Genomic DNA, 57,671 nt, shown 5'->3' with positions numbered 1-57,671 from the left:
CCTCGGAACCCGCGGCGCCCTGCAGTCCGTCGCGCTGGAGGACATCGTCGTGCTGCTCACCCGGCTGCGCGACACCGCGCTGGCCCATGCGGCGGGGGAGGGCGTCGATACCGCCGTCACCCATCAGGCGCTGCGCAGCCTGCGCGAACGGTTCACCGAGCTCGCCGAGAACGCCGTGGCCTTCATGGGGTCGATGCAGCGAACGATCGATCTGCACGATGCCGACGTCGAGGCGTTCCTCGCGTACAAGGAGGAGCTCATCGCCTACCTCGAGCGGTTCATCCACGATCTGCTCACCCGCGGCGCCGCGATCAGCGGCCTGCTCGCCGAGATCCCGGAGGCCGGCGTCGCCTTCCTCGCGGCCACCGCGGCCGAACGGGAGTCCGCCGACGCCGCCCCGGGCGAGGCGGCCGACGCCCGCGAGGCGGTCCGGCGGACGTGGCTGCGGCAGTGGTCGGGGCTGACCGAGTGGTTCGTCAGCACCCCAGCCCGCGAGAGCGAGGCCAAGCTGCTGCGCGCCCGGGCCCGCGCCGCGATCCCCGCCCTGCTCGCCGTCGTGCGCGCCCTGCACGAGCGGGCCGGCGGCCGCACCGACCGCAGCGAGGACTTCCTCACCCTTGCGACCTGGTTCGCCGCCCTGCCCACGGACGGCGACCGGCACCGGCTCTGGCGCTCCGCGTTCGCACTCACCCCGGTCCGCCACCTGAGCGTCACGCCCGCGACCGAGGAGGCGTGGGCGGCCGCCGAACTCGGCAATGCCACGCCGTGGGAGCAGGCCCCGGCCCTCGAGATCAGCCCGCAGCTGCGCCGCAGCGGATCCTACGAGCGCCGTGGCAAGGCCGTGCGGGTCGCCGACCGCACCGAGGGCAAGCGGCTGCTCGCCGACCGGGCCCGCCACGAGAGCGAACAGACCGCCGCGGCCCGCAGCCGCATCCTCACCGGCGGACCCCGGCCGCTGTCGAGCTTCGGGGAACTCGACCCGGAGGCTTTCCGCCTCTTCCTCGGCCTCCTCGGCGATGCGCTCGCCGCGATGGGGCCGACCGCCGACACCTCCCAGGTGCACACCTCCGACGGCGAACTGACGGTCACCCTCACCCGCATCCCGGGCGCGGCCACGATGGTGCTCACCACCCCGGACGGGCGGCTGAGCGGCCCGGACCACCTTGTCGACATCGCCTCCGCGACCCTCCCGGGCCCTGAGGTCGAGGCTCCGCCCGAGCCGGTCGCCGGCCCTGCCGACCCTGTCGCCGGCCCCGCGCCCGGCCGGGAGGACTCGCCCGCGCCCGCGGAGGTCTACGCATGAGCGAGGTCCTGCGGATGAACGAGGTCTGCGCATGAGCCCGGCGAGCCCGATCGACCTCGCCCCGACCATCTCCGGGGCGCTCGAGGCCCGCGAGAGCGAGGAACGGGTCCGCGCCGTGCGGGCGCTGCTGGCCCGGCCGGTGCTTCAGGCGCAGGCCGACGGCGAACTGTTCCGGCTCGTGCGCCGCCACGCCGACGCCCTGCGCGCCTGGTTCGATCGCGAGACCGGTTGGCGCCTCCTGGTCGAATCGCAGACCGTGCGCCTCCTCACCGCCCACGTGCCGCACGGGCCCACGGCGATCGCCATCGCCGAACGCCATCCGGCCCGCGCCCGCAAGGGCGACCCGCCCTTCACGCGGCGGCGCTACGTGCTGCTGTGCCTCGCGCTCGCCGTGCTCGAGCGGTCCGACCCGCAGATCTCGCTCGGACGCCTCGCCGAGAACATCGTGCTCGCCGCCCACCGGCCCGGCCTCGACGACGTGGTGTTCACCCTGACCGGCCGCGAGGAACGCTCCGACCTCGTGGCCGCGATCCGCCTCCTGCTCGCCTACGGGGTGCTCCAGCGCGTGGCCGGCGACGAGGAGTCCTACGTCTCGGCCGCCGGCGACGCACTCTACGACGTGGACCGGCGCGTGCTCGCCACGATGCTCTCCACCACCCACGGGCCCGGGCTCGTGGCCGCCACGGCCGGCCCCGGCCGGGGCATCGACGAACTCGAGGCCGCCCTGCACGAGGCCCCGCCCGCCTACACCGAGGAGGAGACCCACCGCCGGCTCCGCCACGCCGTGAGCCGGCGGCTCCTGTGTGACCCGGTCGTCTACTACGACGAACTCCCGGCCGACGAGCGCGCCTACCTCGTGAGCCAGCGGGTCCAGCTCACCCGCCGGCTCGCCGAGGCCACCGGCCTCGTTCCCGAACTGCGCGGCGAGGGGATCGCGCTCGTCGACCCCGACGACCAGCTGACCGACGTGCGCATGCCCGAGCAGGGCACCGACGGTCACGCCACCCTCCTGCTGGCCGAACGGCTCGCCGCCGGCGGCGCCACCGACGTCGCCGGCCTGCGCCGCCAGGTGCGGCGCCTCGCCGGCGAACACGCCGCCTACTGGCGCAAGACCGCCCAGGAACCGGGCGCGGAGAACGCGCTCGTGGCCGCCGCCCTCGACCGGCTCGTGGGGCTCGGCCTCGTGCGCCTCGAGGGAGAGGGGAGCGGGGCCGTCGTCCATCCGCTGCCCGCGCTGCGGCGCTTCACCATGACCGCCCCGACCATCACCGCCCGGAGGGCCCGATGACCGCCCCGACCCACACGGACACCGCCGCGCTGCCCCGGCCCACGAGCGAACGCTGGCAGCCGCTGCGGCTCGGCCTGGTCGACCTGTTCTACTACGACGACGAACAGTTCTGGTTCCACGACGGGCGGCTGCTGCTGCGCGGCAACAACGGCACCGGCAAGTCGAAGGTGCTCGCCCTCACGCTGCCCTTCCTGCTCGACGGCTCGATCGCGCCCCGGCGGGTCGAACCGGACGCCGACCCGAAGAAGCGCATGGACTGGAACCTGCTCCTCGGCGGCGCCCACCCCCACACCGAACGCACCGGCTACAGCTGGGTCGAATTCGGGCGCGTCGACGCCGCCGGCACCGAGCACTTCACCACGCTCGGCATCGGCCTCAAGGCCGCCGCGGGCCGCGGCATCGTCAAGACCTGGTACTTCACCTCCACCCGGCGCATCGGCGACCTGCGTCTCCTCGACGAGCACCGCACCGCCCTGAGCGCCGAACGCCTGCGCGACGACCTCGCGGGCTCCGGCGCCGGCCACGTGCACACGACCCAGGAGGCCTACCGCCGCGCCGTCGACGAGGCCATGTTCCGCCTCGGCCCGGAGCGCTACTCGGCCCTGATCGACCTGCTCATCCAGCTGCGCCAACCGCAGCTGTCGAAGCGGCCCGACGAGAAGGCCCTCTCGGCCGCGCTCACCGAGGCGCTCACCCCGCTCGACCAGGCCGTGGTCGCCGACGTCGCCGAATCGTTCCGCTCGCTCGAGGACGAACGCTCCGGCGTCGCCGAGGCGAAGGAGACCCTGCGCGCGGCCGAGGCCTTCCTGCGCCACTACCGCGCCTACGCCCGGGTCGCCTCGCGCCGGCGCACGACCGCCGTGCGGGCCGCGAACTCCACCTACGAGCAGGCCGGACGCGACCTGCGCGAGGCCGAGGACTCCCTCGCCGCGGCCACCGGCGAGGTCGAACGCCTCGCCCGCCACAAGCAGGTGCAGGAGGAGGAGCAGGGCTCCCTCCAGGGGCAGGAGCGGGCGCTGCGGGAGAGCCCGGAGATGCGGGACGCGGCCCGGCTCGAGGACGCCGAGCGATCGGCCCGGGAGGCCGAGGACCTCGAGGCCGCGGCGGCGCAGGAGCAGCGGCGGGCCGCCGCGAGCGCCGAGGAGCAGGCCCGCGAGGCCGACGAGGCCGCGGCCCAGCGGGACGAGGCGGCGACCGGGGCGCACCGACAGGCGGCCGAGGCCGCCTCCCTCGCCGCGGCGGCCGGGCTGGCGCCGGAGCATCCACGGCTTCTGGACGACGCTGCCGCGGCCGGGCGGGCGCTCGATCGGCGCCGCGACCAGGTGCGTCACGTCGAGGCCCTCGTCGCGGCGGCGGCCCGCGCCCGCGGCCAGGCCGAACAGGAGCGGCGCGCCCTCGACGCCGCCCAGAGCGCCTTCGCCGGCCGGACCGAGGAACTGCACACCGCCCGGGAGGCGGTCCAGGCGGCCGTCGCCGGCTACCGCGAGGCGGTCCGCGGCCACCTGCGGGGGCTCAGGTCGCTCGACCTGGCCGGGAGCATCGACGAGATCGTCGAGGCGGCCGAGGCCTGGGCCCGCACCCTCACCGGCGACGCGCCGGCCCGGAGTGCGATCGCCGCGGCGGCCACGGACGCGCTCGGGCGCATCGGCCGGGAGCGGGCCACCGCCGACCACGAGGCCGGGGTGCTCGCCGGGGAGCTGGCGCAGCGGCGGGCCGAGATCGCCGAACTCGAATCCGGCCGCGACCCGGAGCCGCCCCCGGCCCCCGGCCGCGACGAGGCCGCCCGCGTGGGCCGGGCCGGGGCCCCGCTGTGGCGGCTGACCGACGTCGCCGGCGGCGTGAGCGAGGGCGAGCGGGCGGGGATCGAGGCCGCGCTGCAGTCGGCCGGGCTGCTCGACGCGTGGGTGCTGCCCGACGGCACCCTCGAGGCCGCCGGGGACGTCGTGCTCGGCCCGGCGGGCCCAGCGGTCGCGGACTCTCTCGCCTCCGTGCTCGTTCCCACCCCCGGGCCCGACGAGACCGTCGGCGCCGAGGCGATCGGGGCGGTGCTGGCCCGGATCGGCCGGGGCGCGGACTCCGGCGCCGCCTGGTGGGTCGACACCGGCGGCCACTGGGGCGCTGGCCCGGCCCGCGGCTCGTGGACCAAGCCCCGGGCCGAATACCTCGGAGCCGGGGCCCGCGCGGCCCACCGGCGCGCCCTGCTCGAGGACCTGCGCGCCCGCGTCGAGCTCCTCGAGGAGAACCTGCGGGCGGCCCGCGCGGCCGTCGCGGCCGCGGACGCCGCCGCCGCGGAGGTCCAGCGCGAGCGGGCCGGCTATCCCGAGATCCTCGAGCGGGAACTGAGCGCGGAGCACGCGAGGTCCGCCCGCGCCCAACAGGAGGCCGACCGCGCCGAGGCGGCGACCCATGCCGCCGAGACGACCTGGCAGCGCGCCGACGACGAGGCCACGTGGGCGCAGACGGAGCTGACCGACCAGGCCGGCGAGCTCGGCCTCGGCACCACGAGCACCGAGATCGACGCCGCCCGCGAGGCGGTCCACGCCTACCGGGCCGCGCTCGAGCGGGCGCGCTCCGCCGTCCACGCGCTCACGGCGGCGACGACCGCCCTGGGACGGGCGACGGCGCGCTCGGAGGAGGCGCGGGAGCTGCTCGCCTCGCGCGAGGCGGACCACCGGCAGCGGCGCGCCCGGGCCACCGGGCTGCGGTCCACCTTCGAGGAGCTGCACGCGACCGTCGGCGCCTCGGTCGCCGAACTGCAGGCCCGCCTCGGCGAGGCCACCGCCGCCCTCGACCGCGTGGCCGAATCGCTCGCGCGCACGGCCCGCGACCAGCTCGGCGCCGCCTCGACGCAGGGGCGGCTGACCGAGACCGTGCAGGAGCTGCAGCGCCGGCGCGACGAGTCCGACCAGGCCCGCGCCGACTCGATCGAGGAGCTGCGACTCTTCGCCGGAACAGGACTGCTGCGGGTCGCCCTGCCGGAGGAGCCCGTGCCGGACGGGCCCGAGGCCTGGAACCTCACCGCGACCCTCGCCCTCGCCCGCTCCGTGGAACAGCAGCTCGGCGACGACGAGTCCCCCGACGCGTGGGCGCGGGCCCAGCAGCGCGTCTCCGGGGCGGCCACCGACCTGAGCGCGCAGATGAGCCGGCACGGGCACACCGCCTTCGTCGAGCAGCACGGCGACGTGCTCGTGGTGCGGGTGCGCTACCTCAACGAGGAGGTCGACATCGACCGCCTCGCGCTCCGGCTGGCCCAGGACGTGGCCGATCGCGAGCGTCTCCTGAGCGCCCGCGAACGGGAGATCCTCGAGAACCACCTCGTGAGCGAGGTCGCCGGGCACCTGCACGAGCTGCTGCTCACCGCCGAGGGCCAGATCGACCGGATGAACCGGGAGCTCGCCGCCCGCAAGACCTCGACCGGCATGCAGCTGCGGGTGCGCTGGCGCGAGCGCGGCGACGGCCCCGCGGGTCTGGCCGCCGCGCGCGGGCTCATGGTGCGCTCCGATGCCTCCTGGACGGCGCAGGACCGGGCCGCCATCGGCGACTTCCTGCAGGCGCAGATCGCCGAGGTGCGTCAGGCCGACCCCACGGGGAGCTGGCAGGAGCACCTCGAGCGGGCCCTCGACTACCGGCAGTGGCACACGTTCGTGGTCGAGCGTTGGCAGAGTGGGCAGTGGCGCTCGGCCTCCGGCCCGGCCTCGGGCGGCGAGCGGGCGCTGGCCGTGTCGGTGCCGCTGTTCGCGGCCGCCTCCGCGCACTACAACTCGGCCGGGCCGCACGCGCCCCGGCTCATCCTCCTCGACGAGGCGTTCGCGGGTGTCGACGACGACTCCCGCGCCAAGTCCCTCGGGCTGCTCGCCACGTTCGACCTGGACGTCGTGATGACCAGCGAGCGCGAATGGGGCTGCTACCCGCAGGTCCCCGGGCTCTCGATCGCGCAGCTCTCCCGGGTCGAGGGCATCGACGCCGTCGGCGTCACCCGGTGGCGCTGGGACGGGCGCCGGCGCGAACGCGACGCCGAGGTGGCCGCGGCGGCCCGCGCCGGGGGCGAGACGATCGCCGCCGACGACGCCACCCTGTTCGGATGAGCGGCGCGGCGGCCGCGCTCGAGACGCTCCTCGGCGGGCCGGAGACGGCCTGGCTGCTGTCCCGGGTGCGCCGCCGGATCCTCCGCCGGGAGGGCGCTGCGGGCGAGCCGCTCACGGGCGTCGTCCGCCTGAACGATCCGACCCCCGAGCAGCGCGCCGCGGCCTGGCGGCTCGTGGGGCGGCCGCGACGCGCCGGCGACTCGGTGCGCGTGGACCTCGCGGTGGTGGAGGAGATCCTGCGCCGCGGCCCCTGGCCCGCCGGACTGGCCGATGCGGTCGAGACCCTCACGGGCCCGATCATCGACCACGCGGCTGAACGCGACCGCGAGCGGGCCGCCTGGGACGCCGCGCGCGACGCGTTGCTGCCGGCCGCCCGCCGCTTCCCCGGGCTCGGCCCGTGGTGGGAGCAGTGGTGCGGTGCCGGCGGGCTCAAGCGCGCCGCCGCCGCCGAGGCCGCCCGGGCCCCCGGCCCCGGCGGAGCCGGTACCGTCACGGGCCCCGCGGTGGGGGAGCGACTCGCCTCCGACGCGGCCGCCGTGCTCGACCTGCTGCCCGCGGGCGGTGAGCCGCTCGCCGTGCTCGCGCGCCGCGCCCTCGGCGACGCCCACGGCCTCGACTCCGCCCGCCCGCTCGGCCGGCTCGTCGCGGGCATCGTGCGGGCCGCGTTCTCCCCGGAGACGGCCGAGGATCTCTCCGCCCGGGACGTGTGGGCCAGGGCCGGGGTCGTGCTCTCGACCGTGGCCTCCACGGCCCTGTGCCTCGGGGTCGCGGGGTTCGACCCGGCCGATGTGGGCGGTGCGGGTGAGCTGGGCGGTGTGAGCGCCGTGCCCGCACCGAGGGCCGCGACCGCCGCGGCGCTCGAGGCGATGCGGGCGGCGCGGATGCCGCTCGTGCTCACGCTGGAGCAGGTGCGCTCCGGGGGCGTGCGGCCCGTGCCCCGCGCCGGCGTGATCCACGTGTGCGAGAACCCGACGGTCGTCGAGGTCGTGGCGGACCGGTGGGCGCGGGCCCCGCACGACGGCCCGGCCGGCGGGGTGGCGTCCGGCCCGGTGCTCGTATGCACCTCCGGGCAGCCGTCCACGGCGGTGGTCGACCTGCTCGCCGCGCTCACCGCCGAGGGCGCCGCCGTTCGCTATCACGGCGACTTCGACTGGGCCGGCCTGCGGATCGCGCGCTCGCTCGCCCGGCACGTGCCCTGGCTGCCGTGGCGCTTCGAGGCCGGCGACTACCGGGCGGCGCTGAGCGGACCGGTGCCCTCCCTGCCGCTGACCGGCAGCCCGGCCGAGTCCCCGTGGGATCCGGGCCTGGCCCGCGCGATGGCCGAGCTCGGGCTCGCGGTCGAGGAGGAGGCCGTGGCCCAGGAACTCGCCGCCGATGTGCTCGCCGGCGTCCTCGGCGGCCGCCCGGCCCCTGTGTCTGGCCGCCGGGCCTCGGGGCAGGAGTCAGGTACGGGCATCGAGGAGGAAGCCGAGGTCGACTTCTAGGAGCCGGGCGTTAGAAGTCAGTAGCCGCAGCCCCTCGTGCTGCGCCTGGGACAGGAGCATTCGGTCGAACGGGTCGCGCCGTGCGAGCGACGGAAACGAGCTGAGGCCGACCCCGTGCTGTGCATTGAAAGGCAACTCGATCAGGCCCGCGTCCGCGCCGGCACCGACGATTCACCGGGAACGCGCAATCGTCCAAGCATCTCCTTGAGAGTGATCTCCAGAACCGAGACCGCTAAGAAGTGCACCCGCGGTGCCTCGGCCACCTGCGCGCGGGCCCGGCCACCGAGTCGTGGATCGCCGGCGAGGACCCAGATCAGGGCATTCGTGTCGAGCAGGACTCCGATCATGACGCCGGTGCGCCGTAGAAGAGGTCGTCGATCTCGGCGTCCGGACCGTCGAAGAGCGACGGATCACTCCGGTAGTCCTGCCACCCGTCCACGCCGATGACCACCGTCGGAACCTGATGGGCCACCAGATCGACAACGGGTCGGCCGGCGCGAGCGATCGTCACGCTCTTCCCCTCGAGCGCCGCCTCGATCAGCCGGGACAGATGAGTCTTCGCCTCGTGTACGTTGACCTGAATCATGATCGTCACGATACGTGGCTTAGCTAAGTCTGACTAGGTCGACGTGGTCGACCGAATGGTCCCTCGTCCCGCATGCCGGCGGCGCGCAGTGGCGATCGGGGGCACCACGGCCACGGGGCGGGCGAGGCCGGGAGTCTCACCAGAGCCCGCCGGCCCACAGGCCCAGCCCGGCGGCCGCCGTCGCGGTGATGAGCACCCCGAGCCCGTTGAGCGCGCCGGCGACCCAGCGTCGCTCCTGCACGAGGCGCACGGTCTCGAAGCTCGCGGTGGAGAAGGTGGTGTAGCCGCCGAGGAAGCCGGTGCCGACCACCAGGTGCCACGTCTCGGGCACGATCCGGCCCGCCGCCAGCCCCGTGAGCAGCCCGAGCACGAAGGACCCGCTCAGGTTGATGAGGATCGTGGCCCACGGCACCGTGGCGGCCATCCGGGCGCGGATGAGGCCGTCGAGCACGAGCCGGGCCGCGGCGCCGAGCCCGCCCGCGAGGGCCACGAGCGTGAAGGTCCAGGCCGCCACCTCAGCCCGCCCGTCCCGATGGGCCGCCGCGGAGCGCCGCCGCCGCGATCCCGCCCCACGTGGCGAGCGCCCCGAGGACCAGCGTGGTCAGCGCGTAGCCGAGTCCCGCGCCGGCCCGGCCGTCGCCGAGGAGGGAGGCGGTGCCGACCGCGAGGGTGCTGTACGTCGTGAACCCGCCCATGAAGCCGGTTCCGAGCAGCAGCCGCCAGGCTCGCCGGCGCCCGTGATCGGGGCCGCTGCGGGTGAGGCCCGCGAGCAGGAGCCCGAGCAGGAACGCCCCGGCGACGTTCACGGCGAGGATCGCGACCGGGATCCCGGCCACCGGCTCCCAGGCGAGGTCGACGGCCTCCCGCGCCGCGGTGCCGGCGGTCCCGCCGAGGGCCACGAGGCCGAGGGAGGAGGCGCGCAGGTGCGGCGGCCGCGCTACACCGGGCCCGGCCCGCAAGGGCGAGTCGAGGCCAGGATCGGGGTCGAGGGGCAGGGCGCGGTCACCGGTGAGACGGGTGGCCGGGGTGGCGGGGATGTCGTCGTTCACTGGACTCCATAGGGCAGACCGGGGTGGTCGAGCTCGATCTCGGTGAGACGGTTGTACTTCGCCACCCGTTCGCCGCGTGCGGGGGCGCCCGACTTGAGCTGGCCGGCGCCGGTGCCCACCGCGAGATCGGCGATGAAAGGATCCCACGTCTCACCGGAGCGGTGGGAGATCATGCACGCCATGCCCAGCTCGTGGGCGGTGCGGATCGCCTCGAGGGTCTGGGAGACCGTGCCGATCTGATTCGGCTTGATGAGCGCCGCATCGGAGTAGCCCGCCTCGAAGCCGGCGCGGATGCGCGCCGGATCGGTCACGTACAGGTCGTCTCCCACGAGCTGCACGCGCCCGCCCGCGGCGCCGGCCAGGGCGATCCAGCCGCCGGGATCGTCCTCGGCGAAGCCGTCCTCGAGGCTGCGGATCGGGTAGTCCTCGAGGAGGCCGAGGTAGTAGTCCACCAGGCCCGTCCGATCGAGCTCGATCCCGTTGATCCGGTAGCGGCCGTCGCCGAGGTGGAAGCTATTCGCCGCCGGATCGAGCGCGATGGCGACCTGGCCCACCCCGGGCGGGTACCCGGCGTCCGTGATCGCCTCGACGAGCAGGTCGAGAGCCGCACGGGGATCCGACACCGGGGGAGCGAAGCCGCCCTCGTCGCCCAGCCCCGCGCTGCCGAACCGGCGGCGCACGAGCGCGGCGAGCGCGTGATAGACCTCCGCGCCGATCCGGACCGCGTTCTCCTCGCTGCCCGCGGCGACCGGCGCGATCATGAATTCCTGGAACTCCAGGTCGTTCGCGGCGTGCGCGCCGCCGTTGAGCACGTTGAAATGTGGCACGGGCAGCCGCTCGCGTGCACCGGAGGCGCGCGCGATCCATTCGTGCAGGCTGAGCCCGGCCGCGTGCGCGAAGCCTCGGGCGGCGAGCATGGAGACCGCCACGACCGCATTCGCGCCGAGCCGTGAGTAATCGCCGGTGCCGTCGGCCTGGGCGAGCGCCCGGTCGAGGCTCGCCAGATCCGGCCAGTCGTGGCCCGTGAGCAGGGGTGCGATCCGCTCATGGACGCCGGCCACGGCCGCCCGTACGCCGCGCCCGGAATAGGCCTCGTCGTGGTCGCGCAGCTCGACCGCCTCGTGCGCACCGGTCGAGGCGCCCGCGGGGACGGCCGCGCGCAGCATCGTGCCGTCGGCGAGGCGGGCGCGGGCCTCGAGCGTCGGATAGCCGCGGGAGTCGAGGATCGTGCGGGCGGTCAGGTCGGCCAATCGCAGGGGGGCATTCATCGTTCGTCCTTTCGCCAGGGCAGTTCGTCCTCGCCGCTCACGGGGTTGAGCGGGATCACGACAAGCGGCCGATGCTGATGATGTGCGAGCTGCACCGCCACGGATCCGCTGAAGAACGAGTGGAGCGAGCCGCGCAGGCCCGCCTCGCGGGTGCCGACGACGATCATCGCCGCGTCGAGTTCGTCCGCCAGCCGGGCGAGTTCGCGGGCGGCGCCCCCGGCCAGCGCGCGCAGGCTCCATCGCACCCGGCTCCCGCGGAGCGCCGAGGCGATCGCTTCCCGCAGGCCGGGGTCGATCTCCGCCACGTCGGACTCGGCCGAGTCCGGGTCGATCGGCATCGCCACGACCGTGCCGTCGGGCAACTCACGCACCGGATAGCGCGAGGCGTCGACGAAGGCGCACACGAGATCGGCACCGACCTGCCCGGCGAGGATCGCGGCCTCGGCCACGACGGCGGCCGGCTGCCCGGGGATCACCCCGACGATGATCGGGCGAGGCCTGTCGGTCACGTTGCCTCCTACCTTCGGGCGCGCTCGCGCCGATCGGGTAGGGACCGTTGTCGGAGGAATCCGAGGTTGGCTGCGGCGAGCCCCACCGCCGCGACGTCCATGCGTCTGCACCCATTCTGGCACGCCCGGGTTCACGGGGCGAGTGGTGAGACCCGCCCGGCCCGCCGGCGGACTCGAGGAAATCGCTTGACGGCGGCCCCCGGGCGCGCCGTATCGTCGCGCTACTCACGCCCGCACCGCGGTCCGCGGCCGATCACCCATCTCAGCCCCCCCGGACCTGCCGGCGACGGGGACGGCACGAAGAGAAGGGGACGATCGATGTCCTTTCAGGCCTACCTCGACACCATCGAAGACCGGACCGGACTCACTCCGCGGCAGCTGGTCGACATCGCGACGAGTCGGGGCTACGACTCCGCCGACGTCAAGGCCGGCGTCATCCTCGACTGGCTCGCCACCGACTACGGCCTGGGGCGCGGCCACGGCATGGCGCTCGTCCACGTGATCAAGAGGGGCCCGCGCATCGACGCCGCGCACGTCGGATCCACCGGCCCGCACCGCGACGAGGCGGATGTGCTCTGGCTCGACGGCAAGGCGACCCGGCCCCGATGATCACGATCACGACTCGGGACGACGTCCGGTTGCCGGGGTCGTCGACCGCACGCTTCGTCGGCGCCGACCCGACAATCTCCAGATGCTGTGCATCCACGCCTCGCCGACGATCATCCAGGAGTTCGTGCCCGCCGCGGACGTGGTGAGCCGGCGGGCCCCGTGCGCAACCGTCCGCCCGCCCGCGGGCCCCGGCTCGGCCGTCACGGCCGCTTGCGCACGGCGTACCGGTGGAGAACGACACCCTGGGAGCAGGCGCGCTCCTCGAGCAGGTCGAGCCCGAGCGGTTCGGGCATGCGGTCGAAGAGCGGGCGGCCTGCGCCGAGGATCGCGGGGTGCGTGAACAGCACCAGTTCGTCGAGCAGGTTCGCCTCGAGTACCTGGGTCGCGATCGTCGCCCCGCCGATCCCGATCGGACCCTCGCTCGTCTCCCGGAGTTCGGCGAGCCGCTCGATCGCGTCCGATCCGATCACCCGGGTGTTGTGGCCGGCCTCGGTGCGGGTGCGCGAGACGAGCACCTTCGGCGCCGACGTCCAGATGCGCCCGTACTCGCGCAGGTACTCCGGCGCCGAGGCGTCGTCGGCGGCGCGCGGCCAGAAGCCCTCCATGATCTCGTAGACCACCCGGCCCTGAACCATCGCGACGAGCTCACGGGCCCGCTCGTTGAACACCCGGTGGAGCGACTCGTCGATGCGGAGCCAGTCCCCACCGCCGGACTCGCCCGCGGCATGCTCGATGCGCAGGTCGAGTGAGACGTTCATCCAGTACACGAAGGTCCCGGCCATCGGCTTCCTCTTCCCAGGATCGGGCGCCCCACGCTATGCCGACGCGGGCGCGGACACAATGGCGCGGCCGGAAAAAGACGTGACAGCGCTGCGTAGGGTGACGTCCCGAAGGGAGAACAGATGACTCACACCGACCGTCCCGATCCGGCCGCCCGGCTGCGGCATGCCTTCGCCGCCGCCGACTCCTCGAGCCGGCTCCAGGCCGCGCTCGCCGCCGGAACCGATCCCGAGCCCGACCAGCTGACGGTGCTCGTGGACCAGTGCGCGCTCGAGCCGGACTTCTTCGTGCGGGACATGCTCACGTGGGCCCTCACCCGGCACCCGGAGCACACGGTCGTTCCGCTGCTGCTGGCGCAACTCGACCGGGTGGAGCCCCAGGCCCGCAGTCAGGCCCTCCACACGCTCTCCAAGATCGGCGACCCGGCCACGTGGAGTGCCATCACGCCCTCCCTCCTGCACGATGTGGACGACGAGATCGCCAGGGCGGCGTGGCGCGCGGCGGTCGTGCTCGTCCCCTCCGGCGGGGAGGGGGCGCTGGCCTCCGAGCTGGCCGCCGAATTCGGGCGCGGCCGCCGGGATGTCCAGCTGAGCCTGAGCCGGGCGCTCGTCGCGCTCGGGGAGCGCGCTGCTCCGGCCATCGACGCGGCCGCGACGAGCGGCGAGGAGGCGGCCCGAACCCACGCGGTGGCGACCGGCCGGCTGCTCGAGGATCCCGACGAGGGATTCGAGTCGGCGATCTTCGAGGCTCGACGGCTCGTCGCCCTCGGGCCCTGACTTCCCGCCCGGCCGGTTCGCCCGGATCGGCGCTCCCGGTTCGTCCCGGCGGCGCGGCACTTGACCGGGGCCGGGCCGACCGGTCCACACTGTGACGTATGGACGGCCCAGCACGGCTCGAGTTCGTGGACGGCGCTGTCGACGGCCCGCTTCGGGGCGTGATCGGGGCGATCGTCGGGTACCGGGCCACCGGGGCCACGCCGTCCCTCCACCGGGGCGTGCCCTCGCCCTCGCTCACCTTGATCGTCAACCTCGATACGCCGATCGTCGTCGGTGAGCATGCCGGCGCCCTCGCCGACGGCTCCGCCCGGGCGTACGAGAACATTCTCGGCAGCCTGCACGTCCGGCCCGCCTACGTGTTCCAGCCGAGTCGGCAGGCGGGCATCCAGCTCGCCCTGCACCCGCTCGCCGCGCGGCGTCTCGTCGGCGTGCCGGTGCGTGAACTGTCGGATCTCTCGACCGATGCGGCGGACGTGCTGGGCGAGGGCATCCGGCTGCTGCAGGAGCGGATCGCCGACCAGGCGGGCTGGCCGCAACGGTTCGCGACGGTCGAGCGGTACCTGCTCGACCGGGCGGGGCGCGCGCCGTCCGTCGCCCTGGCACGCCCGGAGGTGAGCGCCGCGTGGCGCTGGATGGTCGCGAACCGGGGGAGGGGCCGGATGGACGATCTCGCCCGCCACGTTCTGCTCAGCGGCCGGCAGCTCACCAGGGTCTTCCGCGCCGAGTTCGGCGTGACGCCGAAGGCCGTCAATCGGCTCATCCGGTTCGACCGGGCCCGCCGGATCGTCCAGTCCCGCGTCCTGGCGGGCCGCGCGGTCCGGCTGGCGGACATCGCCCAGGAGACCGGCTACTTCGACCATGCCCATCTCGTGCGCGAATTCCACGGCTTCCTCGGCTGCAGCCCCACGGACTGGCTCGCCGAGGAGGTCGGAAACATCCAAGCCGGCGGGCATCGCCACGGGGAAGACTTGCGGTCATGACCACCGACGACACCGCCTCGGCCCCTGCACCCACCGTCTGGCCGGCACTGCAGGCCAGGGACGCGCACGCTCTCATCGAGTTCCTCGTGGAGACGGTCGGCTTCCTCAGAACCGCCGTCTACGAGGACGGGGGCACGGTCGCCCACGCCCAGCTCGACTGGCCCGAGGGCGGCGGCATCATGCTCGGATCGCACAAGTCCGGCGGCGAATGGTCCCTCGAGCCCGGCACGTTCGGGGCATACGTCGTGACCGATCACATCGACGAGCTCTACGCCCGCCTCGTCGCCGCCGGGGTGACGATCCTGCGCGAACTCGCCGACCAGGACTACGGCAACCGCGAATTCGCGATCGCCGACCCCGAGGGCAACCGCTGGTCGTTCGGGCCCTACCGCGGCGAGCCGCGCGCCTGACCGGCACGACACTCACCCCGGCTGACCTCGGCCCGCTCAAGGGGCCGTCCGTCCAGATCGGTACCCTCAACGCGAGCCGCACGGGCTACCCGAACGGGGGCCTCGCCTACCAGTGGCGGGGAGATCGCCCAGGGTCGCTAGAACTGTGTGGGTAACGGTCATAGGTGACAATGCGTACACATTGATACCGTGACAAGTGAGGTCTCGACCTGAGAGCTGCGCCCAGGATGTTGCCGCCTACCGCGAGGCGATCGACGCCGACGATGGCGCGCGCGTCGGTCTCGACGAGCTACGACGCGACCTGGCGCAGTGAGCTACCGTGTCGAGCCCGCCACCGCTGCTGCCCGCCGCGCTGCCCACCGCCGCGAGGTGTATGACCGCCAACGATCGTTTTCGGGGCGGATGCCGGCGACGTCGATCGGGGCCCGACTCGCCGAGCATCGGCCAATCGAAATTCATCTCCCAAACCCATGCGCACCGAAACTTGCGCTAGATCGTTTTCGGTTGCCCCGGTAGAATGGTCTGAGAGCCAGGAGAGGGGAGCCCCATCGTGGCTACGACGTTCGATATCGAGGAGCGCTGGCCCGAGTTGTTCGCGCAGCTCGACGAGACCCAGCGTCGTGCCGTGGTGCAGTCGCTCGCCAGCGCGTGGCACGAGGGGTGGACCCCGAACCGCGAGGATGTGGAGAACCTGACCGACGAGGCCCGCGGCGCGATCGACGCCGAGGAGTACCGCCGGCGCGCCCATGCAGCGGTGGAGCGTCAGCGAGCGATGCCCCAGCAGCGGGTGTTCTTTCGGGATGTGAAGCCGTATGAGGTCCCAGAGAAGCTGGAGGACTTGAAGGGTCCAGTCGGGGGTGTTGTCGATCTGCCCCACACGGTGCTATGGGCACCGGGCTGTGGCCGCGTCGATCTTGATGCGGAGGGAGGTGCAGGTCTGGCGTATCGGGCGGTGTTGTCCGAGGGTACCCTTGCCGACCAGGTGGCCGTCGTCAATCGCGACCGGCTCATGGCGGTGTGGCCGGGGCTGCTGTTGCCGCGGCGTGTTCGCGAGCTGTGGGAGGCTCGGTTCCCCGAGTTGCGTGCGGTGGTGAGTGCGTGAGCGCGGAGAGCGACGCGCAGCGGGAGGTAGCCCGAATCGCGTTGGCGGGCATCGCGGAGGCCGGGTTCGCACTGGCGGGCTCGGGTGCGATCCGTGAACATGGCGTGATCAACCGGCCGACCGAGGATGTTGACCTGTTCACCACGGAGCAGGACACTGACGAGTTCGCGAGAGCTGTCGAGCGCGTGGTGGCGGACCTGCGTGGGAGTGGATATGAGGTCGAGGAAGCCCGCCGGGCCGCGCACTTCGCTCGTTTGGCGGTGAGCACTGGCGAAGGGTTCCAGTTCGACGTCGACGCGATCCGCAGGTGGGGTCGGTTCACTGACGAGGAACTGGTGAGCGCGGCCGCCGCGCGTGATGCTGGATTCGAGGTGAGCGTGTTCGCCCAGCAGTTGGAGGCTGTGCGCAGGGTGACGCTCCTGGACGTCGAGCGGTATGGCATCAGCGCCGAGCAGTTGTCTGCCGTCAATGCGCGTTGCATGCAGTGGGCCGCGCACCTGCGTGGGCGGTCGGACGGTGCCGAGGTGGAGTCCTCGCGTCTGGCCGAGCTACAGCGCTCACGGCCGAGTGATGGTTTCCCGAGGGCTGCACCTCGGGCGACCAGCCAGCCACCGCGGACGGGACTGCAGAGGGGCCCCCAGGTGCGCCACGGCGGCCCGTACCTGCCGGGCCACGGTAGCGGGACCGGGCAGGGGAGGTGAGGCCGTCATGAGCAACCTCGTGGGTTACGTGCGAGTGTCGAAGCGCGAGCAGAACCCCGAGGCCCAGGGGGCCGAGCTGCGCGCCGCCGGCGCGGCGCGCGTGTTCGTCGACCACAGCGAGTCGAGCTGGGTCACGGACCGGCCACAGTGGCTCGCGTGCCTGGACTACCTGCGTCCCGGCGACACCCTCATGGTGCGTCGCCTCGACCGCATCGCAGGCAGCCAGACGATGGCGATCCAGACGCTCAATGAGCTGCACAAGGCAGGCGTGAACATCAAGAGTCTGACCGAGCCCGATATCGACACGACGACCCCGATGGGGCGGGCGCTGTTCGGCATCGTCGCCGTGTTCGCGCAGTTGCGCGTCGACACGATCCGGGAGAACACCCGGCGCGGCCTGGCGCATGCTCGTGCTCAGGGGCGTGTCGGCGGGCGGCCGTCGGTGATGACGCCCGAGCGCATCGACGCCGCGATGAGGATGCGTGCCGACGGACAGAGCATCGCGCGCATCGCGAAGGTACTCGGCGTGGGCGCCTCGTCGGTGTCCCGAGCCCTGGCCAAGGTGGACGCCGAGGCCGAGGCGACCGTCTCGTCGTAGGAGGTCCTGACCGTTCCTCCCCATCCTCCCGATAGCTGCAGCCCGGTCACCCTTCGGTGATTGGTCGTGACGCTGCCGACGGTCCGCGAGGTGGCGGACATCGTCGAGCTCGACACCCGCCTCGTCCGGTCGCGATGGGCGAGGATGGGTCCATGGCCGGGCGACACATCCTGTGGGACATGGGCGGCACCCTGCTCGACACGTATCCCGACGTCGAGCGCACGCTGGCCGCCGTCGTCTCCGAGCACGGCTCGACCGTGGATCCGCTCACCGTGGCGTTCCTGACCCGCGGCGGCCCCGGCAGTTCCACCGCGGGGGCGATCTCGGAGCTGTCGGCGCGGTTCGCCATCCCTCGCCGCGCGTTCGTCGGCGCCTACGACGCCCTGAAGCGGCGGTGGCGCGACGCTCCGCCACCGGTCATGCCGGGAGCGGGCGAGGTGATGGGCCGGGTCTTTCGAATGGGCGGGCTCAACCTCGTGGTGACGCACCGAGATCGCGCCAGTGCCGAGGCGCTCGTGGCCGCGCGCGGCCTCGAGGTGGACGACCTGATCTGCGCCCCGGACGGGTACCCGCGCAAGCCGGATCCGGCGATGTACGCGGCGATGCTCGAGCGGCACCACCTCGACCCCGCCGACTGCCTCGCCGTGGGCGACCGGGACGTCGACGTCGCGGCCTCCCTCGCGGCCGGCATCGCCTCGCTCCGGCTCATCGTGCCCGCACTTCCCGCCCCGGCCGTTCCGCACGGCACGTTCATCGGCGACCTCACCGAGGTCCTGCCGTTCCTCGGCTGATCCCGGCACCGACCCGGCCACGGGCGGGAATCGGCGTGCGCGGGCGCGGGTGGCGGTTGTAGCGTGAACGGGCCGCCGGTCCCGAGGCGGCAGTCGACTCCACCGGGGGAAGATGGACGCCTTCCTGATCGTGAGCGTGCTCGGGCTGCTGGTGATCGCGGCGGCCACCCTCATCGCGTCCCGGGTCGGGGTCGCCAGCCCGCTGCTGCTCGTGGTGCTCGGCCTCCTCGTGAGCCTCGTGCCGGCGGTGCCCGAGGTGACGATCGCGCCGGAGTGGATCCTCGCCGGGGTGCTTCCGCCGCTGTTGTACTCGGCTGCGGCCTCGATGCCCTCGCTGGACTTCCGGCGCGAATTCACGGCGATCGGCAGCCTGTCGGTCGTGCTCGTGATCGTGAGCGCACTGCTCACCGGGCTGTTCTTCACCTGGGTGATCCCGGGACTCTCGCTCGCGTGGGGGATCGCGCTCGGGGCGATCGTCAGCCCGACGGACGCGGTGGCCACCTCGATCGTCAAGCGGACCGGAATCTCGCCCCGGGTGATCACGATGCTCGAGGGGGAGGGGCTCCTCAACGACGCGACGGCGCTCGTGCTGTTGCGCGCGGCGATCGCAGCCACCGCGGCCGCGGTCTCGATCGTCGGGGTCGCCGGTTCCTTCGCGCTCGCCGTCGCGGTGGCCGCCGCGGTCGGGTTCGCCGCCGGTCGCCTCAACCTGGCGGTGCGCTCGCGGGTGAGCGACCCGACGGTGAGCACGGTGCTCTCCTTCACCGTGCCGTTCCTCGCCTCGGTGCCGGCCGAGCTGCTGCACGGCTCGGGGCTCTTCGCGGCCGTGATCGCCGGGCTCGTGACCGGCCGCGGTGCCGTCCGGCGGATACCGTCGCAGCATCGGCTCGCCGAGCAGCAGAACTGGCGCACGATCGAACTCCTGCTCGAGGGTGGGGTGTTCCTCCTCATGGGGCTCGAGCTCACCGGCGTCCTCGATCAGGTGATCCGCGACCACGACGGGTATGGACTGGCGATCGGGGCCGCGGCGGGGGCGCTCGGGGTGACCGTGGCCGTGCGCACCGGGTACGTCGCGCTGCTCGTGGCGTCGCTGGGGTGGCGGGCGCGGCGCCACCGGCGACTGCGGCCACGGCTCGATGCCGTGCAGGAGCGCATCTCCCAACCCGGTGCGGACGAGCGCTGGGCGGAGAACGGCAGGCGGGGCCGGCGTGGGCGGCAGTGGACCCTCGAGCGGGTGCGCGTCCGGGTGGCGCGGCTCTCCGCCGACATCGACTACTTCCTCGCCCGGCCCTTCGGGTGGCGCGAGGGCACGGTGGTCGTCTGGGCGGGCATGCGCGGGGTCGTGACGGTCGCCGCCGCCCAGACCCTCCCCGCCGACACCCCGCACCGGTCGCTGCTCGTGCTCATCGCGTTCATCGTGGCGGCCGGCTCGCTGCTCCTGCAGGGCAGTTCCCTCGGCGCCGTCATCCGCTGGGCCAAGCCGGACACGGAGTCCCCGGTGGTGCTGGCCGCCGAGCGCCGCGCGCTGCGCGAGCTGCTCGAGGAGGCCGCCGCCGGGGCGCCGGCGGCGGCCTCCCAGCTCGCCGTGCTCGCGGCCCAGCGGGACGCACTGCTCGACGCGCGCGACAGTGGCCGCTACTCCTCGGCCGCGCTGAGCGGCGCCCTCGAGGTGCTCGACGCCGAACAGGTCCGCCTCGAACTGCTCGGCGAGGGCTGATCGCCCGCCCGAGTCGGCTCGACCTCACCGGGCCAGTACGCTGAGAACCCCGACGCGCCGCACCCCCGAGAGGACCCCCGTGGCCGCAAGTCTCTTCGCCCTGCTGGACGATATCGCCGTGCTCGCCCGGGCCGCCGCCTCCTCGATCGACGACGTCGCAGCCGCCGCCGGCCGCGCCTCCTCGAAGGCCGCCGGCGTGGTCATCGACGACGCCGCGGTCACGCCCCAGTACGTGCAGTCGATCAGCCCGAAGCGGGAACTGCCGGTCGTGTGGCGGATCGCCCGCGGCTCGCTGCTCAACAAGGCCGCGATCATCGTGGTCATCATGCTCCTGAGCGCCTGGGCCCCCGGGGTGTTCCCGTGGTTGCTGCTGGCCGGCGGCACCTACCTCGCCTACGAGGGCGCCGAGCGCGTGTGGCACTGGCTGCACAGCCGGCACGCCCCGAAGGCGTCGGCCGCCGAGGTGCTCGAGCGTCCGGCGGCCGACGAGGACAAGATCGTCGCCGGCGCCGTGCGCACCGACCTCGTGCTCTCCACCGAGATCATGCTCATCTCGCTCGCGAGTATCGACGCCGACGGCTGGGGCATGCGCCTGGCCGTGCTCGTCGTCGTGGCGGTCGTCATGACCCTCGCCGTCTACGGGGCGGTCGCGCTGCTCATCCGCATGGACGACGTCGGCCTCTGGCTCACCCGCCGCTCCGCCGCCCTCGCCCGCAGCATCGGGGCCGGCCTCGTTCGGGCGATGCCGAAGGTCTTCTCCCTCATCACGGTCGTCGGGATCGTCGCGATGCTCTGGGTCGGCGGCCACATCCTCGTGACGAACCTGGCCGAGGTCGGCTGGACCGGCCCGCACCACGTGGTCGTCGCGGCGACCGAGGCCGTCGGCGGGCCGGGCGCGCTCACCTGGATCATCGACTCGGCCCTCTCCGCCGTCGCCGGCCTGGTGTGGGGAGCGGTGATCGTCGTCGTCGTGGGCGCGATCGGGCGACTGCTCGGAAAGCCAAGCCTCGCGGGCGAGCAGACCCACTGAACCGACACAGGAATCGCTTACGCTGGACGTCGGAGTCGCGTTGGTTCGCGAATCGCACGGAAGGGAACGTATCTCGGGGGCTACGGGGTCGCAGTCTCGGCCGCCGTTGGCAGCGGCTCATCCGGGCAGGTGCTCAGGACGTCGCGCATTGCCGAGCGTTCCTCCATGGTGACAGTCAACTCGTAGGCGAGTTTGACGGCGACCTGCCGTGCGACGAACTCGCATTGAAAATCTTCCATGTCAGGTAACCAGCTTGCAGCATCGTGTGCCCCCTTCTGCTGATTCGCGGCTCCTTGTACAGCCAGCAGATTCAGCGGGTCGTTACCAAACTCCTGCAGGACCTCGCTCTTCCAAGTGTCGGCGCCTGTGGCCCAGGCGTTTGCCAGGGCGACCACGTGGTCGATCTGAACGTCGCCGGATGTGGCGGCGCCGCGCTCGAAATCGATGGTAGCCCCCGTGTAGGGGTCGTGGAGTAGCCCCGTCTGGACCGTACATCCATTGGTGCCGGCACGAATCGTGATGTCGTCGAGGTCACGCCGGAGAACGTCGTTTCGTATGTCACAGCCGTTTCGATCTTGGTCGTATGAGCGGTACGAAAACGCATCCCGCTCGTAGTCCGAGGACGCGGCGTGCGCTGCGACGGTGAGACGTTCGAGGGCGTCCAATGCCAACCGATCCCGTGTCGACCCGCGGCCCGACTCCGGGTCTGACGGATGCTCGGTCTGCGGGGCCGATGACGGAGCATCGGGCTGACCTGTGGATGTTTGGGATGGTGCAGAAGGGGCACCCATCGCAGCGGGTGACGACGTGACAGGCAGTCCCGACAAGAAAATGGCGACGGCCGAAATGAGCAGGCCCGAGATCGCGGATGCGAGCACGATCCAGCGCCTCGCGCTCCCTCGCCGCGCAGGTCGTAGCGGCAGGTCCGCTGTCGCGGCGCTGGTACGAGGAGGCGGGGGAGGCGGTAGCGGACCGGTCGAGGACGGAGCCATGAAGACTGATCATGGCACATCCGCAATGATCGCGATGCCCGGGAAACGCGATAGAGGCGGCTTGCCGCTCACATCGTCCAACAGAGACATCTCCGTGATGGAAGCTGTCTGAGTAGTCACGGAGACTTCGCTACTATGAGGAGCTGAGGGCCGATCGGTTGAACCGGTCCCGCGGAAGTCATAGTTGATAGGCGTGAGGATGGGATGGGGGCTGGGAGAAGCGTGGCGACGTACGAAGGAGCCATAGGGGTGCCGCTCAGACCTGTGTTCCTCACAGGCCTCACAGTGGTTGCGGCAGTTATTCTCACGGTGCTCGGATTCGGGACACTTCCGTGGTGGTGTTCAGTCGCTGGCTATGTATTTGGGGCCCTCCTCACCGTGGGTCTCATGTCGTTCTACCGAGGTGAGAAGGCCTCGCGCCGGAGCCGGCGGTTTCGCCCGAATCCGATGGCTGACCGGGTCATGTCATGCCTCACCGTGATCGGTGTCCTCGCCGGCATCATCTGTGCGGTCCAGGTTGCCATCGAGGTGGCGAAGTGGTGAGCCGGTGGATTCGGCGAGTGGCGTCGATCGTACTGGCAGCAGTCCTCGTCGGCGCGGCCGGGACGGCCGCCACTGCCGCCACCGACCTGAGCGAGCCAGGCTCCCAGAGCTTCTCCGAGCTTGCCGCATGTACGGCGGAATCCGGCACGCTTCTCGCGGCTATCGTAGTCGACGAGTCGCTCAGTCTGCGGCTGACGGACCCGGAGGCGCGGCGTGTCGGAGCGGTGCTCACCGCGCTCGACTCGCTCGCACGCCTGGGGGAGCGCACCGAGCTCGACGTCGAGGCGAACCTCGCCGTGTTCGGGGACGAATTCACCGAACTTGTGGGCTGGGGCGCGGTCGTGGCCGAAGGTGCGCACCTCGAGAAGCTCCGTGCGGCCGCCGAGTCGGAACTCCCCGGTCGTGATCGTTCCAACCTCACCGACTACCGGAAGGCGCTCTCGGGCGCCCAGAACTCGCTCGCCCGACGCAGCACTGAGGTCGATGGCTCCTCGTGCAAGATGGTGCTCTGGCTCACGGACGGCCGGCTGGACGTCGACGGAGTGGGGGACGCACCGGCAACCGACGCGGCCCGCGAAGACCTCTGCCGCCCGGGGAAGATCGTCGACGGCGTCCGTGCTGACGGCGTCGCGATCATCGCTATGGGCCTCATGACGTCGGAGGGGCAAGCCGCCACGGACGATCTTGACCGCAACCGGCTGCAAGCGATCGCCGAGGGCGTTGCTGGAACGGAATCCTGCGGTACGACGCCTGTTCCGGCGAACGTCACCAATGGCGCGTTCCTCAATGCCGAGGATGCGAACGCGCTCAACAGGCTCTTCGCACAGATGGGCGCATTGCTCGAGGGCCTGACACCGGGTGAATCATTCAACTGCCCGGATTCGGACTGCGTCGACGGGCGCCTGCAGATCCCGGTGGATCCCGGTGTAGGCGGCTTTCGGCTCGTGGTCGAGGTGGACCCGGGCGCACCGGACCTCCAGTTGGCCGCCCCGGACGGCACGACCACGGTGCTCGATTCACGGGTCTCGAGCATCTCGGGCGCGACCACCAGTCTGCTGGAGAGCGGCTCCCTGCAGACCGTCGACGTAGCGACCTCGGGCGGCGCCGAGGCGACAGGCGTGTGGACGCTCATCACCGACCCGAGCGTCACGGCCCTGGTCGATCTCTACTACTTCTGGGACGTGACCCTCACAGTCGAGGCGCCGGCCGGAGTGGTGATCGGCGAGTCGAGCCCGGTGACGATCGTGGTGCGCGATGCAGCCGGTGCTCCGATCGACCTGTCGGCCTACGAATCCGCAGATCTAGTCGCGGGGATCGACGGCATTGAGACGATATTCGCGCCGACGGGCGAGGGCTGGACAGCCGACGTTGCGGTTCCGGTGGATGCGGCCGTCACGTCCATGCAGGTGCATGGGAGCGTCTCGGCGGTTACTGCTCCGCATGGGATCGAGCTCGGGCCGATTCGCGTCGAGCGTCAACTCACTACCGAGTTTCCGCCGTCCTTCCCGACGTTGGCTCCGGCACAGCTGGACTTGGGGCGCATGGAGGGCAGCACGTCGGCCGAGGCGGTCCTGACGGTGACCGGCGCGGAACGGGGAGGGACGCGAGTCTGCTTCGGCGCGGCCGAGTTGATGGCCCCCGCGGCCGCCGGGAGCGTCTCTCTGGCCCCGGACGTCGACTGCGCCGACGTGGACGCGGGCGCGACTGTCGAAATCCCGGTGAGGCTCGACGTCGCGGACGTGGCCGACGGGCGGGTCGCCGGGACTCTGCCCGTGCAACTCCACGGGGTCGATCCGGGCGAACCCATCGCCGTGGACGTACCGGTGACCGCCACGATGATCCGGCCCATCAACCCTACGACTGCGCTCGGACTTCTCCTACTTCTCGTGCTCGGCGCCCTGCTCTGCGCATGGGCAACAGCCGTGGTGACCCGGCGGTGGTACGGCAGCTATCGGCTCGGCCGCTTCGCGAAGTATGTCTCGGTGCCGGTCACCGTCGGGGCCTCCGGGCCACGACGTCGGGACGACGCCCCCGAACTCGTGTCGCCGGCGGAATTTCGCGCGCTGTCGCCGTCGGCGCGGGGCCGGCTCATGGAGTTCACGGCGGGTCCCGTCGAGCACAGGGTGAAGTTCCCGATCTTCCCGCTGGCCGAACCACGCGCGCTGGTCCGGGGCGCGCACGGTACGGCGGTACCCGTGACACACAACCCCCGCAGCACAACCGACCCGGCTGAGCGGCTTACTGACTTCCCCGGCAGCGTGGGCTTTGTAATCCTCACCGAACGGCCACTCGCGGGAGCCGCTCCGGAGACCATCGCGGGCACCCTCCTCCTCGTGATCGACCCCGGCGACACGTCCACCGTGGCACAGCTCCTGCCTGATCGATTGGCCGAACTGGCGCGGGTGAACTGGAGCGCCGAGGTCACTCGTGCCCATGAGGCGTGGGAGGCGTTGTCCCGACCAGCGGGGAAGCAGGCCGATCTCGCCGCCGGGTCACGAACCGGCGCCGACCGTCGCGGACGAACGCCCGCTGCGGGCAATGCGCCCACCCCGCGCGACCACACGGATCCGGCCGCGGCGTCCGCACCGCCACCACCCCGTTCGGGCCCAGGCGCTCCGCCACCGCGCGGCGCCACACCGGCGTCCCACGATGCGGCACCGCCGCGGACCCCGGCGCGTAGCGACGGCGATAGACCGCACCCCCCGCCCGCCCAGGTACCCCCGCCCCCACCCCCGCGGCGCTAGCGTCCGTTCCGTTCCCTAGTCCGCCCCCATAGTCCAAGGAAAATACATGCTTCGTCCCTTCTTGCTCGTCGGCGTCGGCGGCTCTGGTGGAAAGACCCTGCGCGTGGTTCGTGAGGACCTCGAGCGGCGGCTCTCCCAGGCCGGCTGGAACGACGGAATCCCCGACTCCTGGCAGTTCCTCCACATCGACGTGCCGACGACCGCAGACGGCAACGAACGCGACCTGCCGCGGCAGCTGCCCGAGCGCTCGTACCAGGGGCTCGTCAGTTCCGGCATCGACTATCGCACCCTGGACGACGCGCTCGTCCAGGCGGCGGGCAAGGAGGCGCGGGGTGCGCTCGGAGGCTGGCGACCGGATCCGGACAAGGTCCACGTTCCCGCCAGCAAAGGGGCCGGGCAATACCGGGCGCTCGGCCGGGTCATCGGATTGTCACAGTTGCCACGGATCGCGACTGCGATCCGTGGGGCCCGCCGCCAGCTCACCGGCGCGGAGGTCACAGGGCAGCTCCAGCGACTGAGCGAGGCACTCGGCAGCGACGCCCGGGCTGTGGCCGATGATCCGCAGGTGATCGTCGTCGGTTCGATCGCGGGTGGCAGTGGCAGCGGCGCGATTCTCGACGTATGTGACGTGATCCGTTCACTCGGCGACAAGTGGGCGAACGAGAGCGTCGGTATCCTCTATTGCCCGGACGTCTTCGACGACCTTGAGGAGAGCCTTCGGCGCGGCGTCAGACCGAATTCGCTCGGTGCGTTGGCGGAGTTGATGAACGGCTATTGGAGCACCGACGGTCCGAGCTCGAGTACGAGCGAGCTGTTCCAGGCTGCGGGAATCTCAACCGGCTCGAGCCGGCGGCTCGGCCCTCGCTTCCCGTTCCTCGTCGGTGCGCGCAACGAATTCGTCACGTACAAGACCCAGAACGACGTCTACCGGGCGATCGGCCGCTCGATTGCCTCCTGGGTCGCGAGCGCCAGCCTGCAGGATCGCCTCTCCGCCTATACACAGACGCAGTGGGCCGCGACCGCGCAGGCCGTCACGGACCACCTGCGCCTCCACCCGGGCGGCACCGAGACTCCGTTCACAGCCCTCGGCTCGGCCCGCGTGGGCCTCGGCCGCGACCGATTCCGGGACTATGCCTCCGAGCACCTCGCCCGCTCCGTGATCGAGGTCGTGACCGATAAGCACGAGTCGCGCCGCAGCCGCAACGACGAGCGTCCACAGGCACAGCTCATCCAGGAACAGGTGACGAACGCGTTCCGCGGGTTCGTCATGGCGAGCGGACTCGACGAACGTGGCGAGGACCGCAACGAGATCATCGACGCGCTGCAGAGCCACGAGACCCTCAAGCAGGCCGGGCGGGACGTCATCGGACAGGTTATGGATGCGCTCAGTGCCGCCGCCCCGGCGAAGGGCTACACCACCGACGACGCCCGCGTGCGAATCCGCAACGAGGTGCTCGATCGGAAGGCGCGCTTCGGGGCCGACCTGAGTGCCATCCGCGTGCAGAACGCGCAGGCGTGGGTCGACGATATCCAGCTGCGGCTCACGAACGTCACCGCCGACGCCGTGGCCAAGCATGGCGGTCAGGTCGCCGGCGGCCTGCTCAAGCGGCTCGGTCTCGAACTCAGCGAGGTCCGTCAGGAACTTCGCAGCGAGGCAGAGCACCGCCGCCGGTGGGCGTCCGACCTCGAGACCGAGATCGGCAGCGTGCTCGGCTCGAACCGGAACGTCACCAAGGACGAGGTGGACCGGGCCGCCGACCGAGCCGTTCAGACCCTCGAGTGGGAACAGGAGGCCGAGGTCCGGGAGATCGCCCTCGTTCTCATCGCCGACCTCACCACGAACTTCCTCGAGCCACTCACCGAGGCCATCGACCACGGAGTTGAGGGGCTTCAGAATGAGCTTGCAAGCGGATCAGACGGTCGCGGTTCCGTGGTTTCGAGTTGGCCACAGGGCGACATCATCCCCGGGCGCCTCAAGCCCGCCCCAAACGAATTCCTGCTCGAGGATGTGGAGACGTTCCCTGCCACACTCGGATCGTTGATCAGCCGAACGGTCGGCCTCGATCGGGAGCAGGAGGCGCGCGACTCCGCGGAGCGGCAGGTGCTGCTCGGGGCGCCGGATCCCGCGAACCAACGGGCGATCACAATTGCGCGGCGCTGGGTTCCCACCGATCCGCGCTTCCAGCGGAGTGTCGCGGCGGGACCGAGCCGTGCCGCGATATCGATGGCGAGTTCCGTGCACGACATCCATGAGCGGGCCGTGGCCTGGATTCAGAGTCCCGGCACCACGATCGGCCGGTATATGCAGGAGGGGTTGCGCAGCTATCTCTCGGATTCCGTCGCGCCGAAGGATCACGCGGAGCGGCTTCGTCGCTTCGAGGGGCAATTCCTCGCGGCACTCAACGCCGGAGCCCCGCTCGTCAACATCAACACCTCCGTCCTCACCCGGGTGCATAGTCGCGAGATCCGCTACTCGCGCCAGTTCAGCGAGATCCCGTTGCCCGAACGGTCACCAGCGCGGGCCGCGCTTATGCGGATCCTCGAGGCGCGTAAGGAGGCTGGGCCGGGCGTCGAACAGGCGTTCTCAGATTCCGAGGTTGGGTTCATCGACGTGTTCACCGTGCTTGCGGAGCCGTACGAACCGGTCGTCTTCGACAGCCTCATGCGCCCGATCGCGAGCGATTGGGGTTCGAAGAAGGTCACGGACGTCGATCGGGAGGAGTTCTGGCGCTGGCGCCGGGCACGCCCCCTGCCGGAATCGCTCCCGCTCCACCCGGTCTCGCTCACGGCCATGATCCGGGGCTGGTTCGTGGCGGGCCTGCTCAAGCAGGTGCAGAGTCGGCCGCTACAGATCCACGTGCCGGCCGGTACGTCCGGACCAGCCGGGTTCATCCCGTTCGAGAGCCCACTGCTCTCCGGCGATGGCGAGGGCGCCGAGGCACTCCCGGAGGTGCTTGAGTCACTCTCGCTCACCCTCCTGCGGGTGAACGACGAGGAGTCGCTTGAGCCGATGCGCCCGTACTTCCGGCTGCTCGATCTCGGCGAAGGCGTGACCTCGAAGATTCCCACCGAACTGAAGAACTGGATCCAGGACGGGGCCCGGAGCCAGGACACCGAGCGCGACCTCGCCACCGCGGCGGAGCGGCAGACGGCGATCAGGTCCCATATCGAGGGAGTCGCGGCCGGGTTCGACCGACACTTCGCCACCCAGGAGCAGTCCCATGACCTGCTTGGTTTTCCGGGATCCTTCGATCTGCAGCATGCCATCCGGTCAGTGCTGCGCGACCTCTATCGTTCCGTGGACTCGTTCGTCGACGATGAGGGAGTGTTCCTGTAGTGGAGAACATCAGCGTCATCGTCGCCGGCAGCTCGAGCGTTGCGACGGACGTCCGCGCGCTAGCCGCGTCCTGGGTCAGCCAGGGCATCATCGGCCCGTCGCTGTGGGTCGGCGGCGAGGACGTGATCGACGAACCCGGCATGCCGATGAGGGTGACTGCGACTTTGCTCGAGGTCGACGGAGAACGTCAGGTCGATCTCTTCACCTACCTGGGCAAGTACCGGCTCCGCCTGCTTCGACTCGTCGTGGCGCATCTCGCGACGGTCTCGGGTGTCAACGCGCGGGAACTCACCGAACTGGGCATCAGGATCGGCCAGGCGATGCGCGACGCCCTCCCGCGCGAACACTCCGGCGTCGACGTGTCGCGATTGCACCGCTCGGTCGTGGTCATCCCCGCCTCTGGGGTCACGGGCCTCGATCCCCGAATCCTGGCGCCGAGCTGGGAGGCCAACGTGGTGATCTCGCCCGAGGACCGACCTGACCTCGACCGGATGTCGATCTTCGTCCGCCCTGATCGGAACTACGTTGGACACGCCGCCGCTGCCCTCGCCGCAGGGGCCGGGATCATCCGTGGGATCCCGGACGGTGCATTCGACGAGGTCACCCTCGACTCCTCGACCCAGCCCGGCGACCTCGTCGTGGCGCGGGTGTCGATCCGGGCAGTGGTCGGAGAGCGTGTCATCGACGTGATCGCTCGGCGTGTCCTCGATCCCGCCACCCTCGCTCCCGACGGCGCGGCGCGGATAGTCTCCTGGGGATTGCCCGCGAGCGAGCCTGATCTCATCGCACAGCGAGCGGCCAAGTCCATCCTCGCCGACCCCGAGTGGGCTGCCGCGGCCCCGCCGGATTCCGGTGCCCCGCGCTCATCGAAGGAACCGCTCGGGGTCGCGCTCCTCGACGCCGCGCGCTTTAACCTACGGACCGCCGCGGCGGTGGGCGTGTGGACGTTCAGTCGGGGGCGATCGAATGTGGAGCGTGTAGCCACCGGCCAGATCGTCGGAACGTCCGCGGGCGCCTTTGTCACGATCGGACCTCGCGCCGTCGATCACGCGGCCTCCGTCGCCCACGGCATCCTCGCCGCGCAACAACGAACGGCCGATGATGAGATCGCCTATGAGGCGACCCGCGGCACGCCCCCCGCCCCGAGCACGTGGATCAGGCTCCGGGACCTCGCCTTCTCGCTCGCGGACGGCAGCCCGATGACGGGGGGCGAGGAACCGGTCCAATTCGGCAGGCGCGAGATCCTTGCTCCGGGGGACGTCGTCCCGGCCCCGGGCACCGGCTACCAGTGCGGCGACGGAGCACAGATCGACGCACTCGATCTCACAGCCCTCTCCGATTACCGCGAGGCGCTCAAGGTGCGACGACGCGCTGCCACCGATGCGTTGGAGCCCCTCGACACCGGCCAATACGTGACGGCGGAGCACGCCGAGGCGGCACCGGTGTCCGAGCCGGAGACGGAGGAGACAGCCTCGGATGGGGGTCGGTATTCGACCGGGCACGGCGAGGGGGCTGTCACGGCCGAGGAGTCGGACGAATTCGGTCCGGATCCCGTCGCCGGTCCCGAGGCGGGCGACCCATCGGCACCGGATGATTCGTCCGAGCCCGAGGACTCCGGCGATAGCCCGACGTCCACCGACCCGAGGCAGACTGTGGAGGAGCTGCGCCGCAAGGAGGAGGAGTTCACCGCGTGGTACGCCGAAAACACCCGTAGCGTGCTCTCGCGAGTCGGCGTGGACGTCGAGCGCCGATTGCGCATGCACGAAGCGAACCGCCGCCGCTTCCTCGAGCGGCGCCACGACGTGACCGCCCCGGCCACGGATGCCCTCGAGCACGCGAAGAAGAAGCTGCTGCGACGCTGGTGGGGCTGGAGTGTCGGCGGCACGCTCGTGACTGCCGGTATCGTCGCATGGGCACTGTGGATCGCCGAGAACCCCGACTGGATGCGCGTGAGCATGGCCGCCGGGGTGGTCGTCCTGTTCAGCCTGCTCATACTGGCCTTTGCCAGCCATTCGTTCTACAAGGCGTTCCGAAGTTACGAATGGGCAATCGCCACGGTGCTTGCACAGCAGCGCCACGAGACCGCGCAATTCCTCTGGGAGGGCAAGCAACTCGCGCGGCTTCGGGTGTTGTTCGCCGGGTGGCGTGCCTGGGCCGAGGTCATCGCCGAAGTCGTGCATCAGCCGTGGGGCCCGGTGACGGAGCACTACGCGGATCTCAGTCTTGAGGTGATCGACCAACTCCCGGCGGCGATGGCGGTTGCTCGCCAGGCGGAATCTCAACTCGACATCGACGATGCTCTCGTGGTCGCCGCCTATCGGGCCATCTATCGGGAGGGCTGGGCGGATCAGGCGTTCAGCGAGGGGTACGAGCACTTCTCAGAACGGTCACAGCGGGCCCGAACCGCCGGATTTCTCGATGTCGACATCGATGTGACCGGCAGCGATCTGGGCGCCCGGAGCCAGTTCCTCCGGCTGTGGCAGTCGGGCGCGGTTCGCACGTGGCTCGGCGGGCGCCGCACGGAGCGACTCCGAGAACTGAGCAGCCAGGGTGGACTCGACGTGCCCCACAGGGTCGTCGGGCGGATCGGCAAATACTCGGACGGCAGCATCCAGGAGGAACCCTTCTATTTCCTGCCGATGATCACGAGCGAGACGACGCTCGTGCAGGAGGTCTTCACCCCCCGGGCCCTGAGCGAGAGCCGTCATTACATCAAGGCGGTGCGCATCTGGCTCCCGCCGGTGGCGCAGGCGACGGCGGAGGCCCAGTCGATGCTCGATCAGCCGGGGGTGGCGGCGAAGAACTCGGATACCGCCACTGCGGTGCGAGTAGACCTGTCGACCCGGCTGCGCCCGCAGGAGGTCGCGATCTTCGCGGGTTCCGCCGAGGTGCCTGCCCAGCCGATGACGGACTATTCCCACGGGCTCCTCGACGTGTCCGTGGAGAACGTAGCCACCGAGAACGAGTTCTTCTGAATGGTCTTGCGCCGGCACAGGACGCGCGCGGACGTTACCGCCCCCACCGGAATATCGCCCCGCTCGCGCGCCTTGAGGACATCATGAGCGATATCACCGCAGCAGGAACACTGGAGTTCACCGGCCTCGGCACCGTCACCCGCCTCGGCTTCGGGGCCATGCGCCTCACCGGCCCGGGCATCTGGGGCGAGCCCGCGGATGCCGAGACCGCCCGCGCGGTCGCGCGCCGCGCCGTCGACCTCGGCGTCGACTTCATCGACACCGCCGACTCCTACGGGCCCGAGGTGAGCGAGCGGATCCTCGCCGAGGCGCTCCACCCGTACCCGCCCGGGCTGCGGATCGCCACGAAGGCCGGCCAGGTGCGCACCGGCCCGAACAGGTGGATCCCGGTGGGCCGGGCGGAGTACCTGCGCCAGCAGGCCGAGCTGAGCCTGCGCCGGCTGCGGGTCGAGGCGCTCGACGTGTTCCAGCTCCACCGGATCGACCCGAAGGTCGAGCTCGCCGAGCAGTTCGGCGTCATGGCCGAGTTGCTGGCGGAGGGCAAGGTGCGCTCGCTCGGACTGTCCGAGGTGAGCGTCGAGGAGATCCGCATCGCGCAGACGTACTTCCCGGTGTCCTCGGTGCAGAACCGCTACAGCCTCGTGCATCGCGGCTCCGAGGGCGTGCTTGAGCACTGCACCGACCACGGCATCGCGTTCATCCCGTGGGCCCCGCTCGACGCCGGTCGCCTCGCCGCACCCGGGGGAGCGGTCGACGCGGTGGCCACGCGCCTCGGCGTCACCCACTCCCAGGTGGCCCTCGGCTGGCTGCTCCAGCGCTCGCCGATGATGCTGCCCATCCCCGGCACGGGCTCCGTGGCCCACCTCGAGGAGAACGTGGCCGCCGCCGGCGTGATTCTGGACGACGCAGCGCTCGTCCCGCTCGACGCCGCCTCCTGAGCGCGGCTCGCCCCGCCCAGGAGGCCCGCTGAGACGGCCGGCTCAGCCGGCCCGGTGGCGTGGCCGGCCCGGCTCGCACGACCGTCGGGGGAGCCGGTGGTTCCGGTCCGGGATAATGGGGGGAAGTCGTCGTTGCGAAAGGGAGTCGATGTCGGAATTGGTGGCGAACCTGCGGGCCGTCGAGCGGAGAATCGAGGAGGCCGCGCGCCGGACCGGTCGAGACCCGGCCGACGTCCGGCTCCTGCCGGTCTCCAAGACGGTGCCCGAGGAGCGCCTGCACGAGGCCGTGGCGGCCGGCTGCCACCGGCTCGGGGAGAACAAGGTGCAGGAGGCCAAGCGCAAGTGGCAGGCGCTGGCGGATCTCGACGTGTCGTGGGCCGTGATCGGGCACCTGCAGACGAATAAGGCAAAGGACGTGGCCGCCTTCGCCGCCGAGTTCCAGGCGCTCGACAACGTGCGTCAGGCCGCCGCGCTCGATCGCCGGCTCCAGGCGGCCGGGCGGGGGCTCGACGTCTACGTGCAGGTGAACACCTCCGCCGAGGAGTCCAAGTTCGGACTCGTGCCGGAGGAGCTGCCCGGCTTCCTCGCCGAGCTTCGGGCCTATTCCTCGCTGCGGGCACGCGGGCTCATGACGCTCGCGGTCTTCTCCGCCGAGGAGGCCCGCGTGCGCGAGTGCTTCCGGCTGCTGCGCACGCTGCGCGACCGCGCCCGCGAGAGCGATCCCGATCTCATCGGCCCCGGCGAGCTCTCGATGGGCATGAGCGGCGACTTCGAGCTCGCGATCGAGGAGGGCGCGACCTGCGTGCGCGTGGGGCGGGCGATCTTCGGTGCCCGCGCCACCCCCGACTCCCACTACTGGCCGCCCGCGCAGGGCTGAGTCGCCAGACCCCATCGGCGCCGTCGCCGAGACAGACCATGAGGGTTGTCCTGACCCTCCCAGCGGGGGTTGGGGCCACCCTCATCGGCGGTCGCCATCATGAGGGTTGTCCTGACCCTCTCACAGGGGGTTGGGGCCACCCTCATCCGGCGGGCGCCATCATGAGGGTTGTCCTGACCCTCTCACAGGGGGGTGGAGCCACCCTCATCCGGCACGAGTCTGCCCCGGGGCTGCCAGTTCCGTCCGCGACGGGCCGGATAGGCGCGCGCCAGCAGCACGAGCGCGAGTGCGACGAATGCGATCGCGCTCAGTCCGGCCGAGACCGCATGGGCCGTCTCCCACGTCGAGCGGTACGCCTCCCAATCGGATGGGAGCGTGTCCGGGGTCCAGGCCGCCACCAACGAGTTGACCGGCCGGTTTCCCAGCCAGTAGGAGACGAGCGTGCCGGCCATCGCCACGGCGGCGACGGCGAACCCGGTCGCCGCCCCGGCCTGCCGGCGCCGCGATGCCGCGACCGCGGCCCAGGCGGCGGTGACGAGGCCGAGCACCTCGGCGATCCCGCCGACCACCGCGAAGCCGCCGTAGGAGGTGTGCATGACCGCCAGCCAGGCGGTGCCGTCGAGGCCCAGGCTCCCCGGGGCCTGCAGGACGTGGCCGAGCGTCAGCCCGAACACGAGGGTGGCGCTGAGGAGGGCGAGCCCGTGCAGGGCCCGGATGGTGGTCGAGGCGGCGTGAGTCGTCATGTGGAACTCCCTTCGAGGAGGCTGGGGCCGCGGCTGCTGCCACGATCTGTTCCAAACGGTACATCTGCGTGCCGGTGCCGGCGAGGGGTTTTCCGAGCGGCCCGAGATCGCCGCCCTGGCACCGGCTGCGCCTGTGAGGGGCCGCCCGGTCGCTACGATGGCCCATCGTGAGCGAGGCACGAGACCGGCTGCTGTCGACGGTGGTCGACGAGATCGCCGAGCACGGCATGGCCGGCCGCAGCCTGCGCGAGCTGGCCGGCGCCGTCGGCACGAGCCACCGCATGCTCCTCTACCACTTCGGCTCCCGGGAGGGCCTGGTCGCGGCGATCAGCGCCGAGGTGGATGAACGCGAACGCGCACTCCTGGCCGGCCTCGTCGCGGGCGCCGACGGCCCGGCCGACCTGGTGCGCGGCCTCTGGGTGCGCGTCTCCTCACCGCAGTGGCGCCCGTATGTGCGCCTCTACTTCGAGTCCCTCTCCTCGAGCGCGCGCTACCCGAGCGCGGAGGACGACCCGACGGCACCATGGCTCGAGGCGGGCGCCCGGGCGGCCGAGGCCGGCGGCTGGACGATCGGAGCCGACGACCTGCGCCTGGCCGTCGCGGTCGTGCGGGGGCTCCTGGTCGACGTGCTGGCCACCGGCGAGACCGCCGCGGCGACCGCCGCGCTCGAGCGCTTCCTCCGGCTGTGGGACCCGCCCTCGGCAGGGTGAGGGCGCGGCCGGCCGGCCGAACGCGGCATTCCGTCGAGCTCCGGCCGGCCACCACCCGCACAGAATCGCGCGGTCGGCTCGTCAACCCGGGCTGTGCGCGGGGGAGGGGGAGTGGGTCGGGTGGGGGCCCGCCTGGCTGATCGGCACCGGAAGCCGCTGCTGCGTCGAGGCGGGAGGCGACCCGTGCGGGTCCTCGGCCAGGCGCTCGTGCAGCCGGTCGAGCGCCTCCCTGCCCAGGGCGTGCCCGTCGACGGCGACGGCCGGTGAATCCGGCACGCCGACGACCTCGATCAGGCCGGGTGAGGACGACGCGGGCCCGAGCGTGCTGTGGCCGGAGCGCACGAGCTCGAAGAGCACGCCGAGACCGAGATCGGCCGCATACGGCAGCACGGCGGTGGCGCCGCTGGCGCGCACCTCCTGCGCCAGCGACTGACCCACGAGGAAGTTCGGTTCGGCGGGCCCGAGCACGGTGATGTCGACCCCGCCCGTGCGGGCCGCGTGCTCGATCGCGCGCGTGCGCTGCACGTTCTGCCACGACCGGTCCGGACCGCCGATGAACACGACCCGGCGGTGCCCCGCGGCCGCCAGCCCGCGCATCAAGGCGGCGAACGCGCTCGCCGTGTCGGCCACGACGGAGGTGTGCCCGTCGATCTCACGATCGACGAGCACGGAGGGCCGCAACGCCATCGCCCGGGTGACCAGGGCGTCGTCCCCGCGCGGAGCCACGACCACGAAGCCGTCGACCTGACGCGCGAGATCGGCCAGGTGCGACAGTTCGGCGGCCGCCGCGAGCGGCTGGGCCGTCACGGTGAGGTAGAGCCCCAGCTCCTCCGCCCGATCCTGCGCCCCGGCGATGATCGGCGTGAAGAAGGCGTTGCTCAGGGTGGGGAAGAGCATCGAGACGATCCCGGTGCGGCCCAGCGCCAGCTGCCGGGCCAGCCGGTTCGGCACGAAGTCCAACTCCCGGGCCGCCACGCGCACCCGCTCGGCCGTCGCCGGCGCCACGAGGGCCGGGTGATTGAGCGCGCGCGAGGCGGTCGCCTTGGAGACCCCCGCCCGGATCGCCACATCGTTCAACGTCGCCACGCCGCCTCCATCTGCCTCGAACTCCTCTCGCCCGGCCGCCGGTACCCGATTGTGGCCGGTCGGAGCCGATCCCGCCGCACGGTCGCCGGCCGTGCCGGCCGGCGAAGGGTTCACAACCGAACCGAGTTGCCTATACACTACTGGCCGTAACCGGTTCCACAACCGGTTACATCGGAAGTTTCCCGATCCCTTCCCTGCCTCGACCACGGGAGTGACATGCGAGGACGCAAGTACTCATTCCTCATCCTGCCGGGACTGCTCGTGCTCCTCGTCGGCTTCCTCATCCCCTCGGTCGCGATGCTGCTCGCCCCACCCGGCCTCGGCCCGGCCGACGTGTTCGCCCGGCTCGGGCAGATGCTCACCGACTCCTACGACCTGGAGATCATCGGCCGCACGGTCGGCCTCGGCCTGATCACCACGGTCATCTGCGTGGTGCTCGGCTTCCCGATCGCGTATCTGCTCGCCCGGACGGCGGGCCGGTGGGCCGGCATCCTGCTCGCGCTCGCGATCTTCCCGCTGCTGCTCTCCTCGGTCGTGCGCACCTTCGGCTGGCTCGTGCTCCTCGGCTCCCAGGGCGCCATCGGGCAGCTGCTCACCGGCCTGGGACTCGTGGACGAGGCGCCGCAGCTGCTCTACACGCCGCTGGCGATCGTGCTCGGCCTGACCCAGCTGTTCCTGCCGCTGGCGATCATCACCTGTTACTCGTCCGTGGCGCAGGTCGACGCCGGCCTCGACGACGCGGCCCGCGGCCTCGGCGCCACGCGCACCCGCACCTTCTGGTCGGTCGTGTTCCCGCTGTCGCTGCCCGGGGTCGTCGTCGCCGCCACGCTCGTGTTCGCCGGGGCGATCACCGCCTACACCACCCCGTACCTGCTCGGGGGGTCGCGGCAGCGGATGCTCTCCACCCAGCTGTTCACCTACTCCAGCACCACCCTCGACTGGGCGGCGGCGAGCGCCACCGCGATCATCATGACGATCCTGGTGTTCGCGGTCTCCGGCGCCTCCGCCCTCCTCGCCCGGAAGGGAGCCGTCTCGTGAAGAACCGCCGCCCCGTCACCGGAACCCTCGCGGTGCTCGGCTACGTCGTCATGATCGTGCCGCTGCTGTTCGTGGTCGTCACCGCGTTCTCGGCCGAACGCACGCTCCGCTTCCCGCCCTCGAGCTATTCGCTCACGTGGTTCGGCGAGGCGCTGAGCTACACCCCGTTCATGACCTCGCTCGCCAACAGCCTCGGGCTCGCGCTCATCGCCGTGGTCATCGCCCTCGCCCTCGGGGTGCCGGTCACGCTCGCGATCCACCGCGGGAACCTGCCGGGCAAGAGCCTGCTCGAGGGGCTGTTCCTCTCGCCCCTGATCGTGCCGGAGCTCGTGGTGGGCCTGGCGCTCTACCAGCAGCTCATGGTGCGGTTCGGGCTCGACAACTTCCAGACCCTGCTGTTCGGCCACACGGTGCTCATGTTCCCCTACGCCGTGCGCGTGACCGGGGCCTCGCTGGCGCTCATGGACCCGGCGGTCGAGGACGCCGCCCGGGGACTGGGGGCCTCGCCCGTGCGCACCTTCTTCTCGGTGGTGCTGCCGCAACTGCGCCCGGGGCTGTTCTCGGCCGCGCTGCTGAGCTTCATCGCCTCGTTCAACAACGTGCCGCTCTCGCTGCTCCTGCAGAGCCGGGAGTTCCGCACCCTGCCCGTGGTCATGCTCGACTACGTCCAGCAGAACTACACGCCCATCGTCGCCGCGATCTCGGTGCTCATCCTGGCGGCCACGGTGCTGATCGCGGTCATCACCGAGCGAACGGTCGGCTTCACGCGAGTATTCGGAGGAATCAACGGATGACTGCTGCCGAGTTCCAGAACCTCACCAAGTCCTTCGGCGACTTCACCGCCGTGGACGACATGAGCCTGACGATCCCGCAGGGCAGGCTGACCACGCTGCTCGGCCCCTCGGGCTGCGGCAAGACCACGAGCCTGCGGATGCTCGCCGGCTACCTGTCCCCGGACTCGGGGCGAATCCTCATCCACGGCACGGACGCGACGACCACGCCGCCGGAGAAGCGCAACCTCGGGATGGTCTTCCAGTCGTATGCGCTCTTCCCGCACATGACCGTGGCCGAGAACGTGGCCTTCGGCCTCAAGGTGCGCCGGGTCCCGGCCGAGGCGCGTCGCCGCAAGGCGCTCGAGTCGCTCGAGCTCGTCGGGCTCGCCCATCAGGCCGGCAAGAAGCCGAAGCAGCTCTCGGGCGGGCAGCAGCAGCGCGTCGCCCTCGCCCGGGCGATCGCGATCGAGCCGGAGCTGCTCCTCCTCGACGAGCCGCTGTCGAACCTCGACGCGCGGCTGCGGATCCAGATGCGCGCCGAGCTCCGACGCATCCAGTCCGAGACGGGACTGAGCGTCGTGCTCGTGACCCACGACCAGGACGAGGCGCTCGAGATGAGCGACGAGATGGTGCTGATGAAGGACGGCCGGATCCAGCAGCAGGGCGCCCCGCAGGACGTGTTCCCGAACCCCGCGAACCGGTTCGTGGCCGAGTTCCTCGGCTACGAGAACTTCCTCACCCTCGCCGGCGGCCGCCGGGCGACCGTGCGGCCCGAGCACCTGCGCCTCACGGAGAACACGGCCGGCACCGCCGACGCCCGGCACACGGCGGACGCCGCCACGCTCACCCTGACCGGGCACGTGCGCGACATCGTCTACCGCGGCGTCGACGTGCTCACGACCGTCACCGCCACCGACCGGAGCGGGGACGAGGTGCGCCTGCTCGTCGATTCCCGCGCCACGACCGTGCCGGACCTGCGGATCGGCGACGCGGTGAGCGTCCACGCCCCCGACCGGCACGTCGTCACCCTCTCGGACTGACCCGCCCCGAGCGCCCCACCCCCATCGGAAGGACCACCCACATGATCACTCAGCGACAGATCCTCGGCACCGGAGCCGCGGTGCTGGCCGCCACCCTCACCGTGGCCGGATGCAGCGACTCGGGCGAGCAGTCGGGCGGTGACGCCGGCGGATCGGCGAGCATCGTCGTCTCCACGTTCCCGTTCGGGGTGGAGGAGTTCACCCAGGCGGTGCTCGACCCGTTCACCGAGGCCACCGGCATCGAGGTGGAGATCGACACCGGCTCGAACGCCGACCGGCTCTCCCAGCTCTCCCTCGCCGACGGTTCGAACGGCGTCGACGTCATGCTCATCTCCGACACCTACGCCGGCATGGGCGAGGAGGAGGGCCTCTTCCAGCCGGTCACGGCCGCGGACGTGCCGACCATGGACGAGATCGCCCCGTTCGCGGTCTCGGAGCAGTACTCCGGCCCCGCGTACAGCTACCAGCTCAACGGCACCATGTACAACACCGACGAGCTCACCGCCGAGGAGGCCGCCTCCTGGGACCTCTACGCGAACGCGGACTATGCGGGCCGGCTCGCGCTGCCCGACATCTCGGTCACGGCCGGGCAGCTCATGGTCTCCGGGGTCGCCGCGAGCGACGGCTCCGGCCCCTACGACGTCGACGCCGCCTTCGCGACCCTCGGCGAGTGGGCCCCGAACATCCTGCAGTTCTACAGCTCCACCACGGAGATGACGAACCTGCTCACCCAGGGCGAGATCGTCGCCGGCGACGCGCTCAACGGGTTCGCCACCGAGCTCGTCGCGGCCGGCGAGCCGATCGCGTGGACCGCCCCGGCACAGGGCCGGTACATGGCCACGAACCGGGCGATGATCCCGGTGGGCGCCGAGAACGTCGAGGGGGCCACGAAGTTCATCGACTTCCTGCTCGGGGTCGAGGCGCAGCAGGCCTCCGCGGAGATCGTCGGCGACCTGCCGGTCAACCTCGGCATCGAGTTCCCGCAGGAGATCATCGACGTCGTCGGAGACATCGCCCAGGACCCGACCGGCGCCGGCTACGAGACCCTCGACCCGCGCGAGATCGTGCCGAACCGCGACGTGTGGGTCGAGCGCTTCGCCCGCGAGGTCGTCGGTGGCTGAGCCGGTGCCCGCCCCGAACCCGACCGACCTGCTCACCCGGCTGCCGAAGGTCGACCTGCACTGCCACCTGCTCGGCACGGTGCGCGCGGCCACGTTCGGCGAACTGGCCCGGCGCGAGCGGCTCGACCTGCCGGAGAGCCCCGAGGCGATCTACGCGGGCATCAATTCCCGCCCGCCGGATCCGGAGCTGTACCGCAGCACCCGCATCCCGATGCCGCAGGGCCGCAGCCCCGACGAACCGGAGACGTCCTACTCGCTGTTCCAGGCCTCCGAATGGGTGCGGGCCGTGGTGCGCACCCCCGAGGACCTGTCCCGGATCGCCTACGAGGCGTGCGCGGACGCGTTCCTCGGCTCGGGCACCCGGCACCTCGAGTTCTCCTTCGACATGATCCCCGGCCACCTCGCCCCGATCGGGTACGCGGGCGTGGTCGAGGCGATGGCGGATGGGATCCGCCGGGCCGAGGGCGAGTTCGCCATGACGGCCCGGATGCTCGCGGCGATCGACCGGTCCGGCTCCGCGCAGGAGGCGCTCGAGTGGATCCGCACCGTGGTCGAGCACCCGCACGAGTACGTCGTCGGGATCGGCCTGGACAACCTGGAGAACTCCGGCCCGCCGGAACGGTTCGCCGAGGCCTACGCGCTCGCGGGCGCCGCCGGGCTCGGGCGCACCGCCCACACGAGCGAGCACGTGCCGGCCGCGACGAACGCGGTCACCTGCCTCGACGTGCTCGGCTGCGACCGGCTCGACCACGGCTACTTCATCCTCGAGGACGACGAGGTGGTGGCCCGGATGCGGGCGGAGCAGGTGCCGTTCACGGTCGCCTCGACCACCTCCCGGCGCTCCTGGCGGCCGTGGCGGCGCGCGTCGATCGCGGCGATGATCGAGGCCGGGATCAACGTGTTCCCCGCCTCGGACGACCCGGCGATGTTCCCGACCACGCTCCTGAACGAGTACCTCATCCAGCACGAGCAGATCGGCACGAGTCTGGAGCACCTCGGCCGGATGGCCCTCGCGGGGATCGACGCCTGCTGGCTGCCCGAGCCGGCGAAGAGCGAGCTGCGGGCCCGCTCCGAGGCCGAGATCGCCGACCTGCTCGCGGGCCGGCCGGCCTGAGGGCCGCCGAACGCGGGATTCCGTGCGGGTCGCAGCAGGCCTCGACGGAGTCCCGCGTTCGCCGCCGCGGTATCAGCCGAGCGCCGGCCCCCAGTCCCCGGGCACCGGGGAGCCCGCCTCGTAGTCCTCCATCGGCACGGTTCCGGCCTTCCAGGCGGCGAGCACCTCGTCGGTGAGCCGCCAGCACTCCTCGGCCGCATCCCCCCGCACGGAGAGCATCGCCTCCCCGTCGAGGATCGCGGCGAGCACCTCGCCGTAGGCCGTGAGCTCGGCGCGGCGCAGCTCGGTGGCGAACGTGCTCTGCTCGAGCTCGAAGGGGTCCTCGGTGCCGTTGGTCGTGAGCCGCAGCTCCATCACGTCCGGGTCGAGGCCGATGATGAGTCGGTCGCGGGTGTCCGCGCCGCGGAACCCCTCCGGCAGGTGCCGCACGTCCTCGAACGTGATGACGATCTGCTTGTGCGTGTGCCCGAGCGCCTTGCCGGAGCGCAGCGTGATCGGCACGCCCCGCCAGCGCTGATTGACCACCTCGACCGTCACCTGCGCCATCGTCTCGGTGTCGCGGGCGGGATCGACCCCGGTCTCGTCGAGGTAGTTCGGCACGTGCCGCTCACCGATGGTGCCGGCCGTGTAGCGCCCGCGCCGGCTCGCCGTGGCCGCGTCCCCGCCCCAGAGCCGGGTGGCGCGCAACACCGCGGACTTCGCGTCCCGCAGCTCCCGCCCCGTGATCTGCGAGGGCGGCTCCATCGCCACGACCGCCATGACCTGCAGCAGGTGCGACTGGATCATGTCGACGAGCGCGCCCGCGTGGTCGTAGTAGCCGGCCCGGCCCTCGAGCGCGAGCGCCTCGTCGTAGGCGATCTCGATCGCCGCGATGTGATCGGCGCTCCACACCGCCTGGGTCATCCGGTTCGCGAACCGCAGCGCCATCACGTCGATCACGGTCGACTTGCCGAGGAAGTGATCGACCCGGTGCACGCGCTCGTCCGGCACGAGGCGGGCCACGAGCTCGTTCAGCGCCCGCGCGCTCTCCTGATCGCGGCCGAACGGCTTCTCCATCGCCAGGTGCGTGTCCGCGGGCAGGTCGCAGTGGGTGAGTGCGTGGCACGCCCGCTCGGTGACCGCCGGCGGCAGCGCGAAGTACAGCACGAGCCGCTCATTCGCGTCGCCCGCGACGTCGGCCAGCACCCGCGCGAACGCGTCGGCGTCGGTCACGTCGAGGCGGTGGTAGTCGCTCTCGCGATGTCGAGCGAGGACGGCGTCGCTCGCCCCTCCCTCCGCCAGCGCCTCGCCGAGCCGGTCGGCGAAGCCGTCTGCGCCCAGGTCCGCGCGGTCGGCGCCGACGATCCGCAGCGGCCGGTCCGGGTCGCGTTCGAGGAGCGACCCGAGCCCGGGGAGCAGGAGCCGGCGCGTCAGGTCGCCGGAGGCGCCGAGCACGAGGAGGGTCGTCGGGGTGGTCATGGGGTCTTCTCCTCGGTCGTGGTCTCGTTGAACGCGTGGCCCACCTGCTCGATCTCCGCGGAGAGCACGGCGTCGGCCGCCCGCACGAGGGTGAGGTGGCTGAACGCCTGCGGGAAGTTGCCGATGTGGAACTGCCCGGCCGGGTCGTACTCCTCCGCGAGCAGGCCGAGCTCGGAGGTGCATTCGACGAGCCGGTCCATGAGCTCGTACGCCTCGGGGATCCGGCCGCTCTTGGCGTACTGCTCGACGAGCCAGAAGGAGCAGGCGAGGAACGGGTGCTCGTCGCCGGCGAGCCCGTCGGTGCCGGTGGTGCGATAGCGCAGCAGCAGGCCGTGCTTGGTGAGGTCGCGCTCGATCTGGGCCACGGTCGCGAGCATGATCGGGTCGTCGTAGGCGATGAAGCCGGTCTGGGGGATCTGCAGGAGGGAGGCGTCCACCTCGGCGTTGTCGTAGGTCTGGGTGAAGCCGCCGGTCTCGGCGCTGATGCCCTTCGAGAGGATCTCCGCGCGCAGCCGCTCCCGCAGCGCCGCCCATTCGCGGGCGGGGCCCGGCAGGCCGTAGTCGGTGCAGGCGCGCACTCCGCGGTCCAGCGCGGCCCACATCATCACCCGGGAATGGGTGAAGTAGTGGGGATCGCCGCGCATCTCCCACAGCCCCTGGTCCTTGTCGTCACTGTGGCGCACGACGTGGTCGATCATCGCCCGCTGCAGCGGCCACGAGAAGTCGTCCTCCTCCACGCCGGCCTCGCGCAGCTTGGCCAGGGCGATGATCACCTCGCCCACGACGTCGGCCTGGAACTGGTTGACCGCCGCGTTGCCCACCCGCACCGGCCGGGAGTCGGCGTAGCCGGGGAGGTGGTCGAGGATGCGTTCGGGCAGCTCGCGCTCGCCGGCGATGCCGTACATGATCTGCAGGTCCTCCGGGTCGCCGGCGACGGCCCGCAGCAGCCAGTTGCGCCAGTGGAGGGCACCCTCGGTCCGCCCGTGCAGCAGCAGCGCCTCGAGCGTCAGGGCCGAGTCCCGCAGCCAGCAGAACCGGTAGTCCCAGTTGCGCTCCCCGCCGGGATCCTCCGGCAGGCTGGTCGTGGGCGCGGCGACGATCCCGCCGGTCTCGTCGTTCGTCAGCGCCCGCAGCACGAGCAGGGAACGGCGCACGACGCCCGCCCACGACCCGCCCGCCTCGATCTGGGCGCTCCAGTCCTGCCAGTACTGGCGGGTCTGGCGCAGCGCCTCGCGCACGTCGACCGGCGTGCACCCGCCGACATGGGACGGCACCCAGGTGAGCACCCACGAGTGGGAGTGCCCGGCGTGGAGCTCGAACGAGCCCCGGTGCCGGGTGTCGGCGGCCTCGAGCCGCGGGCCGTGCAGGATGTAGGCGTCCGGTCCGGCGATCGCCTCGAGATAGGAGCCGTCGTCGTCGTGGACCCGGCGCACCCACGGCACGGTCGAGCCGTAGTTCGGGCGCAGCACGAGCTCGTGGTCGATCTGCACTGTGCCGGAGAGGCAGCGCACGTGCCGCACGAGGTCCGAGCGGCCGTCGACCGGGGGCATGAACTCGGTGACCTCCGCCTCGCCGGTCGGCGTCCGCCAGCGCGTGACGAGCACGAACGTGCCCGGTTCGTAGTGCCGGCCGAGCACCTCGCCCTCGCGCGGGGCCATGAGCCAGCGGCCGTGCTCCTCGCTGCCGAGCAGCGCCGAGAACACGGCGGCGGAGTCCATCCGTGGCAGGCACAGCCAGTCGATGCTGCCCGTGCGGGAGACGAGCAGACTGGAGCGTCGATCGGACAGGAGTGCATAGTCGCCGATGGGAGTACTCACCCCTCCACCGTAGACGCCTGACCAGGGTTGCGGCACGGGACCGGCGACTTCGCCTGCCCGATCCGCCCGAATCGGGGCCGGCAACGGCCGGTAACGGCCGGGCTGGGCCGGGCTGGGCCGGGCTGGGCGGGACCGGAGCGATCGGTGAGCTCGCGCGGCGGGCGAGCGGGCGTCGTCCATACGAGAGAAATCTCACGCAAGCTGCTGTCGCGGCGGGGACTCGCTACGGTGGGCGGCTGAGCGTTTCAGCCGGCTGTTTCGACCAGCCGGGCGCACCGTCACCCGACACCGACCGAGGGCCCTCATGATCGAGTTCGACGTCTACCTCGCCATCACGGCCCTGAGCGTGCTGGTGATCTGCTCCTACGTGTTCCAGTTGATCAGCACGAAGACCCGGATCCCCACGGTGCTCATGCTCCTGCTGCTCGGGGTGGGCATCCGCGAGCTGCTCACCTCCCTCGACCGGCACGTCGAGGTGCCGCTCGACTTCATCCAGTTCTTCGGGGTGCTCGGGCTCATCCTCATCCTGCTCGAGGCCGGGCTCGACCTGAACGTCTCCCGGCGCAAGCTGCCGCTCGTGCGGCGGGCGACGGCGTCCGCGCTGTTCGTGCTGGCGATCTCGATCACCGGGATCGCCGCGGTCGTCCACGCCCTGCTCGACCAGCCGTGGCTGACCAGCTTCGTCTACGCCGCGCCGCTCGCGGTCATCAGCTCGACCATCGTGGCCTCGAGCATCGGCTACCTGAGCGAGGACAAGCGCGAGTTCCTCACCTACGAGTCCGCGCTGTCGGACATCTTCGGGATCCTGCTGTTCAACGTGCTCGTGGCCGGCGGCGGGTTCTCGATCGGGCTCGTCGCGCTCAACGTGGGCAGCATCGCGCTGGCGCTCGTGGTCTCGGTGATCGTGTCGGTGCTGCTCGTCGTGCTGCTCGCGAAGGTCAAGGTGCACATCAAGGCCTTCCTCATCCACCCGGTGCTCATGCTCGTGTACGCGCTCGGGCACCTCTTCAACACCCCGACCCTGCTCACCGTGCTCATCTTCGGGCTCATCATCAACAACTGGGGGCAGAGCCGGCATCGGCCGCTGCACCGCTACCTCGACCCGGGCTCGGTGGAGCGGGCGACCGAGACGATCAAGTCCGTCACGAGCGAGTCGGCCTTCCTCGTGCGCACGGTGTTCTTCACCCTGTTCGGGTACACGATCGACGTGCGGGTGCTCGGGGACGGGCGCGTCGTGGCGGTCGGGGCCGCGATCGTGGCCACGATCTTCGCCGCCCGGTACGTGTACCTGCGGATCTTCGTGCGCCACCACGTGCTGCCCGAGCTGTTCTTCGCCCCGCGCGGGCTCGTGACGGTCGTGCTGTTCTACTCGATCCCCGCGAGCATGACCGTCAACGCCTTCAGCGACGGGATCGTGTTCTTCGTGGTCGTGGCCACGACCCTCGTCATGACCGTCGGAAGCCTGTGGTTCACCCCCCGCGAGGCCACCCGGCGGGTCGAGGACGCCCGGAGCGCCCGGGAGGGTGAGGGCGCCCTCGCCGCCCGCGCGGGGGCAGACGGCGAGGGCGAGCCGGCGGGAGTCAGCGCAGCGGCGCCCGGAACCGGTCGAGCATGAGCCAGACGAAGCCGGCGGTGATGACCGTGCCGCTGAGCGCGTGCACGAACCCGAACCACCTGCTCACCTCGAAGCCGAGCCCGACGAGCATTCCCTGCACCGCGAAGAGCAGCACGGCGAGCACGAGCGGGATCACCCACGACTTCCAGCCCGAGCGGGCCAGGAGGCCGGTGACGAGCACGAGCAGGGCGAGGTAGCCGAGCACGGTTCCGAGCTCGCCGTGCGGGGCGAAGGCGGCCCGGGTGGCGTCCTCGCCGCCGCCCGCGGCCTGGGCGCCCCAGAATCCCAGGGCGGCGAAGCCGATCTGGAGCGCGCACAGCACGACGCCGAGCAGCGCGAGCCAGCGCTGTGCCGTGTCGAATCCGCTCCGGTACCCCGCGACGGCGGGGACCGGCGCGGGCTCGTGGCCGGCACGATTTCTTGTTGCGGTGGTCATGACGACTCCTTCCACGGTGGCGTGGCGGCGTCTCCGCCGCGCCCGAAGACCATGCCGGCGGTTCCGTCGACCTCGACGGGCTCGCCGTCGCGCAGCGTGGACGTCGCGGCGACCGTTCCCAGGACCGCCGGGATCCCGTATTCCCGGGCCACGATGGCCGCGTGGGAGAGCTCGCCGCCGATGTCCGTCACGAGCGCTCCCGCGAGCGGGAACAGCGCCGACCAGGCCGGATCGGTCATGCGCGTGACGAGGACCTCCCCGCCGCGCAGCGTGCCCGCGTCCGCCTCGCCGTCGACGATGCGCACGGCCCCGCGGTAGCGGCCGGGGGAGCCCGGGATTCCGGTGAGGATCGGGACGGCTCCGTTCCGGGGCGCGGGCCGGGTGGGCCCGTGTGCGGGTCGGTGTGCGGGTCGTGTCGGCGGGTCGGAGCCCGGTCCGGCCGGCCGCCCGGCCCGTGCCCACAGCATCGCCTCGTTCACGAGCCGGGCGCGGCGGGGCAGCCCGCGCAGGTCCGGCGGGCCGGGACTCGGGCCGCCGAGCACGGCCGGCCCCGGATGCGCACGCGTCCAGGCACGCTCGGCCCGGGCCGTCGCGACCGCCGCCCGCAGGTCGGCGCCCCCGCCCTCGACGGCGGCGAGGAGATCGTCCAGCCCGAGGTCGACGACGTCGTGCGCGCGGTCGATCCGCCCCTGGCGGGCCAGGCCGCGCCCGGCCGCGAGCGCCGCCTCGTGGACGAGCCCGCCGCACTGCGAGCCGGTCCAGAAGGCGACCTCCTCCCGCAGCCCGTGGGCGGCCTCGGCCGCCGCGAGGGCGGCGTCGAACTTCCGCCGGGCCCGCACCGCCAGCCCGGACCGGGCCTGCGCCACGGCGCGCCGGCGCGCGCTGCGGACCGACTCGACGCGGCCGGAGGCGGCCGCCGGATCGGTGAGCAGCAGCGCGCGCACGAGGTCGGGCCGGTCCGCGAGCACGCCCGAACCGGGGTCGTCGTTCAGGCAGGACCGGGCGTACCGGTGCAGCCAGTCGGCATAGTCCCGCGCGAGGTCGGGGGACGTCTCGGCGAGCACCGCGGCCACCTCCTCGCCCGCCGCGACCCGCGCGCGGGCGCCCGGATGCTCCGCCAGTCGCTCGCCGATGCGGGCGAGGGCGAGGGATCCCGCGGAGGTCGCCGGTGAGGCGCCGGCGAGCAGCCGCAGGCAGGCGCGATCGTCGTAGCCGAGCAGGCGCCGGCACACCCGCACGAAGGCGTAGACCGGGACGATGCCCGGCACGGTGAGGTCGAAGTGCAGCCGCATCGCCCGGGCGAACAGGTCCCTGCTGTCGCGCAGGTGTGCGGCGAGGCCCGGGCCGTCCAGGCCGCCGGTCGCCACCGCGCGGAGCGTCTCGAGCCGGTGCTCCAGGTCGGGCCGGTCGATCTCGCGCCAGCGGGCGACGGCCGCCGCGACGGCGGTGGGGGAGGCGTGCACGCGCGCGGCGCGCATCCGCCGGCGCAGCGCCGTGCGGGCGAGCACGGTCAGGAGGAGCGGGTGGGGCGGGGCGCCGGTCCCGTCGCCGGCCAGGGGGACCATCCGTTGGTACAGCTCACCGCCGATCGAGCGGCACTCCACCCTGCCGATGAGGCCGCCGTAGCGCCGGAACGCGGCGCTCAGCCCGTCCGCCACGGCGCGGGTGGCCAGGGAGGCCCCGAGCGCGGTCATCGGTTCCGCATACCGCTCGGTCTCCTTCGTCCACGTCCCGGGCAGGTGCGCGGGCCGCGGCGGCCGTGGCAGCGCCGTGATGGGCCGCGCCTGCAGCACGACGAGCCGGCCGGCGTCCATGGCCCACTCGACGTCGGCCGGCGCGCCGATGATCGCCTCGATCCGTGCCGCCAGGTCGGCGATCGCCCGGGCCTGCTCGGCCGTGAGGGCCTGGAGCGAGGCCCGCTCGGCGAGGGCCGCCCCGCCGGTCACCCGCCACCGGTCGGGCGTGACGAGGCCGGCGGCGAGGCGATCCCCGAGTCCCGGCACGGCCGAGACGACGGCGACGTCCCGGTCACCGGTGACCGGGTCGGCCGAGAAGGCCACCCCGGCCACGTCCGGGTCGAGTTGGCGCTGCACGAGCACGGCCATCCCGCCGGCTCCGGCCGGCCCCGGCGTGTCCGCCCCCACCCGGGTGGAGGCGGCGGATTCCCAGCACGCGCGGACCGCCGCGCGCAGCCTGTCCTCGCCGCGGACCCCGAGCACGGTCCGGTACAGGCCCGCGTGGGACGCGAGCGGGCCGTCCTCGACGACGGCCGAGGACCGGACGGCCAGCGTCGCACCTGCGAAGTGGGCGGCGATGGCGTGGACGGCCGCCCCCACGGCGGGCGGGACGGGCAGCGGCCGGCGAGCTGCCTCGTCCACAGGCGGGTGCAGGGCCGCGAGCGCCAGCGCGTCCCGGTGGGCCTCCGTGCTGAGCACGAGCCCCTCCGGCACGGCGATCCCCGCCGCGACGAGCCGTGCCAGGCCCGCGGCCTTCGCGCCGAGCCGGGAGACCACATCGGCCGCATCGGGCTCCTCGGCCGAGCCCGGGTGCCGTTCGGGCGTGCTGCTGCCCGCCAGGGATGCGACGTACCCGGCCGCGCCCGGGCGTTCGACGTCGCCGGGCGGGAGGATTCGGTTCGTGGTCACGGTTCAAGCGTGCGCCCCATCGCGCGCCGCCGGTATCGGTCGAACTACGTAATCGACCCGTTCGACCCGTTCGACCGCTCGAGCAGGCCGGAGTCGGCGAGGTAGCGGGTGAGTGCGGCCCGGGAGCCGAGGCCGAGTCGCTGATAGACGTGGTCGAGATGCGAGGTCACCGTGCGCGGGCTGATGAACAGCGCGGTCGCGACCTCGGCGTTCGTGCGCCCCTCCGCGACGAGGCGGGCCACCTCCAGTTCCCGCCGGCTCAGCCGCACGGGTTCGGCGGGTGCCGGTCCGGGGCCCGCGGGCGGGCCGCTCGGCGACTCGGCGGCGAGTGGGTCGAGGTCGCGCAGCAGCGCGCGTGCCCGCCGGGCGTGGTCGCGCGCGCCCAGCTGTGAGAACACGGCGAGTGCGTCGCCGGCGAGGTGGGCGGCCTCCTCCGCGGGGGAGTCGGCGCCCGCGTGCGTCCACCGGGCCAGGTCGAGGCGGGCGCGGGCGGCCAGGAAGGGGAGCCCGAGGGCGTCGAAGCCGTCGATGCTGCCGCGCAGCAGCGCCTGGGCGCGGTCGAGGGTGGAACGATCCGGGCGGCCGGCGGGCGACCCGGGCGCCGGGATCGGCAGGCAGGCGGCGTCGATTCCGGCGGCGACGGCCGCGGGAAACGCGGTGCCGCAGGACCAGGCGCGGACCTGGTCCGCCAGCGCCGCCGCGGCGGCCGGGTCCGTGACGGCGAGGGCCTCGCCCAGCACCAGGGCGGGGGCGAACGGATACCAGCTCGCGGTGAGGTCGGCCAGCGGCGCGCCCACCCGCGCCGCCTCGCGCGCGTTCCCGCGGGCGAGGGCGAGGGCCGCGCCGGCCGTGCACACCGCGATCGACGGGCGCGGCTCGCCTCGGGTGGACCGGGCCTGGAGCGCGCGGGCCCGGGCGAGCAGGCCGTCCGCCTCCGGTAGCGAGCCGCGCAGCACGAGCAGCCAGGCGTGCATGCCCAGCGCGCTGAGCAGTCCCCGGCGATCGCCGATCCGGGTGGCGACCGCGAGCACGTCGGCGCCGGCGCGCAGCGCCCGGTCCCAGTTGCCGCCGAGGAGGTCGGCCAGGATCAGCCGCATCCGCGGCCACACGGCCATCGTCTCCACGCCGAGGCTCTCGCCGATCTCCAGGCCGGCGGTGCTGCGGCGCCGCAGCTCCGGGATGTCCCCGGCGATGCTCGCGATCACGGAGAGCTGGTCGAGCGCGCGGGCCTCGAGCACGGGGTCGCCGGTCGCGCGGGCCAGGTCGAGTGCCCGCGTGTTCCCCGTGCGCGCGGCGCCCAGGTCGCGGGCGAGCGTGTCGCCGGCGGCCTCGACGAGCCACAGCCGGATGCGCAGCCCGGGGTCGTGGAGGCGGGCCGCGATCGGGCGGAGCCGATCGGCCAGCTCCGGCACGATCGCGACGTCGCCGTCGCGCACGGCGACGAGCATGCGCGAATACAGCACCTCGGCGAGCTCGCGGGAGGGTTCGAGCCCGGCCTGCGCGCGGGTCGCGGCCTCGAAGTGGTCGGCGGCCACGGCCCCCTCGCCGTCACCCCAGGCCAGCAGGGCCAGCTTCCGGTGGGCGCGGGTGATGTCACCCGCGTCACCTCGCCGCCGGGAGTGGCGCAGGGCCGCGCGCCACTGGGCGACCGCCTCGTCGCGCCGGCTCGCCTGGAGCGCCAGGTCGCCGAGTTCGACGAGCAGGCCCGCCTGCTCGGAGTCCGGGGAGAGGTCGCGGGCCGCGCGGAGGTAGCGGGCGGCCTCGTCGATCGCGCCGAGGCCGCGTGCCCGCCGGGCGGCCCCGATCACGACGGCCGGATCGGTGAGCGAGCCGCTCCGCAGCAGGTGGTCGGCGATGCGGGGGTCGTCGGGATCGTGGGCGCGCAGGGCGCGGGCGAGTTCGCCGTGCCGGCGCCGCCGGGTGGCCGGGACCATCTCCGCGACGAGGGCCTCCCGCAGGAGGCCGTGGGCGAGTCTCGACGCACCGTCGTCGCCGGTGACCACGAGCAGGCGCCGCTCGAGCCGTTCGAGCAGCTCGTCCAGCGGGGTCGAGAAGGGGGCGCGCGCCCCGGAGTCGGGGCGGGCGGCCGCTGCGAGCACGGCGTGCCCGGGGTGCGTCCCGGCCAGGGCGAGGAGCTCGAGGAGGTGACGTTCGTCGTCCGTGAGCCCGGCGAGCCGGACCGCCAGCCGGGCCCGCAGGTCTCCGGGCAGCGGCGCGCCCGAGCCGGCGAGGCGCGGCGGATCGCTCGAGCGGAGATCGGCGGCCACGGCCGTGAGCAGCAGCGGCACGCCCGCGCACGCCTCGAGCACGCGCACCGTCAGCTCGGGATCGACCGGCGGTCCCAGGGCGCCGGTGAGGAGGCGGCGGGAGTCGGAATCCGTGAGCGCCTCGAGCCGGAGGTGCTCCTGCGACCAGGTGCCCGCGGCGAGGCGCGCGAGCAGCCGCATGGACCGGGTGTGGTGCGGCTCGTCGGCGCGGGTGGTCACGACGAGCAGGAGCCGGCGGCCCTCGATCGTCACGGCGAGGTGAGCCAGGAAGGCGGCGCTCTCGGGATCGAGGGCGTGGGCGTCGTCGATGAGGAGGGCGAGCGGGGCCCGCCGGGTGAGGCGGTCTGTGAGGCGGGTGAGGCCGTCGACGATGCGCAGCCGCTCCAGGGCCGGGTCGTCGAGGGGCCGGGGTGCGCCGAGCCCGGCGATGACCGGAGCGAGCTGGTCCAGGCCCCGCAGCAGGCTCGCGTGCTCCGGCGGCGGGACGGCCCGCAGAAGCCCGCCGAACAACGACACGACGGGGGCGTAGGCGAGGTCGTCGCCGGCCTCGTCGGCGCGGCCGATGCCGGTGAGGAATCCGGCACGGCGGGCGAGCGTGAGGGCCTCCGCGCCGAGCCGGCTCGTGCCGATCCCGGGCGGGCCGCTCAGCACCACGGCGACCGGATCGCCGGCTGCGGCACGGGCCAGGGCCGCCTGGATCCGGCCGAGCTCGGCGGCGCGCCCCACGAGCGGGAGGGCGCGCACGACCGCCCCGTCGGCATCGCCCCGGCCGCGATCGCGCACAATTCAGGTATGGCACAGCCGCACCGGGGCGGTCAACGGAGCCCGGCGCTGGAGCCGGATGCCGGATCCCGGCACCGGAGCCCGGATCGGCCCCTGGCGCCGCCCGAACGCCCGGCGTACGCTCGTGGCTGCAGGCAGGAGGGTCGAGATGGCGCACAGTATTCGCAGATGGGCACCGGCCGGGGCGGTCGCGCTCGTCGTCGCCGCCTCGGGGGCCTGGGTCGACGCCGGGTCGGGGGTCGCCACCCAGAATCTGCCCGAGCGCGACGCCGGCGAGGTGCTCGCGCTGCTCGCGGGGCACGATCACGAGCCATTCAGCGCGAGCTTCGAGACGACCAGCGACCTCGGGCTGCCCGCGCTGCCCACGAACATCCCGGGTGCCGACTCCGGGGCGCTGTCGGCGCTCTCGGCGCTCACGGGCGACCACGAGGGTCGGGTCTTCGTGGGCGAGAAGGGGCAGGCCCGCGTGCAGGTCTTCGAGGACTTCGGCGAGCGGGACCTCATCACGAACGGCACTGAGGCCTGGTACTTCGACTCCGGCGACAACTCGGTGGTGCACGTGAGCGCGCCCAGCGGTGCCGGGCATGCCGATGAGAACTCCGGTACGCCGGGCACGCAGGCGCTCCAGGTCACGCCCGAGGCGCTCGCCGCCCGCGTGCTCGCGGCGGTCGACCCGAGCACGCAGGTGAGTGTGGACGGCACCGGTTCGGTCGCGGGCCGCGCCGCCTACGACCTCGTGCTCACCCCGCGCACCGCCGACACGCTCGTGGGGCGGGTCGCGGTCGCGGTCGACGGCGATACGGGCATCCCGCTGCGCGTCGCGATCACCCCGCGTGGCGCGGACCGGCCCGCGCTCGAGGCCGCGTTCACCTCCTTCGACCTCGGCGCCCCCGACGCCGGCCTGTTCTCGTTCACCCCGCCCGCCGGGGCGACCGTGACCGAGCAGGAGCTTCCGGCTCTCCCCGACGGGCATGGAGTGGCCGATGGGCATGGACGGGGCGATATGCACGCGACGGGCGATGCGCCCGGAGCCGCGCGGCCGACGGTCGTCGGCGACGGCTGGGCCGCGGTGCTCGAGCTCCCGGCCGGCACAGTCGGGTCCGACGCGTTCGCCGCCGGCGGTCTCGCCGACCAGCTGACCACCAAGGTCGACGGCGGCCGCGCCCTCGAGACCTCCCTGGCCACGATCCTGTTCACAGACGACGGCCGGGTGCTCCTCGGCGCCGTCCCGCTCGACCGGCTCCAGGCGGCCGAATGAGCCCTGCCGCCGGCCCGGCGGTCGAGACCTCCGGGCTGACGAAGCGATTCGGCCGCCAGGTCGCCGTCGACGGGCTCGACCTGGCGGTGCCGCGCGGGAGCGTGTTCGGCTTCCTCGGCCCGAACGGCTCCGGCAAGACCACGACCATCCGGCTGCTGCTGGGCCTCGCGGCCGCGACCGCCGGCACCGCCCGCGTGCTCGGCTCCGAGGTGCCGCGCGGGCTGCCGGACGCCCTGCCTCGGGTCGGCGCCCTGATCGAGGGGCCCGCGTTCTATCCGTTCCTCGGCGGCGCCGCGAACCTGCGCCGGCTCGACGCGGCCGATCCCCGCGCGAACCCGCGCACGCGCGCGGTCCGCGTGGCAGGCGCGCTCGACCGGGTCGGGCTGTCCGCCGCCGCCCGCAAGAAGGTGCGCGCCTACTCCCTCGGGATGAAGCAGCGCCTGAGCATCGCCGCGGCCCTGCTCACCCCGCGCGAGCTCGTCGTGCTCGACGAGCCCACGAACGGGCTCGACCCGCAGGGGACCCGGGAGGTGCGCCGGCTCATCCGCTCGCTTGCGGACGACGGAGCCACCGTTCTCGTGTCGAGTCACCTGCTCGCCGAGGTCGAGCAGGTGTGCAGCCACGCCGCGATCATGCAGGACGGCGCGCTGCGGGCCCAGGGCACCCTGTCCGACCTGCGGGCGGCCCGCCGGCCCCGGGTGCGGGTGCGGACCCCGGATCGCGAGCAGGCGGCCGGGATCCTCGCCGGCCTCGGTCTCCGGGTGGTGCAGGGCGCGCCCGGGGATCCGCCGGACCTGCTCGCCGAAGCCGCCGGGCCGGCCGAGGATTCCGGGTCTGCTCGGTCTGCCGGGTCTGCCGGGTCTGCCGGGTCTGCTGAGGGTGCCGGGTCTGCTGAGGGTGCCGAGCTTGCTGGGTCCGTCGAGTCGGTCGGGGAGCTGCCAGAGCCCGAGCTGCTCGTCGCCGCGCTCGTGGGCGCCGGGGTGCGGGTGCGCGGCTTCGAGGTCCTCACCCCCTCCCTCGAGGAACTGTTCGTGGGCCTGACCGGCGAGGGCTTCGATGTCACCCGGTGAACCCGCGGTGGGGGCTGCGCGCCGAGCCGCCGTGGCTACCGGAGACGCCGTGGGCGCCCGGCGCGGCCGGGTCGGGTCGCTGTTCGCCTCGGAGGTCGGCCTGCTGTTCCGGCGCGGGCGCACGTGGGCGATGCTCGCGGCCCTGGCCGTGATCCCGGTGCTGCTCGCGCTCGTGGTGTACTTCTCCGCGGAGCCGCCCGGGCCCGGCGAGGGGCCGCCCTTCCTCGACCGGGTCACCCAGAACGGCATGTTCGTGGCGGTCACGGCCCTCGTGGTCACAACCCCGCTGTTCCTGCCGCTCACGATCGCGGCCACCGCGGGCGACACGATCGCGGGGGAGGCCGCCCACGGCACTCTTCGCTACCTGCTCGCGGCCCCGGCCGGCCGCGGGAGGCTGCTGCTCGTCAAGTACGGCGCGGCGGCGCTCTTCTGTGTCGCGGCCCCGGCCGTGGTGCTCGTCGCCGGATGGGTCGTCGGCCTCGTGCTCTTCGGCGCGGGCCCGGTCACCCTCGTGTCGGGGGACGTGGCCTCCACCGGCGAGGCGCTCGTGCGCACGCTGCTGGTGGCGGCGCACGTCGCGATCTCGATGCTCGGCCTGGCCGCGATCGGGCTGTTCATCTCCACGCTCACGGACGTGCCCGTCGGAGCGATGGCGGCCACGGCCGTGCTCGCCGTCGTCGCCCAGGTGCTCGGCCAACTCGACCAGCTCGCCTGGCTGCACCCCTGGCTCTTCTCGCACTACTGGTTCTCGTCGGTCGACCTGCTCCGGGAACCGATCAGCTGGGGCTCCTTCACCGATAACGCGCTCCTGCAGGCGGGCTACGTCGCCTTCTTCGGCGCGCTCGCGTACGGCCGGTTCGCCACGAAGGACGTCCTCTCCTGACCCTGGGACGGATGCGCCCCAGCAGGCCTCGCTGCCACGATCGGCCCTATGCGCCTCGTGCGCGCCGGCCGAGCCGGACCAGGGTCACGACGGCGGCGAGGGTGAGGGCCGCGATGGCCGCCGCGAAGACCAGACTCGCCGAGCGCAGATCCCAGGCCGTGGCCAGGAGCCCCACGAGCACCACCGGCAGCGAGAGGCCGACATAGCCGATCACGAAGAACGTCGACATCGCTTCGGCGCGCCGGTCGGGCGGACTGGCCGCCGTGATCGCCGCGACCGCGGCCCGGAACGTGATCCCGTGGCCGACGCCCACCACGACGTTCGTGACGACCAGCGCCGCGAGTGAGGCGGTCAGGAGCGAGCCGGCGAAGGCCGCCAACCCCGCCAGGAGCACGAGGCAGCCCGTCGGGAGGGCGGCCGGACCGGTGAACCTCGCCAGGGACACCTGCCCCAGGGCGGACCCGGCGAACATCGAGAACAGCAGCAGCCCGGCCAGGGCCGGGCTCGAATCGTCGAGAAGTTGCCGCAGGATCGCGGGCTCGATCGCGGTGAGCAATCCGAAGACCGAGAACGCGGCGAAGCCGACGAGGGCGGCCGGCAGGAACGCCGCCCGCGCCTGGTGAGGAACGCTGAGGCGCTGGGGAGGTGGCAGGCGGCGTCGCACGTGCCCCACGGTTTCGGGCATGAGCCACACCGCCGCGAATGCGAGCACGAGCAGCGCCAGATGGGCGGCGTAGGGCAGGCGCAGCGGTGCCGGTGCCCAGGCGGCGAGGAATCCGGCCAGGAGCGGCCCGAAGCCGAGGCCGAGCATGTTCACGGTGGTGGCCACGAGGGCGGCTCGTGGTCGAAGCTCGGGGCGCGCGAGTTCGATGATCGCCACGGTCGCGGTGCCGGTGAAGATGCCCGCGGAGACTCCCGAGAGCACGCGCCCGGCGAACAGGATCGCCGGTCCCGTGCCGAGGAGGAACACGAGCCCGGAGGCGGCGGCCGCGGCCAGCCCGGCCAGAAGCATCGGACGGCGGCCCACCGAGTCCGAGGCGCGGCCGAGCAGCATGAGGGCGGCGAGCACCCCGGTGGCATAGACCGCATAGATGAGCGTGGTCATCAGGTTCGAGAACGAGAAGAGCTGCTCGTACAACGGATACAACGGTGTGGGCAACGTGGTGCCCACCATGACGATCCCGAACGCGAACGCCACCCCGGGCAGCGCGACCTGCGGGGGAAGGGCTCGCCGAGCAGTGGTCCTCACGGGGATCGAGGGTAGCGCCGACGTCTCGCTCGCGACGTACCGACCGGCCGTGGGCGCCGGTGGAGGGCCGCCACCGCCGAGCGGGCCGATTCCGTCGACCGCCGAGGGCCGGCTCCGCCGCGCTGTCTGCGCCGACGGCGGGGACTGTCATGACACCCCGGCGACCTCGACGTGGTGGTGGAGGGCGTCGCGTACGAACCGGGCGCCCTCGGGCGAGCGACGGGTGTAGTTCTTCGCGAACCTGGGGTCGGCCACGTACATGTCCGCGAGGTCGCGAACGACCTCGGCCGTCAGCTCCCGGCCCTGCCAGGCCGAGCGCAGCCAGGCAAGGTGCCGGGCCGCGACCTGCTGAGCCGCGGGAGAGGTGGGCGGCGCGCCCGAGGCGATGACGTCGTCCCAACTCGAGTTGAGGTGCGCGACCTCACGGCGGAAGCCGTCCTTCTCCGGCTCGCCGAGGCCCTCCCACCAGCGGTTGGAGCGGTCGGCGGCCTCGTCTCCCCAGCGCTCGCGGACCTCGGCGTCGTAGACGGTGTGGTCGAATCCGTTGAACATCTCTTCCGGCATGAGGGTCTCTCCATTCTCGAGGGCGGCGATCGTGGTGTCGACCGCGCGTCGTTGGTCGTTGATGCGGGCGCTCTCGCGCTCGAGGCTCTCCCGCTGCTCGCGCAGGGCGAGGAGGTCGTCGGTCTGGCCGGCGAGCAACTCCTTGATGCGTGCGAGCGGGATGCCCAGCTCGCGCCACAGCAGGATGCGCTGCAGGCGCACGAGGGCGGCCCGGTCGTAGTGGCGCAGCCCGCCCGGGCCGGTCGTCGTGGGGCGAAGCAGGCCGATGCGGTCGTAGTGGCGCAGGGTGCGGGAGGTGAGGCCGGTCGCGCGGACCACCTCGTGGATTGAGTGCATGGGCTCCTGCCTCGTCGGGATCGGTTGATCGATGCTGCACGACCAGGTGTACCGGTTGACGTTACGGGCTCTTCACAATCCAGGGTGTAGTTGGGGTCTGAATCCGCCGGCCTCGAGTAGTGATCTGGCGATGTAGTTGGTGAGGTTGCGGAAGCCGAGGGCGGAGCCGCGGAGGTGTTCGAGGCGCCCGTTG

46 protein-coding genes and 1 pseudogene (1 of these 47 running past the window's edge) are annotated in these 57,671 nt (G+C 72.6%); 30 read left to right on the top strand and 17 right to left on the bottom strand.

The window, feature by feature from the left end; all coding sequences use genetic code 11:
• The 4 genes in view from GCG21_RS11665 to GCG21_RS11650 are tightly spaced (at most 31 nt apart) and all read left to right on the top strand, a layout consistent with a single transcriptional unit that may run on beyond the window.
• Positions 1 to 1,303, top strand: the 3' portion of a protein-coding gene (locus tag GCG21_RS11665; RefSeq protein ID WP_227993714.1) for a TIGR02677 family protein. It extends 386 nt beyond the left edge of the window; 1,303 of the gene's 1,689 nt are visible here — the last part of the coding sequence; its start codon lies off the left edge, out of view; its stop codon occupies positions 1,301 to 1,303.
• Between the two features lie 31 nt (positions 1,304 to 1,334).
• Positions 1,335 to 2,591 (top strand): TIGR02678 family protein, encoded by a 1,257-nt coding sequence (locus tag GCG21_RS11660; protein WP_152909856.1) that lies wholly within the window; start codon positions 1,335 to 1,337, stop codon positions 2,589 to 2,591.
• Positions 2,588 to 6,676, top strand: a complete 4,089-nt coding sequence (locus tag GCG21_RS11655) for a TIGR02680 family protein (protein ID WP_152909855.1) — start codon at positions 2,588 to 2,590, stop codon at positions 6,674 to 6,676. The genes GCG21_RS11660 and GCG21_RS11655 overlap by 4 nt, the downstream gene beginning before the upstream one ends.
• On the top strand, positions 6,673 to 8,160 hold the full coding sequence (locus GCG21_RS11650) for a TIGR02679 family protein (protein ID WP_194165059.1): 1,488 nt from the start codon (positions 6,673 to 6,675) through the stop codon (positions 8,158 to 8,160). Before GCG21_RS11655 ends, GCG21_RS11650 begins: the two co-directional genes overlap by 4 nt.
• Positions 8,161 to 8,300: 140 nt before the next feature.
• On the opposite strand, the gene GCG21_RS11645 is transcribed toward GCG21_RS11650, so the two are convergent.
• The 6 genes from GCG21_RS11645 to GCG21_RS11620 all read right to left on the bottom strand — a co-directional run bounded on the left by GCG21_RS11645 (position 8,301) and on the right by GCG21_RS11620 (position 11,572).
• The gene (locus GCG21_RS11645) at positions 8,301 to 8,507 is read right to left on the bottom strand and encodes a hypothetical protein (protein ID WP_152909853.1); all 207 of its coding nucleotides are present in this window, start codon (positions 8,505 to 8,507) and stop codon (positions 8,301 to 8,303) included.
• Positions 8,504 to 8,746: a type II toxin-antitoxin system Phd/YefM family antitoxin gene (locus GCG21_RS11640; protein ID WP_152909852.1), complete on the bottom strand. Its 243-nt coding sequence runs from the start codon at positions 8,744 to 8,746 to the stop codon at positions 8,504 to 8,506. Before GCG21_RS11640 ends, GCG21_RS11645 begins: the two co-directional genes overlap by 4 nt.
• 136 nt (positions 8,747 to 8,882) lie before the next feature.
• Positions 8,883 to 9,260 carry a fluoride efflux transporter CrcB gene (gene crcB / locus GCG21_RS11635; RefSeq protein ID WP_370517478.1) on the bottom strand — a complete coding sequence of 126 codons (378 nt, stop codon included), beginning with the start codon at positions 9,258 to 9,260 and terminating at the stop codon, positions 8,883 to 8,885.
• Between the two features lies 1 nt (position 9,261).
• Entirely contained in the window at positions 9,262 to 9,795 is a 534-nt protein-coding gene (locus GCG21_RS11630; RefSeq protein WP_370517477.1) for a CrcB family protein, read from the bottom strand.
• Positions 9,792 to 11,063, bottom strand: a complete 1,272-nt coding sequence (gene eno, locus GCG21_RS11625) for a phosphopyruvate hydratase (RefSeq protein WP_152909851.1) — start codon at positions 11,061 to 11,063, stop codon at positions 9,792 to 9,794. Before eno ends, GCG21_RS11630 begins: the two co-directional genes overlap by 4 nt.
• Positions 11,060 to 11,572, bottom strand: coding sequence for a universal stress protein (locus tag GCG21_RS11620; RefSeq protein WP_370517476.1), 513 nt, complete (start codon positions 11,570 to 11,572; stop codon positions 11,060 to 11,062). Before GCG21_RS11620 ends, eno begins: the two co-directional genes overlap by 4 nt.
• A 318-nt stretch (positions 11,573 to 11,890) precedes the next feature.
• Between GCG21_RS11620 and GCG21_RS11615 the strand changes: the two genes are divergently transcribed.
• Positions 11,891 to 12,181, top strand: coding sequence for a DUF4287 domain-containing protein (locus GCG21_RS11615; RefSeq protein WP_152909850.1), 291 nt, complete (start codon positions 11,891 to 11,893; stop codon positions 12,179 to 12,181).
• A gap of 200 nt (positions 12,182 to 12,381) precedes the next feature.
• On the opposite strand, the gene GCG21_RS11610 is transcribed toward GCG21_RS11615, so the two are convergent.
• Positions 12,382 to 12,963, bottom strand: coding sequence for a dihydrofolate reductase family protein (locus GCG21_RS11610; RefSeq protein ID WP_152909849.1), 582 nt, complete (start codon positions 12,961 to 12,963; stop codon positions 12,382 to 12,384).
• Between the two features lie 120 nt (positions 12,964 to 13,083).
• Between GCG21_RS11610 and GCG21_RS11605 the strand changes: the two genes are divergently transcribed.
• From GCG21_RS11605 to GCG21_RS11560, 9 genes are all read left to right on the top strand, one after another.
• Positions 13,084 to 13,737 (top strand): HEAT repeat domain-containing protein, encoded by a 654-nt coding sequence (locus tag GCG21_RS11605; protein WP_152909848.1) that lies wholly within the window; start codon positions 13,084 to 13,086, stop codon positions 13,735 to 13,737.
• 98 nt (positions 13,738 to 13,835) lie between these two features.
• Complete coding sequence (locus GCG21_RS11600; protein WP_152909847.1) at positions 13,836 to 14,717, top strand: helix-turn-helix domain-containing protein; 882 nt, start codon at positions 13,836 to 13,838, stop codon at positions 14,715 to 14,717.
• Positions 14,714 to 15,127 carry a VOC family protein gene (locus GCG21_RS11595; RefSeq protein WP_152909846.1) on the top strand — a complete coding sequence of 138 codons (414 nt, stop codon included), beginning with the start codon at positions 14,714 to 14,716 and terminating at the stop codon, positions 15,125 to 15,127. The genes GCG21_RS11600 and GCG21_RS11595 overlap by 4 nt, the downstream gene beginning before the upstream one ends.
• 550 nt (positions 15,128 to 15,677) lie before the next feature.
• Positions 15,678 to 16,229, top strand: a complete 552-nt coding sequence (locus tag GCG21_RS17305) for a hypothetical protein (RefSeq protein ID WP_370517475.1) — start codon at positions 15,678 to 15,680, stop codon at positions 16,227 to 16,229.
• Positions 16,226 to 16,930, top strand: a complete 705-nt coding sequence (locus GCG21_RS11580; protein WP_153878242.1) for a nucleotidyl transferase AbiEii/AbiGii toxin family protein — start codon at positions 16,226 to 16,228, stop codon at positions 16,928 to 16,930. The genes GCG21_RS17305 and GCG21_RS11580 overlap by 4 nt, the downstream gene beginning before the upstream one ends.
• A 7-nt stretch (positions 16,931 to 16,937) precedes the next feature.
• Positions 16,938 to 17,528: a recombinase family protein gene (locus GCG21_RS11575; RefSeq protein ID WP_152909845.1), complete on the top strand. Its 591-nt coding sequence runs from the start codon at positions 16,938 to 16,940 to the stop codon at positions 17,526 to 17,528.
• A gap of 152 nt (positions 17,529 to 17,680) precedes the next feature.
• Positions 17,681 to 18,319 carry an HAD-IA family hydrolase gene (locus GCG21_RS11570; protein WP_152909844.1) on the top strand — a complete coding sequence of 213 codons (639 nt, stop codon included), beginning with the start codon at positions 17,681 to 17,683 and terminating at the stop codon, positions 18,317 to 18,319.
• Positions 18,320 to 18,431: 112 nt separating this feature from the next.
• Positions 18,432 to 20,036 (top strand): sodium:proton antiporter, encoded by a 1,605-nt coding sequence (locus GCG21_RS11565; protein WP_152909843.1) that lies wholly within the window; start codon positions 18,432 to 18,434, stop codon positions 20,034 to 20,036.
• A 79-nt stretch (positions 20,037 to 20,115) separates the two neighbouring features.
• Positions 20,116 to 21,066, top strand: coding sequence for a DUF808 domain-containing protein (locus GCG21_RS11560; protein WP_370517474.1), 951 nt, complete (start codon positions 20,116 to 20,118; stop codon positions 21,064 to 21,066).
• A gap of 80 nt (positions 21,067 to 21,146) precedes the next feature.
• Here GCG21_RS11560 and GCG21_RS11555 read toward each other — a convergent pair whose 3' ends face one another.
• On the bottom strand, positions 21,147 to 21,731 hold the full coding sequence (locus GCG21_RS11555; protein WP_227993713.1) for an HNH endonuclease family protein: 585 nt from the start codon (positions 21,729 to 21,731) through the stop codon (positions 21,147 to 21,149).
• A 549-nt stretch (positions 21,732 to 22,280) separates the two neighbouring features.
• Between GCG21_RS11555 and GCG21_RS11550 the strand changes: the two genes are divergently transcribed.
• From GCG21_RS11550 to GCG21_RS11525, 6 genes and pseudogenes are all read left to right on the top strand, one after another.
• Positions 22,281 to 22,601: a hypothetical protein gene (locus tag GCG21_RS11550; RefSeq protein WP_152909841.1), complete on the top strand. Its 321-nt coding sequence runs from the start codon at positions 22,281 to 22,283 to the stop codon at positions 22,599 to 22,601.
• Between the two features lie 542 nt (positions 22,602 to 23,143).
• Entirely contained in the window at positions 23,144 to 25,345 is a 2,202-nt protein-coding gene (locus GCG21_RS11545) for a hypothetical protein (RefSeq protein ID WP_194165058.1), read from the top strand.
• A gap of 46 nt (positions 25,346 to 25,391) precedes the next feature.
• A pseudogene (locus tag GCG21_RS17300) lies at positions 25,392 to 26,495 on the top strand (tubulin-like doman-containing protein); the annotation flags it as partial.
• Between the two features lie 2,186 nt (positions 26,496 to 28,681).
• Positions 28,682 to 31,657: a hypothetical protein gene (locus GCG21_RS11535; protein WP_152909838.1), complete on the top strand. Its 2,976-nt coding sequence runs from the start codon at positions 28,682 to 28,684 to the stop codon at positions 31,655 to 31,657.
• Between the two features lie 83 nt (positions 31,658 to 31,740).
• On the top strand, positions 31,741 to 32,595 hold the full coding sequence (locus tag GCG21_RS11530; RefSeq protein WP_152909837.1) for an aldo/keto reductase: 855 nt from the start codon (positions 31,741 to 31,743) through the stop codon (positions 32,593 to 32,595).
• 148 nt (positions 32,596 to 32,743) lie between these two features.
• Positions 32,744 to 33,472 (top strand): YggS family pyridoxal phosphate-dependent enzyme, encoded by a 729-nt coding sequence (locus tag GCG21_RS11525; RefSeq protein WP_227993712.1) that lies wholly within the window; start codon positions 32,744 to 32,746, stop codon positions 33,470 to 33,472.
• Between the two features lie 182 nt (positions 33,473 to 33,654).
• On the opposite strand, the gene GCG21_RS11520 is transcribed toward GCG21_RS11525, so the two are convergent.
• Positions 33,655 to 34,215: a DUF1772 domain-containing protein gene (locus GCG21_RS11520; protein ID WP_152909835.1), complete on the bottom strand. Its 561-nt coding sequence runs from the start codon at positions 34,213 to 34,215 to the stop codon at positions 33,655 to 33,657.
• Positions 34,216 to 34,382: 167 nt separating this feature from the next.
• Between GCG21_RS11520 and GCG21_RS11515 the strand changes: the two genes are divergently transcribed.
• Positions 34,383 to 34,925 carry a TetR/AcrR family transcriptional regulator gene (locus GCG21_RS11515; RefSeq protein ID WP_370517473.1) on the top strand — a complete coding sequence of 181 codons (543 nt, stop codon included), beginning with the start codon at positions 34,383 to 34,385 and terminating at the stop codon, positions 34,923 to 34,925.
• An 81-nt stretch (positions 34,926 to 35,006) separates the two neighbouring features.
• Here GCG21_RS11515 and GCG21_RS11510 read toward each other — a convergent pair whose 3' ends face one another.
• Positions 35,007 to 36,011, bottom strand: coding sequence for a LacI family DNA-binding transcriptional regulator (locus GCG21_RS11510; RefSeq protein ID WP_370517472.1), 1,005 nt, complete (start codon positions 36,009 to 36,011; stop codon positions 35,007 to 35,009).
• Positions 36,012 to 36,227: 216 nt separating this feature from the next.
• Here GCG21_RS11510 and GCG21_RS11505 point away from each other — a divergent pair, with 216 nt between their 5' ends.
• From GCG21_RS11505 to GCG21_RS11485, 5 genes are read left to right on the top strand one after another with little or no spacing between them, the layout of a single operon-like run.
• Positions 36,228 to 37,049 carry an ABC transporter permease gene (locus tag GCG21_RS11505; protein ID WP_152909834.1) on the top strand — a complete coding sequence of 274 codons (822 nt, stop codon included), beginning with the start codon at positions 36,228 to 36,230 and terminating at the stop codon, positions 37,047 to 37,049.
• Complete coding sequence (locus tag GCG21_RS11500; RefSeq protein WP_228759881.1) at positions 37,046 to 37,843, top strand: ABC transporter permease; 798 nt, start codon at positions 37,046 to 37,048, stop codon at positions 37,841 to 37,843. Before GCG21_RS11505 ends, GCG21_RS11500 begins: the two co-directional genes overlap by 4 nt.
• Positions 37,840 to 38,862, top strand: coding sequence for an ABC transporter ATP-binding protein (locus GCG21_RS11495; protein WP_152909833.1), 1,023 nt, complete (start codon positions 37,840 to 37,842; stop codon positions 38,860 to 38,862). Before GCG21_RS11500 ends, GCG21_RS11495 begins: the two co-directional genes overlap by 4 nt.
• 41 nt (positions 38,863 to 38,903) lie before the next feature.
• Positions 38,904 to 39,983: an extracellular solute-binding protein gene (locus GCG21_RS11490; RefSeq protein ID WP_152909832.1), complete on the top strand. Its 1,080-nt coding sequence runs from the start codon at positions 38,904 to 38,906 to the stop codon at positions 39,981 to 39,983.
• Positions 39,976 to 41,097 carry an adenosine deaminase gene (locus GCG21_RS11485; RefSeq protein ID WP_370517471.1) on the top strand — a complete coding sequence of 374 codons (1,122 nt, stop codon included), beginning with the start codon at positions 39,976 to 39,978 and terminating at the stop codon, positions 41,095 to 41,097. Before GCG21_RS11490 ends, GCG21_RS11485 begins: the two co-directional genes overlap by 8 nt.
• Before the next feature lie 72 nt (positions 41,098 to 41,169).
• Here GCG21_RS11485 and GCG21_RS11480 read toward each other — a convergent pair whose 3' ends face one another.
• Both GCG21_RS11480 and GCG21_RS11475 read right to left on the bottom strand, forming a co-directional pair.
• Positions 41,170 to 42,555 (bottom strand): glucose-6-phosphate dehydrogenase, encoded by a 1,386-nt coding sequence (locus tag GCG21_RS11480; protein ID WP_152909831.1) that lies wholly within the window; start codon positions 42,553 to 42,555, stop codon positions 41,170 to 41,172.
• Entirely contained in the window at positions 42,552 to 44,372 is a 1,821-nt protein-coding gene (locus tag GCG21_RS11475) for a glycoside hydrolase family 15 protein (RefSeq protein WP_370517470.1), read from the bottom strand. Before GCG21_RS11475 ends, GCG21_RS11480 begins: the two co-directional genes overlap by 4 nt.
• Positions 44,373 to 44,676: 304 nt before the next feature.
• Here GCG21_RS11475 and GCG21_RS11470 point away from each other — a divergent pair, with 304 nt between their 5' ends.
• Positions 44,677 to 45,987 carry a cation:proton antiporter gene (locus GCG21_RS11470; protein WP_152909829.1) on the top strand — a complete coding sequence of 437 codons (1,311 nt, stop codon included), beginning with the start codon at positions 44,677 to 44,679 and terminating at the stop codon, positions 45,985 to 45,987.
• On the opposite strand, the gene GCG21_RS11465 is transcribed toward GCG21_RS11470, so the two are convergent.
• The 3 genes from GCG21_RS11465 to GCG21_RS17295 are packed head-to-tail and all read right to left on the bottom strand — an operon-like array spanning position 45,953 to position 52,118.
• Complete coding sequence (locus GCG21_RS11465; RefSeq protein ID WP_152909828.1) at positions 45,953 to 46,423, bottom strand: hypothetical protein; 471 nt, start codon at positions 46,421 to 46,423, stop codon at positions 45,953 to 45,955. The two genes, GCG21_RS11470 and GCG21_RS11465, sit on opposite strands and share 35 nt — an antisense overlap.
• Positions 46,420 to 49,068 (bottom strand): PEP/pyruvate-binding domain-containing protein, encoded by a 2,649-nt coding sequence (locus GCG21_RS11460; RefSeq protein WP_152909827.1) that lies wholly within the window; start codon positions 49,066 to 49,068, stop codon positions 46,420 to 46,422. Before GCG21_RS11460 ends, GCG21_RS11465 begins: the two co-directional genes overlap by 4 nt.
• A gap of 44 nt (positions 49,069 to 49,112) precedes the next feature.
• The gene (locus tag GCG21_RS17295) at positions 49,113 to 52,118 is read right to left on the bottom strand and encodes a LuxR family transcriptional regulator (protein WP_152909826.1); all 3,006 of its coding nucleotides are present in this window, start codon (positions 52,116 to 52,118) and stop codon (positions 49,113 to 49,115) included.
• A gap of 148 nt (positions 52,119 to 52,266) precedes the next feature.
• On the opposite strand from GCG21_RS17295, the gene GCG21_RS11450 reads away from it, so the two are divergent.
• The 3 genes from GCG21_RS11450 to GCG21_RS11440 are packed head-to-tail and all read left to right on the top strand — an operon-like array spanning position 52,267 to position 55,329.
• Positions 52,267 to 53,376: a DUF2092 domain-containing protein gene (locus tag GCG21_RS11450; RefSeq protein ID WP_152909825.1), complete on the top strand. Its 1,110-nt coding sequence runs from the start codon at positions 52,267 to 52,269 to the stop codon at positions 53,374 to 53,376.
• Entirely contained in the window at positions 53,373 to 54,446 is a 1,074-nt protein-coding gene (locus tag GCG21_RS11445; protein WP_152909824.1) for an ABC transporter ATP-binding protein, read from the top strand. The genes GCG21_RS11450 and GCG21_RS11445 overlap by 4 nt, the downstream gene beginning before the upstream one ends.
• Positions 54,433 to 55,329 carry an ABC transporter permease gene (locus tag GCG21_RS11440; protein WP_152909823.1) on the top strand — a complete coding sequence of 299 codons (897 nt, stop codon included), beginning with the start codon at positions 54,433 to 54,435 and terminating at the stop codon, positions 55,327 to 55,329. Before GCG21_RS11445 ends, GCG21_RS11440 begins: the two co-directional genes overlap by 14 nt.
• A 46-nt stretch (positions 55,330 to 55,375) precedes the next feature.
• Here GCG21_RS11440 and GCG21_RS11435 read toward each other — a convergent pair whose 3' ends face one another.
• Positions 55,376 to 56,578: an MFS transporter gene (locus GCG21_RS11435; protein WP_228759877.1), complete on the bottom strand. Its 1,203-nt coding sequence runs from the start codon at positions 56,576 to 56,578 to the stop codon at positions 55,376 to 55,378.
• Between the two features lie 147 nt (positions 56,579 to 56,725).
• Positions 56,726 to 57,478 (bottom strand): MerR family transcriptional regulator, encoded by a 753-nt coding sequence (locus GCG21_RS11430; protein WP_152909822.1) that lies wholly within the window; start codon positions 57,476 to 57,478, stop codon positions 56,726 to 56,728.
• Between the last annotated feature and the right edge of the window lie 193 nt (positions 57,479 to 57,671).

Origin of the sequence: Pseudactinotalea sp. HY160 (genome assembly GCF_009372055.1) — a bacterium.
Taxonomy (GTDB): domain Bacteria; phylum Actinomycetota; class Actinomycetes; order Actinomycetales; family Beutenbergiaceae; genus HY158.
Note: the sequence above shows the minus strand (reverse complement) of the source record. Positions and strands in the feature narration are given on the sequence as shown.

Bases quoted from the DNA above. Each gene is read 5' to 3' on its own strand.
- GCG21_RS11660 (WP_152909856.1), top strand. From the start codon at position 1,335: ATGAGCCCGGCGAGCCCGATCGACCTCGCCCCGACCATCTCCGGGGCG.
- GCG21_RS11655 (WP_152909855.1), top strand. From the start codon at position 2,588: ATGACCGCCCCGACCCACACGGACACCGCCGCGCTGCCCCGGCCCACG.
- GCG21_RS11650 (WP_194165059.1), top strand. From the start codon at position 6,673: ATGAGCGGCGCGGCGGCCGCGCTCGAGACGCTCCTCGGCGGGCCGGAG.
- GCG21_RS11645 (WP_152909853.1), bottom strand. From the start codon at position 8,507: ATGATCGGAGTCCTGCTCGACACGAATGCCCTGATCTGGGTCCTCGCC.
- GCG21_RS11640 (WP_152909852.1), bottom strand. From the start codon at position 8,746: ATGATTCAGGTCAACGTACACGAGGCGAAGACTCATCTGTCCCGGCTG.
- eno (WP_152909851.1), bottom strand. From the start codon at position 11,063: ATGAATGCCCCCCTGCGATTGGCCGACCTGACCGCCCGCACGATCCTC.
- GCG21_RS11615 (WP_152909850.1), top strand. From the start codon at position 11,891: ATGTCCTTTCAGGCCTACCTCGACACCATCGAAGACCGGACCGGACTC.
- GCG21_RS11610 (WP_152909849.1), bottom strand. From the start codon at position 12,963: ATGGCCGGGACCTTCGTGTACTGGATGAACGTCTCACTCGACCTGCGC.
- GCG21_RS11605 (WP_152909848.1), top strand. From the start codon at position 13,084: ATGACTCACACCGACCGTCCCGATCCGGCCGCCCGGCTGCGGCATGCC.
- GCG21_RS11600 (WP_152909847.1), top strand. From the start codon at position 13,836: ATGGACGGCCCAGCACGGCTCGAGTTCGTGGACGGCGCTGTCGACGGC.
- GCG21_RS11595 (WP_152909846.1), top strand. From the start codon at position 14,714: ATGACCACCGACGACACCGCCTCGGCCCCTGCACCCACCGTCTGGCCG.
- GCG21_RS11575 (WP_152909845.1), top strand. From the start codon at position 16,938: ATGAGCAACCTCGTGGGTTACGTGCGAGTGTCGAAGCGCGAGCAGAAC.
- GCG21_RS11570 (WP_152909844.1), top strand. From the start codon at position 17,681: ATGGCCGGGCGACACATCCTGTGGGACATGGGCGGCACCCTGCTCGAC.
- GCG21_RS11565 (WP_152909843.1), top strand. From the start codon at position 18,432: ATGGACGCCTTCCTGATCGTGAGCGTGCTCGGGCTGCTGGTGATCGCG.
- GCG21_RS11530 (WP_152909837.1), top strand. From the start codon at position 31,741: ATGAGCGATATCACCGCAGCAGGAACACTGGAGTTCACCGGCCTCGGC.
- GCG21_RS11525 (WP_227993712.1), top strand. From the start codon at position 32,744: ATGTCGGAATTGGTGGCGAACCTGCGGGCCGTCGAGCGGAGAATCGAG.
- GCG21_RS11520 (WP_152909835.1), bottom strand. From the start codon at position 34,215: ATGACGACTCACGCCGCCTCGACCACCATCCGGGCCCTGCACGGGCTC.
- GCG21_RS11505 (WP_152909834.1), top strand. From the start codon at position 36,228: ATGCGAGGACGCAAGTACTCATTCCTCATCCTGCCGGGACTGCTCGTG.
- GCG21_RS11495 (WP_152909833.1), top strand. From the start codon at position 37,840: ATGACTGCTGCCGAGTTCCAGAACCTCACCAAGTCCTTCGGCGACTTC.
- GCG21_RS11490 (WP_152909832.1), top strand. From the start codon at position 38,904: ATGATCACTCAGCGACAGATCCTCGGCACCGGAGCCGCGGTGCTGGCC.
- GCG21_RS11480 (WP_152909831.1), bottom strand. From the start codon at position 42,555: ATGACCACCCCGACGACCCTCCTCGTGCTCGGCGCCTCCGGCGACCTG.
- GCG21_RS11470 (WP_152909829.1), top strand. From the start codon at position 44,677: ATGATCGAGTTCGACGTCTACCTCGCCATCACGGCCCTGAGCGTGCTG.
- GCG21_RS11465 (WP_152909828.1), bottom strand. From the start codon at position 46,423: ATGACCACCGCAACAAGAAATCGTGCCGGCCACGAGCCCGCGCCGGTC.
- GCG21_RS11450 (WP_152909825.1), top strand. From the start codon at position 52,267: ATGGCGCACAGTATTCGCAGATGGGCACCGGCCGGGGCGGTCGCGCTC.
- GCG21_RS11445 (WP_152909824.1), top strand. From the start codon at position 53,373: ATGAGCCCTGCCGCCGGCCCGGCGGTCGAGACCTCCGGGCTGACGAAG.
- GCG21_RS11440 (WP_152909823.1), top strand. From the start codon at position 54,433: ATGTCACCCGGTGAACCCGCGGTGGGGGCTGCGCGCCGAGCCGCCGTG.
- GCG21_RS11430 (WP_152909822.1), bottom strand. From the start codon at position 57,478: ATGCACTCAATCCACGAGGTGGTCCGCGCGACCGGCCTCACCTCCCGC.